The organism is Candidatus Eisenbacteria bacterium, from assembly GCA_013140805.1.
Classification (GTDB): domain Bacteria; phylum Eisenbacteria; class RBG-16-71-46; order RBG-16-71-46; family RBG-16-71-46; genus JABFRW01.
Genome location: JABFRW010000094.1, coordinates 1 through 40746 on the forward strand (window position 1 = coordinate 1; position 40746 = coordinate 40746).

At 66.7% G+C, this 40746-nt stretch carries 30 protein-coding genes and 3 tRNA genes; 24 read left to right on the forward strand and 9 right to left on the reverse strand.

Annotated elements, in window-relative coordinates:
* Both HOP12_08000 and mutS read left to right on the forward strand, forming a co-directional pair.
* Positions 1–637 (forward strand): hypothetical protein (locus HOP12_08000; protein NOT34097.1); only part of this gene is annotated, 637 nt, incomplete at its 5' end.
* Between the two features lie 287 nt (positions 638–924).
* Complete coding sequence (mutS, locus tag HOP12_08005) at positions 925–3525, forward strand: DNA mismatch repair protein MutS (protein ID NOT34098.1); 2601 nt, start codon at positions 925–927, stop codon at positions 3523–3525.
* 40 nt (positions 3526–3565) lie between these two features.
* Here mutS and HOP12_08010 read toward each other — a convergent pair whose 3' ends face one another.
* From HOP12_08010 to HOP12_08020, 3 genes are read right to left on the reverse strand one after another with little or no spacing between them, the layout of a single operon-like run.
* Positions 3566–4123: a hypothetical protein gene (locus tag HOP12_08010; GenBank protein NOT34099.1), complete on the reverse strand. Its 558-nt coding sequence runs from the start codon at positions 4121–4123 to the stop codon at positions 3566–3568.
* A 4-nt stretch (positions 4124–4127) separates the two neighbouring features.
* Complete coding sequence (locus tag HOP12_08015) at positions 4128–4484, reverse strand: phage holin family protein (protein NOT34100.1); 357 nt, start codon at positions 4482–4484, stop codon at positions 4128–4130.
* Complete coding sequence (locus tag HOP12_08020) at positions 4481–6334, reverse strand: bifunctional homocysteine S-methyltransferase/methylenetetrahydrofolate reductase (protein NOT34101.1); 1854 nt, start codon at positions 6332–6334, stop codon at positions 4481–4483. Before HOP12_08020 ends, HOP12_08015 begins: the two co-directional genes overlap by 4 nt.
* A 147-nt stretch (positions 6335–6481) precedes the next feature.
* On the opposite strand from HOP12_08020, the gene HOP12_08025 reads away from it, so the two are divergent.
* The 4 genes from HOP12_08025 to HOP12_08040 are packed head-to-tail and all read left to right on the forward strand — an operon-like array spanning position 6482 to position 13818.
* Entirely contained in the window at positions 6482–8350 is a 1869-nt protein-coding gene (locus HOP12_08025) for a hypothetical protein (protein ID NOT34102.1), read from the forward strand.
* A gap of 23 nt (positions 8351–8373) precedes the next feature.
* On the forward strand, positions 8374–10500 hold the full coding sequence (locus HOP12_08030) for a fibronectin type III domain-containing protein (GenBank protein NOT34103.1): 2127 nt from the start codon (positions 8374–8376) through the stop codon (positions 10498–10500).
* 7 nt (positions 10501–10507) lie between these two features.
* Complete coding sequence (locus HOP12_08035; protein NOT34104.1) at positions 10508–11854, forward strand: hypothetical protein; 1347 nt, start codon at positions 10508–10510, stop codon at positions 11852–11854.
* A 26-nt stretch (positions 11855–11880) separates the two neighbouring features.
* On the forward strand, positions 11881–13818 hold the full coding sequence (locus HOP12_08040; protein NOT34105.1) for a DUF4910 domain-containing protein: 1938 nt from the start codon (positions 11881–11883) through the stop codon (positions 13816–13818).
* A 54-nt stretch (positions 13819–13872) separates the two neighbouring features.
* Here HOP12_08040 and HOP12_08045 read toward each other — a convergent pair whose 3' ends face one another.
* Positions 13873–14595 carry a peptidylprolyl isomerase gene (locus HOP12_08045; protein ID NOT34106.1) on the reverse strand — a complete coding sequence of 241 codons (723 nt, stop codon included), beginning with the start codon at positions 14593–14595 and terminating at the stop codon, positions 13873–13875.
* Between the two features lie 159 nt (positions 14596–14754).
* The gene (gene pgeF, locus HOP12_08050) at positions 14755–15513 is read right to left on the reverse strand and encodes a peptidoglycan editing factor PgeF (GenBank protein NOT34107.1); all 759 of its coding nucleotides are present in this window, start codon (positions 15511–15513) and stop codon (positions 14755–14757) included.
* A gap of 60 nt (positions 15514–15573) precedes the next feature.
* Here pgeF and HOP12_08055 point away from each other — a divergent pair, with 60 nt between their 5' ends.
* The 17 genes from HOP12_08055 to HOP12_08135 all read left to right on the forward strand — a co-directional run bounded on the left by HOP12_08055 (position 15574) and on the right by HOP12_08135 (position 30976).
* Positions 15574–18423: a hypothetical protein gene (locus HOP12_08055; protein ID NOT34108.1), complete on the forward strand. Its 2850-nt coding sequence runs from the start codon at positions 15574–15576 to the stop codon at positions 18421–18423.
* A gap of 217 nt (positions 18424–18640) precedes the next feature.
* Positions 18641–19972, forward strand: coding sequence for a hypothetical protein (locus HOP12_08060; GenBank protein NOT34109.1), 1332 nt, complete (start codon positions 18641–18643; stop codon positions 19970–19972).
* Positions 19973–20023: 51 nt separating this feature from the next.
* Entirely contained in the window at positions 20024–21901 is a 1878-nt protein-coding gene (gene mutL, locus HOP12_08065) for a DNA mismatch repair endonuclease MutL (GenBank protein ID NOT34110.1), read from the forward strand.
* A 30-nt stretch (positions 21902–21931) separates the two neighbouring features.
* Entirely contained in the window at positions 21932–22906 is a 975-nt protein-coding gene (gene miaA, locus HOP12_08070; protein NOT34111.1) for a tRNA (adenosine(37)-N6)-dimethylallyltransferase MiaA, read from the forward strand.
* 33 nt (positions 22907–22939) lie between these two features.
* Positions 22940–23015 (forward strand) — tRNA-Gly (locus tag HOP12_08075).
* Between the two features lie 97 nt (positions 23016–23112).
* On the forward strand, positions 23113–24423 hold the full coding sequence (gene der, locus HOP12_08080) for a ribosome biogenesis GTPase Der (GenBank protein ID NOT34112.1): 1311 nt from the start codon (positions 23113–23115) through the stop codon (positions 24421–24423).
* 35 nt (positions 24424–24458) lie between these two features.
* Positions 24459–25091 (forward strand): glycerol-3-phosphate 1-O-acyltransferase PlsY, encoded by a 633-nt coding sequence (gene plsY, locus HOP12_08085; GenBank protein ID NOT34113.1) that lies wholly within the window; start codon positions 24459–24461, stop codon positions 25089–25091.
* Entirely contained in the window at positions 25088–26080 is a 993-nt protein-coding gene (locus HOP12_08090; protein ID NOT34114.1) for an NAD(P)-dependent glycerol-3-phosphate dehydrogenase, read from the forward strand. Before plsY ends, HOP12_08090 begins: the two co-directional genes overlap by 4 nt.
* Before the next feature lie 13 nt (positions 26081–26093).
* The gene (locus HOP12_08095; protein NOT34115.1) at positions 26094–26495 is read left to right on the forward strand and encodes a MerR family transcriptional regulator; all 402 of its coding nucleotides are present in this window, start codon (positions 26094–26096) and stop codon (positions 26493–26495) included.
* A gap of 54 nt (positions 26496–26549) precedes the next feature.
* Positions 26550–26626 (forward strand) — tRNA-Pro (locus tag HOP12_08100).
* Positions 26627–26690: 64 nt separating this feature from the next.
* On the forward strand, positions 26691–27461 hold the full coding sequence (locus HOP12_08105; protein ID NOT34116.1) for a glycosyltransferase family 2 protein: 771 nt from the start codon (positions 26691–26693) through the stop codon (positions 27459–27461).
* Positions 27458–28204, forward strand: coding sequence for a 5'/3'-nucleotidase SurE (gene surE, locus HOP12_08110; protein ID NOT34117.1), 747 nt, complete (start codon positions 27458–27460; stop codon positions 28202–28204). Before HOP12_08105 ends, surE begins: the two co-directional genes overlap by 4 nt.
* Positions 28201–28893, forward strand: coding sequence for a protein-L-isoaspartate(D-aspartate) O-methyltransferase (locus tag HOP12_08115; protein NOT34118.1), 693 nt, complete (start codon positions 28201–28203; stop codon positions 28891–28893). The genes surE and HOP12_08115 overlap by 4 nt, the downstream gene beginning before the upstream one ends.
* A gap of 6 nt (positions 28894–28899) precedes the next feature.
* A tRNA-Pro gene (locus HOP12_08120) sits at positions 28900–28976 on the forward strand.
* Between the two features lie 99 nt (positions 28977–29075).
* Positions 29076–29348 carry an acylphosphatase gene (locus tag HOP12_08125; GenBank protein NOT34119.1) on the forward strand — a complete coding sequence of 91 codons (273 nt, stop codon included), beginning with the start codon at positions 29076–29078 and terminating at the stop codon, positions 29346–29348.
* 13 nt (positions 29349–29361) lie between these two features.
* Complete coding sequence (locus HOP12_08130) at positions 29362–30426, forward strand: RNA polymerase sigma factor RpoD/SigA (protein NOT34120.1); 1065 nt, start codon at positions 29362–29364, stop codon at positions 30424–30426.
* Positions 30427–30445: 19 nt separating this feature from the next.
* Positions 30446–30976: an adenine phosphoribosyltransferase gene (locus tag HOP12_08135; GenBank protein ID NOT34121.1), complete on the forward strand. Its 531-nt coding sequence runs from the start codon at positions 30446–30448 to the stop codon at positions 30974–30976.
* On the opposite strand, the gene HOP12_08140 is transcribed toward HOP12_08135, so the two are convergent.
* Complete coding sequence (locus HOP12_08140; protein NOT34122.1) at positions 30966–31868, reverse strand: EamA family transporter; 903 nt, start codon at positions 31866–31868, stop codon at positions 30966–30968. The genes HOP12_08135 and HOP12_08140 overlap by 11 nt on opposite strands.
* 129 nt (positions 31869–31997) lie before the next feature.
* Here HOP12_08140 and HOP12_08145 point away from each other — a divergent pair, with 129 nt between their 5' ends.
* Positions 31998–32552 carry a hypothetical protein gene (locus tag HOP12_08145; GenBank protein NOT34123.1) on the forward strand — a complete coding sequence of 185 codons (555 nt, stop codon included), beginning with the start codon at positions 31998–32000 and terminating at the stop codon, positions 32550–32552.
* Between the two features lie 95 nt (positions 32553–32647).
* Here the strand turns inward: HOP12_08145 and HOP12_08150 are convergent, their stop codons facing one another.
* The 3 genes from HOP12_08150 to HOP12_08160 form a co-directional block, all read right to left on the reverse strand.
* Positions 32648–33517 (reverse strand): hypothetical protein, encoded by an 870-nt coding sequence (locus tag HOP12_08150; protein ID NOT34124.1) that lies wholly within the window; start codon positions 33515–33517, stop codon positions 32648–32650.
* A 296-nt stretch (positions 33518–33813) separates the two neighbouring features.
* On the reverse strand, positions 33814–35655 hold the full coding sequence (gene glnS, locus HOP12_08155) for a glutamine--tRNA ligase (protein ID NOT34125.1): 1842 nt from the start codon (positions 35653–35655) through the stop codon (positions 33814–33816).
* 205 nt (positions 35656–35860) lie between these two features.
* Positions 35861–40717 carry an OmpA family protein gene (locus HOP12_08160; GenBank protein ID NOT34126.1) on the reverse strand — a complete coding sequence of 1619 codons (4857 nt, stop codon included), beginning with the start codon at positions 40715–40717 and terminating at the stop codon, positions 35861–35863.
* Between the last annotated feature and the right edge of the window lie 29 nt (positions 40718–40746).

Genomic DNA, 40746 nt, shown 5'->3' on the forward strand with positions numbered 1-40746 from the left:
CGATCCCGCTCGCAAGACCGAGGCGCGCTACTGGGCCGGACTCTCGTGGCTCGCGTCCGGGGACGCCACACGAGCCGCCTCGATTCTCGAAGAGGTCGGTCGCCAGCCCTCGCCCTGGCGCGGCCCCGCGCTCGCTGCGCTGGGTAGCGCCTGGGAGATTTCGAAGCACCCGGAGCGGGCTCGGCAGGCGTTCATGGCCGCGCTCGAAGCTCCACGCGCCTCGACCGCCGCATTCGCGGCCGAGCGCGCGGCCGCGTACGAAAAGGACGCGGGTCGGACGCGTGCCTCCTCGAAGCTGCGGGAGCAGGTGGTGCGCGACTTTCCACGCAGTGTCGAAGCGACCTCCGCCCGCGAAGCACTTGCCGCACCGGCAGCGTCCCATCCCGCGCCCCAGGAGCGAGGACGTTTCGCGATCGAAATCGGGACCTTCAACAATCCGGCCCGAGCCCGCTCGCTGGTCGCGGCGGCGAAGGCGGCGGGATTCCGAGACGCGCGCGTGGTAACGAAAGGCGAGGGAGTCGGGGCCTTGCATCACGTGTGGCTCGGCAGCTTCCTCGACTCGAAGCGCGCCGAGAGTGCCGGTGATGCCGCGGGACAGGCCCTCGGGGTGCGCTGGGTGGTCGTCGACCTCGACTAGCGATCAGCTTGGCAGGCTGCGAAGCGATCCCTATGCTCGTGGGCCTCATGTTCCCTCGAACATCCTCCAGTAACGGCCCCGACCGCGTTTCGGGCGGTTCCGCGAGTCCCGATCCCGCGCCCGGCGACCTTTTCGCGCCTCATTCGCTCCAGTCGGATCACTCGACTGAACCGGAGTCGGCAGCGGATGTGGGTCTCTCGGACGCAGGCGATCCGCCCGCCGCATCACGGCGCGCTCGCGCCGCATCGAGTGGCGTCCGGCGCTCCAGGCCCGAAGAGTCGCCTTTCATGGCGCAGTATCACGCCGCCAAGTCCCAGCATCCGGACGCCTTTCTGTTCTTTCGAATGGGCGACTTCTACGAGCTGTTCTTCGAAGACGCGGTCGAGGCGGCGCGACTGTTGGGCCTGACCCTGACTTCACGCAACAAGCAGGATCCTAATCCGATCCCGATGTGCGGGATGCCGTGGCATCAGCGAGACGGCTACGTCGCCCGGCTGCTCAGGCTTGATCGCAAGGTCGCCATCTGCGATCAGCTCGAGGAGTCGAGTCCGGGTCGCAAGCTGGTGCCGCGTGGAGTGACGGAAGTCCTGACGCCCGGCTCGGTGGTCGGAGAGGCATTCCTCGATCCGATCGCGAACAACTTCATTGCCGCGTTGTGGCCGGGTCCGGAGGGGATCGGGCTGTGCCTCGCCGACGCCTCGACTTCCGAGGTGCGTCTGGCCGAACTCACCTGGGAGGAATCCGCCGGGGCTCTCGCTTCGCTGCGAGTGTCCGAGTGGCTGCTCCCGGACGCGGCCGCCGTCCCGTCGGCGCTCGCCGAACGATTCGCCGCCTCGACCGCGGGACTTGCGGGAGCGCGGAGCACGCTGGCGACCGGCGCCTATCTCGACGATTTCCGCGCGCTCGAACGCTGGAGAGACGCGGCTCGCGAGCTACTCGACTCCCTGTCGCTCGCGCGCGCCGCGGCCGCCGCCCTGCTGGCCTACCTCGACGTCGTGCAGGGCGGAACCGCACTGGTTCACGCGCGCGTCGAGAGCTGGCGGGCCGCCCGCACCCTTCGGTTCGATGCGGCGACGGCGCGTCATCTGGAGTTGTTCCAGCCGCAACCGGGCGGCGAAATCTCGCACACGTTGTGGCATCACCTGAACTTCGCCGTTACTCCGCTCGGCGCGCGGCGATTGCGAGGCTGGCTCGAACGCCCACTCGCCGAGAGAGCCGCCATCGAGGCGCGGCACGATGCGATCGCCGTGTGGATCTCGGAGGGCGTCACGCGAGCGGGGTTTCGTGAAGCTCTCAAGGGATTCCCGGATCTCGATCGGCTGGCGTCGCGCCTTGCGCTGGCGCGTTCGACCCCGCGCGATCTGGGTGCGCTTCGTGACGCGCTGGCGCGGCTGCCGCAGTTGTGCGCGGTGCTCGGAGAACTACGGGCTCCCGCCGTCGCCGCGATCCTGCCGGCACTGGCGGGAATTCCGTCGCTGCTCGACGATCTCAGTCGCGCGCTGGTCGACGATCCGCCGCCGCTTTCGCGGGACGGTGGAGTGATACGAGAGGGATTCGACGCGCATCGGGATCAGGTGAGTGCACTGGCGCGTTCGGGCAAGCACTGGATCGCCGAGCTGGAGGCGTCGGAACGTGCTCGGACCGGCATTGCCACGCTCAGGATCGGCTACAACCGAGTGTTCGGCTACTACCTCGAGGTCACGCGCCCGCATCTCGAGAGGGTGCCGGCGGACTACGAGCGACGCCAGACCCTGACGACCGCGGAGCGCTTCGTCACGCCCGAACTCAAGCACAAGGAGAGCGAAGTGCTCGGCGCCGAGGACAAGCTGCGCGCGCGCGAGCACGAGCTGTTCGTGGCGCTTCGCGATCGCGCAGCGGAGCACGTGGTGCGACTGCAGCGAGCGGCGGATGCACTGGCGGAGCTCGATGCGCTCAGCGGCCTCGCCGAGGCGGCAGCGCGCTTCGGCTGGACACGCCCCGCGATCGACGACTCGGACGTGCTGGAACTGATTGGTGCCCGACACCCGGTGGTCGAGCGCCTGCTGCCGCGTGGCGAATTCGTTCCGAACGACGTGCGGCTCGCGGGGGGTGAGCGTCAGATCCTGCTGCTCACCGGCCCCAACATGGGCGGCAAGAGCACCTATCTGCGCCAGACCGCCATGGCGGTGATCCTCGCGCAGGCCGGCTCCTACGTGCCGGTCGAACGCGCACGCATCGGAATCGTGGACCGCCTGTTCACGCGGGTCGGCGCGGCCGACCGACTCGGATCGGGACACAGCACCTTCATGGTCGAGATGCAGGAGACCGCAGACATCCTCCGCAACAGCACGCCGCGATCGCTGGTGTTGCTGGACGAGATCGGGCGCGGGACCGCGACCTACGACGGTCTGGCCCTCGCGTGGGCGGTGACCGAGCACCTGCACGCGGCGGACGGCCCACGGCCTCGCACGATCTTCGCGACCCACTATCACGAGCTGACTCAGCTCTCGGATTCGCTCACACGACTTCGCAACGTCAACGTGACGGTCAAGGAGTGGGGCGACGACATCGTGTTCCTTCATCGCATCGCCGAGGGCTCGGCCGACCGCAGCTACGGAATCCACGTCGCGCAGCTGGCGGGGCTGCCGGCCCGCGTGATCGCGCGCGCGAAGCAGGTGCTGCACGAGCTCGAGAGCGAGCGCACCGCGGAGCATCTGGGCGGAAGCATCACAACAGGTGGTGCGGAGGGCGGGAGGAGTGTGGATGGTGTCGTCGGGCTTCCGGCACGTGAGTTGGATCCGCGTCTCGAAGAATTGGATCGCCTCGTGCCGGATACGATGACTCCCATCGAGGCGCTTCAGAAGCTCATCGAGTGGAAGCGCCGAGGCGTTCCGCCCGCGCCGCGCTGACCGAAGGGGCCACACGGACGGGTCTCGGCGATGCGATGCGTCACCGCTCGGCGGCGGTCGGTTCCTCGATCGAAAGCAATCCGGTCGAGCGCGCGTCGCGCCGATCCGCATGCGCATCCGCAACCGGGGGTGCTGCGGGCTCATGGTTGCGAAACGCCACCAGTGCCTCCCAGTGCCGCGGACGCTCGCGCTGGATCCAGGCCTCGAACGCGGGGGCGTCACGAAACCAGGCTCGAATGTCGGCGAGCGGCAGGCGACGTTCGCACTCGCGGGGATCGTATTCACGACACAGCACGGGATGGCGGCCATAGATGCCGCAGCGCCCGGCATCATTCAAGTTCTCGCACGGTGCCTCGAAGCACACGAACCAGCGTTCGGGGCGCTCCACGAAGAGGCTCACGTTGCGATGCATGATCGCCCACAGCCACTGGTCGTACTCGCGCGGCGTGCGTGGCTTGTCGATCTCGACCGTGATGTAGCTGCAGCACTTGGTACAGCCGGCGCACAGGTCGGCGTTTTCATCTGCGCTGAGCGCGAGCGCCGGCCGTGCGTCTCCGGCATCGGTCGCGATGGAATCGACCTGGAGGTGCTCAGTCATCGCGTCAGGCCTTCTCCTGCTTGGTTTCGCGCGTCACGGCCTTCCAGATCATGCCGACCAGCGAGAGCAGGATCGATGCGAGCAGGGCGGTGACGATGTTCGAGATGCGAAATCCCGGCACCACCAGCGAAGCGATCCACAGACACGCGGCGTTCAGCACGAACAGGAACAGCCCGAGCGTGATGATCGTGAACGGAAGCGTTAGGACGAACAGGATCGGTTTCACGAGCGTGTTGACGAACGCCAGCACCAGCGCCCCGAGCAGCGCCGGAACCCATCCGGTGACTTCGAAGCCCGGCAGAAGCTGTGAGAGCAACAGCATCGCCGCGGCGATCACCACGAAATAGAGCAGATGCTTCATGACAGTCCCTCCAGCACGGCGAGACAGTTCTCATACCGACCGAATGACGGCATGAGATAGACGCCGTTCGCGAGCGTACGGCACTGCGTGAGCAGATCCCGCGCGAGTTCGAGGCCGACCTTCTGCCCCTCGTTGCCGGCGTCGTGCATGCGGGCGCGCACCCAGTCGGGTACCACGATGCCGGGGACCTCGTTGTGCAGGAACTCGGCGTGCCGGTAGGACTGGAGCGGCAGGATGCCGATCAGCACCGGAACGTCGGTGATGCCGCCGAGCCTCTCGATGAAGCGCTTCCAGCAGTCGAGCTCGTAGACCGGCTGCGTCATCAGGAACTGCGGGCCGGCTTCGAGCTTCTTCTTGACCCACTCGAACTCGGCATCCAGGTCGTCTGCGGTCGGGTTGACGCCACATCCGAACGCGAAACGAGTTGCGGCCCCGATCGACGTGCCTGCCAGATCGGTGCCCTGGTTCATGCGCTGCACCATGCGCATGAGGCCCACCGCATCGGTGTCGAATACGGCGGTCGCGTTCGGATAGTCCCCGAGGCTCGGCGGGTCGCCGGTCAGGCACAGGATGTTGCGCAATCCGAGCGAGTGGGCGCCGAGCAGATCGCTCTGCAGCCCCATGAGATTTCGATCGCGCGCCGTGAAGTGCAGGATGATCTCGAGTTCCGGATGTCGCGAGTGGATCTGAAACGACAGCGCCATCGCGCTCATTCGAATGCGCGCCATCGGCGAGTCGGCGATGTTGATGCAGTCCACCCCGTGTGCGGCCATCAGCCGCGCGCCTTCCAACACCTTTTGCGTATTGATGCCGCGCGGCGGATCGATCTCGACGCTGACCACGAACTTGTCGCGCAGCTTGAGCAGGAAGCTCGGTACCTCGGAGCTCTGGGTCGGCTGCACGGGTGCCGGGGGGGCTTCGAGCACCGTGACCTCGGCGCCGGGCGCGAGGCTCTCGAGCGGCGCATCGTTCGCGAGTCGCGCTCGCATCGCCGCGACGTGGGCGGGCGTGGTGCCGCAGCAGCCTCCCACGATGCGGGCGCCGAGCGCGATCGCTCGCGCCGCGAACTCGGCGAAGTAATCGGGACTCGCTAGGTAGAGGAACCGGCCATCGACGTAGCGCGGCAGACCCGCATTCGGCATTGCGGACACCGGAGTGTCGCCGGCCGCCTTCACAAGCTGTTCGAGGATCTCGAGCGTCGGCTGAGGGCCCACGCCACAATTGACCCCGACCACACTCGCGCCGGCGTTCTTGAGCGCGGCGACCGCCTCGGCGGGCGTGTGTCCGTAGAGCGTCTTGCCATCGGTGCCGAACGTCATCTGAGCGATCACCGGAAGCTCGGTGGTTGCCGCTCGTACGGCCCGGAGTGCGGCCAGGATCTCGTCGAGATCCTGGAAAGTCTCGAGGATGAAAACGTCGCAGCCGCCCTCGAGCAGGCCGTTGGCGGTCACTCGGAAGTGTCGTTGCGCATCCTCGACCGTGATGTGGCCGAAGGGCTCGAGCGGTTTGCCGAGGGGGCCGATCGCGCCGGCCACGAATGCGGGCAGTCCCACGATCTCCCGGGCCGCGCGCGCGATCTTGACCCCCTGACGGGCGATGCGGTGAACGTCGCGATCGCGCTCATGCGGCGCGAGCCGCACGGCGTTCGCGCCAAAGGTATTGGTTTCGATCAGCTCCGCGCCGGCCGATAGGTACTCGCGGTGGACCGACTCGACCACGTCCGCCCGGTCAAGGTTCAGCAAATCAAAACTGTGCTCGAAGCCGACACCGCGGCCGTAGAGCACCGTACCCATCGCGCCGTCGGCCAGGATCGGTCCGCGCGCCAGTCGTTCGAGGAAGGGAGAGGCCATGGAGCGCGAATGTATCCGCCACGTCATTCGGCGAGCAAGCGCATGCGTTGGCCGCGCACCCACCCGCTGCTATAGTTCCGGCCCGTGATCACACCCGGACTCCGCGCATCCCGCACTTCATCGGCTCTCCGTCCTGCAGGCGCCGCCGTGGCGCTGGCGGTGTTGTCCGCGTGGTTTGGATTCGCGAGCGCCGCTCCGGTGCCGATCCTCACCGCCGATCGACTCAAGGCCGGAATGAAGGCCCAGGTCCTCACGGTGTTCGTCGGCGAGCGTATCGACACGTTCAGTGCGGAGATCGTGGGCGTGATGTCCGGGGGGCGCGCGGAGGGCGATCAGATCGTGGCCCGAGCCACGGATCCACGCGCGATTCGAAGCGGAATCGCGCAGGGGATGAGCGGCTCTCCGGTCTACGTCGACGGCAAGCTGATCGGAGCGCTCTCGGGCGGCTGGTCGTTCGTGCGCGAACCCGTGTTCGTGATCACTCCGATCGCTGAGATGCTCGCGGTGCTGGATCAGCCGGAACACTCGAGTGCTTCCGGCACTTCGGGGCCCGCCGGGCTCGACCTGGGACTCGAGACGCACGAGCCGCGCTACCAGTATTTCCGCTGGAGCGAGGAATCAACGCTCTCGATTCCGGCTCCAGCTGCCCCCGAAACCAGCGGCCCGGGCGCGGCATTTCCCGCACTCGGGCTCTCGCGGCCGCTTGCGCTGCCGCTCGCCGCATCCGGCCTGCATCCCGGCTCACGAGCGATCGCGGCTGAGCTGCTCGCCCCGCTCGGGCTCGCACTCACTTCGACAGGGGGCGGTTCCGGGCGTGCCTCGTCCTCCGCGCCTCGCGCCGTCGCCGGAAAGCGTTCGGGGTCTGCGGCCTCGCAGGTCGCGACGATCGAACCGGGTGCCGCGGTCGCGGTCGATATCCTGCGTGGTGACCTGAATCTCTCGGCGATCGGAACGCTCACCTATCGAGATGGCGACCGTGTGCTGATCTTCGGTCACCCGTTGTTCCAGGCCGGCGAGGTCAAACTGCCGCTTTCGCGCGCCGAAATCACCACCATCATTCCGACCGATGTGTCGTCGTTCAAGCTCGGACGTCCGGGCGAGCCGATCGGCACCGCGACTCAGGATCGTCGGGCCGCGATGGCCGGCCGGCTGGGTCCGGTACCGCACCTGCTGCCGATCACGGTGTCGCTCATCGAGGCCAGCCGTCGCCGGAACTTTCATTTCGAGAGCATCGAAGATCGCACTCTGCTGCCGAGCATGGTCGGAATTGCCGCCTTCAACAGTCTGATGGAGTCGGGCGGCGCGGGCGCCGGTCAGACCCTGCGCTGGACTCTGCGTGCGAGCGGCCCGGGCCGTGAGCTGACGATGTCCGACGTGGTTGCGGGTGAGGCTCCCGGTGCCGAAATGTTGAACGCGATCAGCGGACCGCTGCGATTCCTGGCCGGCAACCCTTACGAACGCCTCGCGCTCGACAGCATCCAGGTCGCGATCGAGATCGAGCCGCGACGTGAACAGTGGGTGCTGCGCGGCGTGCGACTCGCAACCGCAGCGGTGCGGCCTGGCGGAATCGCCCACGTGGCGTGTGAGGTCGAGTCGTGGCGCGGGGGTCGTCGCACCGTCATGCTCCAGGTGCCGGTTCCGCACGAAGTGCCGGCAGGTCGCTACTCGTTGTTCGTGGGCGGCGCAGCGGAACTGATGCGGATGGAAGCTGCGCGTCTGCCGGGACGGTATCGCCCGACAACGCTCGACGACGCGATCGACCGCTTCAATCACTGGCGCTCGAGCGACGCGCTGAGAGCGGTGCTGATCGCGCGCGCCCCCGAGGTCACGCGATCAGGCATCGACTATCCGGAGCTGCCGACCTCGGCGCTCGCGCTGCTCGCGCCGGGGACCGAGGCCGGTGACGACATTCGACGTGGCGATCGGCTGCTGTTGTCCGAGACCCGGTTCGCGCTGGAAGGCGTGGTGCGGGGTGAAGTGATGCTCGAGTTCGTCGTCGACGAGGATGCGCCGTGAACCCGCGGTCCCAAGGAGGAGTCGTGAAGCACTGGTGTTCGGCGATCGCGATCATGCTCGTGACCTGCTCGGTCGCAGGAGCGGCCGAGACGCAATTGTGGATTCACGATGGCCCCGCCGACCATGCCGCGGCCGAAACTCGCGGCGTGGTGGTGCGACCTGATGGGGTGATCGCGCTCGGGCCGGCGGCGCGTTCGCACGCCGCCGACAGCACGACCGTGATCTGGGCGCTGCTGCCGCTTCCGGACGGGTCGGTCGCGATCGCCGGGGACCGCGGGCGAATCGATCGCTGGACCTCGGCGGGAGGCGTTCGACCCTGGGTGCGGCTCGCGGCGGGACAGGTGCTCTCACTGGCGACAGACGGGGACGGCTTGATCGCGGGCACCGGGCCGGACGGTCGCATCTACCGGGTGTCGGCTGGTGGCGACACCTCGCTGCTGGTCAAGACCGGCGAACGCTATGTGTGGGCACTGGCGTCGGCGGGCAAGGGTGCCTGGTATGCCGCAACCGGTTCGCGCGGCCGGTTGCTCAAGGTCCAGCAGGGCGCGAGTCGCGTGATGCTCGACTCGGAGGAGAGTCACCTCATCTCATGCATCTCGGACGGTCGCGGTGGCGCCTACGCGGGCGGAGACTCGCGTGGTGGACTGGTTCACGTGAGCGCCGGCGGTGAGGCGCGGACATTGTTCGACGCCTCCGAAGAAGAGATTCGAGCGCTGGCACTCGGCGCGGACGGCTCCGTCTACGCTGCAGCGCTGAGTGCTTCCGCGGTGGCGCTGACGGGTGCCGCGGTGGACGACGACGAGAGCGACGGCCCGGCCGGAAGTGCCGCGCCGGTGCGTGCGGCCGTGAGCGGCGGGCGCGCAACGGTCTATCGCATCATTCCCGACAGCGTCGTGACCACCCTCTGGACTTCCCCTCAGCCGTTGCTCTACGCGCTTGCGTCCTACCGCGGTGCGCTGGCACCCGAGGGCGGGGTACTCGCGGCCAGCGGCAATCGGGCCGGCGTGTGGCTGGTGAATCCCAATGGCGGCGCGAGCCAGTGGATGGCCATGCCGCAGGGACAGGTCACGGCACTCGCGGTCACGCCGCGCGGCGAGATCTTTGCGGCGACTTCGAATCCCGGCGCCCTGTGGCAGCTGGGACCGGAACGAGCCGCGCGTGGCGAGCTGATCTCGGCGCCGCTCGATGCGCGCCGTATTGCGGCGTTCGGCCGGGTTGCGTGGCAAGGGCGTGGTCGCGGCGCGAAGCTCGACACCCGCAGCGGCAACACCGACAAGCCCGATACGACCTGGAGCGCCTGGAAATCGGTCGGAGCGGACGATCGTTCCGCTTCGGCACCCGCGCGCTATCTGCAGTACCGCCTCGAGCTCAGCGGCGATGCCGAGGTGAGTGCGATCGAGGCGTTCTATCGCGAACGGAATCTCGCTCCGCGCGTGGACGAGCTCGCGGTTGCGCCCCAGGGGCTCGGATTTCGTGAAGGCGAGCTGCAGCCGCGCAGCGAGCCTGTGACGCAGAGTCTTCCGGGCGGTCAGCGCGTCGAGTATTCGATCTCGAATCAGCCGACGAGACCGCTGCGGGGCTTGCCCGCTTTCGCGCGTGGACTGCGCACGCTGCAATGGCGCGGCAATGATCCCAATGGCGACGCGCTGCGGTACAGCGTCGAGTTGCGTCGCGAGGGAGAGGATGGCTGGATCAAGCTTGGCGAAGACTACGAAGCCACTTCGTTCACGTGGGACACGCAGTCGATTCCCGACGGACGCTATCGCGTCCGGGTGACCGCGACGGACCGAGCCGGCAATGCAGTCGGCGAGGAGCGGTCCGGGAGCGCCACCAGCGAGCCCTTCACGGTCGACAACACCGCACCTCGACTCACCGCGTTCGAGGCCGGCGCCGACGGGAGCGGCATCACGATCTCGGGAGCGGGGGAGGACGGCGAGAGCGTGCTGTGGCGCGTCGAGGTCTCGCTGGACGATGCCGACTGGCGTCCGGTGACTCCCGAGAGCGGACTTGCCGACAGTCGCCAGGTTCGGTTTCGCGCACGCCTGAGCGATGTCGAGCGCGGGCTCCATTCCGTGGCGGTGAGGGTGGTCGATCTGGCCGGGAACACGGCATCGCGCTCCCTTCCGGTGACGGTGGCCGTGCGGCGCTGACGCAAGCGTGAGCGGATCCGCACCTCAACTGCGAGTCATTCGCGGCGGACGCGCCGCGGTCGCCGACTCGGCGCCCGAAGATCCACGGCCCGCGCTCGAGCTGCTCGGACTCGGAACCGCGCTGGTGTTCGTGTGCGTGCTGCTTGCGCGCCTGCCATCGTGGCGTGCCGAACTCGGTACGTTCCAGGCACTCGCGGCCGTCGCCTTCGTGGCGTGGGGTGCGGCGCTGTGGCGTGCGCAGCCCGCCGCCGCCATTCGACACGCAGGCCTGCTGGTGCTCGGCATCGCAGTGGCCGCCCGTCTGGCGCTGTTGCCGGTCGCGCCCACCCTGTCGGACGATGTCTATCGCTACGTTTGGGAGGGCAAGGTCACCGCGCAGGGGGGCGATCCATATCGGCAGCCTCCGCTCGATCCGGCGCTCGCGTCGTTGCGGGATCGAGACATCCATCCGCGCGTCAATCACCCGGAGCTGGCCGCGATCTATCCGCCGCTCGCCATGGCGGGGTTCGCGCTCGTCGCTCGGGTCTCGGCCACGGTCGCGGCGTTCAAGCTGTGGATCGTGCTTTGGGACATTGCGCTGTGCGCCGCGCTCCTGTGGTGGTGCCGAGTTCGCGGCGTGCCCGCGCTGGCGGCGATTGCGTATGCCTGGAATCCTCTGGTGCTGATCGAGTACGCGGGCACGGCGCACTACGATCCGATCGCGCTCCTGCCACTCGTGCTGGCGTTCGGCTGGACGCCGCGGCGTCCGATGGCGGCCGCGGTGGCGCTCGTGGTGGCCTCGCTCACGCGGCTCATGCCGATCGTCGCCCTGCCATTTCTGTGGCGCGAATGGCCGTGGCGGGCACGGCTGCTGGCGGTGTGTGGGATCGGGGCGGGCGTGGCGCTCTACGTGAATCGCAGTCTTCAGGGTCCTTCGGGACTCGCCGCTTATGCACGGCACTGGCAGCACAACGAGGCATTGTTCACGTGCTTCGCATGGATACCACTCGATCCCGTGGCCGGGCGCGTCCTGGTCACGCTCGGCGTGGCGTCGATCGCCGCGTTTCAGTTCTTTCGCGTGCCGGATGTCGTGCGCACGTTTCGGCGCACGCTCGGCAGCATGCTGTTGTTCGCACCGGTGGTTCAGCCCTGGTACCTCGGATGGGTGCTGGTGTTCGAACCGATTCAGACCTCGCGCTTCTGGCTGTTCCTGTCGTTCACGGTCCTGGCGTCCTATGGTGTGTTTGCTCCGCCCGCCGCGGGGGGCGCATGGCATCCACCGCTCGGGGTACGGCTGGTCGAGTACGGGCTGCCGGTTCTCGCGGCGGCTCTGCTGGCGAAGTGGGATGCTCGAGGGCACGAACCGCGTGCGTGATTCGTCTTCGAAGGTCGGAGGCCGCAATGATCCGTGAGGTGGTCGAACGGACGCGCGCAGTCGTCGACGGCTCACGAGCGCTCGAGGACGTCCGGGCGCTCGCGGGCTTTCATCGCGTTCAGGCGAGTCCGGGTTACAACGCGGCCGCCGACTGGCTGGCCGAGTCACTCGAGAGCGCGGGGCTGGTGCCGGAGATCACGACTGTGTCGGGCGACGGACGCAGCCGACATCTGGGTGCTCTGATGCCGGAGGGGTGGTCGTGCGAGTTCGCCGAGGCCTGGCTGGTCGACGCAACCGGGCACCGCGAGAAGTGGTGCGACTACGAAGCGCAGAAGCTCTCGCTGGTGCTGCGCAGCATCGCCGCGCAGGGGCGCTACCCGATCGTCGACGGCGATCGCGACGATGCGGCGGCCCCCGGCTCGGCACGCGGTGCGGTGGTCCTCACCGAGTCGGCTGTCCAGACTCAGCATGAGCGCTACGTGCAGGGTCAAGGCGCAGCCGGTCTGCTCGCGTTCGGACGTCGTCTCGAGCCGCCGGTGCGAACCAACGACACCGATCTCGACGCAGTCGCCTACACCTCCTTCTGGTGGGACGAGCACTCGCCTCGCGGATGGGGCTTTGCGATCTCCCCGGCGCGTGGCCGCTCACTGCGTTCGCGGCTCGCCGCCGGAGAGCGACTGTGGCTCGAGATCCACATCGTCGCCCGCTTCGAACCGATCGCGATTCCGCTGCTGTCGGCCGTGCTTCCCGGCGCGTCTCCCGAGGGCGGCGAGATTCTGATCGTTTCGCATCTGTGTCATCCGCAACCGTCTGCCAACGACAATGCCTCCGGCGCCGCCTCGAATCTGGAGACCGCCCGCTCGCTGCAGCGGCTGCGACAGTCGGGGGCGTTTCCGATGGGCACGCACGGGGTGCGTTTCCTGTGGGTGCCCGAGTTCACCGGCACCTACGCGTGGCTCGCGACTCGGCCCGAGCGGAGTCGGCGCCTGATCGCCGGTCTCAATCTCGACATGGTCGGCGAGCGACAGAACGAGTGCGGCAGCGTGCTGCTGCTCGAACATCCTCCGTGCTTCGGAGCGTCGTTCGCCGAGGAACTTGTGGAGGCGGCGCGACGCCTCGCGGTCGATTGGATCGATTCGTTCTCGGGACCCGGCCACTATTCGCACGTGCGCATGGCCGAGGTGCCGTTCAGCGGTGGCAGCGATCACGCGGTGTTCAACCACCCCGCGATCGATGTCCCGTGCCCGCTGCTGATTCAGTGGCCGGACCGCTACTACCATTCGACGCTCGACACTCCGGACCGCTGTGATCCGAGCTCACTGGCGCACGCCGCTCGCACCGCGGCAACCTTCGCGGCGGTCGCGTCCGACGGAGGGCCGGAGGCGCTCGATCGGATCGCCGAACTGGTGCGTCGCCCTGAACGTCGCGGTCGGCTGCGCCCGATCGATCGGCCCGATGCGCGCGAGGAAGCGCGTCATGCGCTGCGCGAGGACTCGGTTGCCCGTAGCCTCGAGCGACTCGGCTGCGACGCGACCTCGATTCGAAAAGAGCTTCGGAGTTGCCTGACGGCGACCCGCGATCGAACCAACGCGAGCGATGCGCACGAGGCGTGGCGGGTGGTGGAGCGCGAGACCACTCGTCGGCGACGCGGTGCCGGAATCGTCTTCGAGCGGCGTCTCGAGGCACCGCTTCACGATCAACGATTTCTGTTGCCGGGCTGGACCGAGCTTCCGGCCTTCGAGCGAGAGGCCTGGCTCGCAGATGAGGCGAGGACTCCGAACGCGCACCTGCATGCAGAGCTGGCCTGGATGGCGTGCGACGGTTTTCGCAACGTGGAGGAGATCGCGGATCTGGTGTGGCTCGAGACCGGACAACGCTCGGACGTATTCATCGAACGTTTCTTCGACCGCCTGGAGCGTCTCGAGCTGGCGCGTTCGCTCGACCCCTCGGAGCCGAAACGATGATCGGAGCCCGCGAGGCGCGCGGGCTCCGATCGGTTGTTTGGGCGTTCTCAGGTGCTAGTGGTGAGTCGAATCCGCGAGAGTCGCCGCCGGCTTGACGCTCGAAGCAGGAGGAGCGACGCCTTCGAAGCTGCTCAGCGGCGCGAGCCGGGCCTTCTTGATGAGAGCCTTCTTGCCGGGGTTGCGCCCGCCGCCACCCGCTTGCGGCAGCTTGGCGTCGGATGCAAAGGCGGCGATCTTGTCGACCGCGTCCATGCCCTTGATCACCTGGCCGAACACCGTATAGCCGCCTGCGTCGAGCGACGGGAGCTTGGTGAGGTCGATGAAGAACTGGCTTCCGCTCGACGCCCGGGTCGGGTTGACCTGATCGCCCTGGCGAGCGGTCGCCACGGCTCCACGCACGTGTGGCAGGCCGATCTCGGCCTCGACGGTGTAGCCGGGACCACCCTGTCCGTCATCGGCCGGGTTCGTATTCTTCGAATTGGGGTCGCCACCCTGAATCATGAAGTTCGCGATCACGCGATGAAAGGACACGCCGTCATAGAATCCCTGCTTCACCAGCTTGGCGAAGTTCGCGCTGGTCTTCGGCGCCTTGACCGGGTCCAGCTTGATGACGATGTCGCCGAGCGTCGTCTCGAGCACGACGGCCTGCGCTTCGGACGGAGTGGTCGCGGCGGTCGTCGCCGGGGCGGTCGACGCCGGCGCCACGGTGATAGAAACGAGCAGCGCAGCAGCGATGCAGAGCGTCGTGACACCCGTCAAGGGGTTGCGTCCGAGCATGGTGACCTCCTCAGAGAGTCGAATCAGAGACGCGGGGGCGATGAAGAGCCCCGCGTGGGTACGTCGGTCCGGGAGCGATGACGCAGTCTAGCATTGGGGGAGTGCGAAGCGATTGCTATACTCCGCGGCCGTTCGTCGAACCAGAATGTCACCGAAGCGTCAGGCGCGTGTCGCCATCGCCACGACACCCCACTGGCGTCCGGTGACTCCCCGGTCCCGACGGTGCGAGAAGTACCGGCCATTGCTGCACGAGGTGCACTCTCCGACGTCCTGGATGGCGGCGGGGTCGACCCCGACCGCTTCGAGCTGAAGGCGGGCGGCACCGGGGACGTCGAGGCGCAGGCTTTCACCTCGATGGGTCACGCAAGGCGCCGGAAAGTGAGCCGCCACTTCCGGGCCCACTTCATAACAACACGGGCGATTGGCGGGGCCAAAATGGACATGAACGTCGCCGGCACTCAGGCCCGTTGCGTCGCACAGCGCTTCGAGCGCACGTCGCGGGATGTGGGCGGCGACGCCGCGCCAGCCGGCGTGAGCGACGGCCACGCCGCGGTGGGTCGTGAACAGAATGGGAAGGCAGTCAGCACCAGACACGGCAAGGGCGAGACCCGGGTGAGTGGTGACGAGCGCATCACAGTCCGGATGCAGGCCGGGCGAGTTCACTCGGGTGACGACGGCGCCATGGATCTGGCCGGCGGTTGCGAGTCGATCGATCGACAAGTCGAGAGCGGCAAGGACACGGGTGCGATTGGCTGCGACGAAGGAAGCGTCGTCCGCTGTCGATCGGCCGAGATTGAGTGAATCGTAGGGCGGAGGGCTCACACCGCCGAGGCGGGTCGTGAACGCGATCCGCGCGAGATGAGGATCATCGAGGTGCCGCCACAGCGGCGGTGTTCCGTCCGAATCGAGTTTCCACATGGGTCGCGCACGCTAGGCGCGCGACGTTGCGAGGTCAAGATCCGTGAGGCGACGAGCATCATGATGCAGCGAAGCGTCGAACGAATGATCGGGAGTGCCGTGCTTGCCCTGATGATGGCGGTCGGAACGGTGGTCGGGACTGCGCAGCACTCGGGAGCTCAGACGAGCGGAGGAGTGCCTCGCAATGCGCCCGGTGTCAGCCGTGCGATCGCGCGGGTGGGCACGATGGAGATCACCGAGGGCGAACTCGACCGACGATCCGACGAAGCACTGGCTCAGATGCGGGCGCGCAGTGGCGCCGACATTCTGGCAAGTCAGCGCCTCACGTTCCGCCGGCAGATTCTGGAGTCGCTCATCTGGCAACGACTCGTAACGCTCGAGGCGCGGCGAACCGGCCGCGAGCCTGCCGTACTCGCCGACGAGCTGCGCCGCAATGCCACGCCGAACCGCGATCAGGTGCGCAAGGACATCACACGGCGCGCCACCCTGGCTTCGATCTCCTACCTGCCGCTTCGCGTCAGCGACTTCACGGAGGCAGTGCCTCCGCCCTCGGAGCTCGAAGTACTGGACTGGTATCGGCGGAATCTCGACGCCTTTCCGCGTCCGGCCGAGAGCCGACTCAGCTTGATCGTGATTGCGAATCCTCCATTGTCGCAATCGCGCGCGATGCGGGTGGACCAGCGGCGCGAGTGGGAAGCGCTCATGCAGCGCCGCGCCGACAGTCTGCTCGCGGCGATTCGTGCCGGGACCCGCTTCGAGGACGCCGCGGTCGGGTTTGGCGGGGTGCAGCACGTGGGAATTGCGCGCGGCGGCCGGATGCCCTCCGAGTGGCGCGGCTCGGACTCGGAACGGAACAGCCTGTTCGAAGCGGCTCCCGGCGTCGTCTCGCCGCGATCCTTCGAGTGGTCGCCCGGCCGCGTGATCGTCCGTGTCGATGCGCATCTGCCGATTCATCCGGCGCCGATCGAGGCGGTCGCGACGGACATTCGCCAGCGCATCCTGGCGGAGCGGCCGCGTCGGGGAGGTGAGTCCGATCTTCGCGCGCTCTATGCGCAACTCGGAGATAGCCTCATCAACTCGGGTTCGCCCGTGCGCTACGCGGTTGCCGACACCGGCGCGATTCGGACCAGCGAACCGACCGCAGCAGAGCTCGACCGCTTCTATCGTCTGCACCTTGCCGACTACTCGAGCTTCGATGCACAGAAAGGCACCGTGGTCTCGGTGCCGTTCGCTGAAGTGAGAGAAGATGTGCGAGTGCGAATGCGGCGCGAACGTGCGCTCGCGAGTACGCGTCAGGTGGCGGACCGCATCGCCCAGGCGTGGAAAAGTGGCCGCCGGGATCGTGAAGCCGAAGGGCTGGCGAGCGCCGTTCGCGATCTCGGAGTGGTACCCACCGGCACGGCCGTCGATACCGGACGTGTCGGACGGATGCTCACCGACACGCTCGCGCGTCGCAACGGATTACCCGGCACCCGTGTGATCGAGGACGCTCGCGGGTACGTCGCTGTGTGGATCGGCGAGCCGGTCTCCAGGCATCGGCTGACCTACGAGCAGGCGCGCCCCATGCTCGCGACTCGATTCAACGAACGCGATGCGGCTGCGGAAGAACGCGAAGCGCTGGAACTCTACCGCCGTGAGCCGGGTCGCTTCGCGACCGGCAGGCGGGTCCACTTTGCTCGGCTGATCGTTGCACCGGCGGTCGCCACCGACATCCCTCTCAAACGCAGCGAGGTGGAGGGATTCTACCGTCGCAACATCGCGGACTACTCCGCGCCGCCAACCGCGCGCGCTGCCCACATCCTGGTGGCCATGGCCGAGCCGGGCGCGGAGGCTGAGCGCGCGGCACGACAGAAAGCCGAACGGCTGGTCGCGGCTGCGAAGGGTGGAGCCGATTGGTCCACGCTGGTGCGTGAGAACAGCGACGACGAGACCACGCGTGATGCGAATGGTGAAGTCGGCACCGTCATGCCCGGATCGCTGCAGACCGAATTCGAGGCGGCGCTGTTCCAGATGGAGGCCGGAGAGATCCGTGGCCCGGTGCGATCGAGCGCCGGATTCCACGTCATCCGTTGCATCGAGAACCTTCCGCCCGAGCCGGTGCCGCTCAGGTACTGTTACGTCAACGTGGCCTACGATCTCGCGCAGCAGCGCGCCGAAGCGGCCGCGAAGGCGCGAGCCGACAGCTTGTTCCGGGTCATTCGCACTCCGGCGGATGCGCAGGCGGCCTCGAAACGGTTCAACTACCTCATCTTCAGGAACGATCAGGTGATCGGAGACCGGCGCGTCGTCAAAGGGCTGGAGGAATTCTTCGACCTCATCGATCGCACACCCGCGGGCCGAATCGTGCCGAAGGTTCAGAGGTATCGGGGGCTCGGCTATGCGATCGCCTGGGTCGACAGCCTGAGCGAAACACGGATCGAAGACTGGAGCACCGCCCGAACCAAGGCGCTCGAGATGCTTCGGCGAGATCGAGCCGTTCGCACCATCGCGGCCCGCCGCGCCGCGCTGGATTCGCTCGCGCGGTCCGGCTGGTCGCTCGACAGTCTTGGTGCATTGCGCGGTGGGCTCGAAACGCGATCACTCGAAGGGGAGGGCCGCGCGTTGATTCAGCTCGGTGGAGCAAGTGTGGTCGACTCGTTGATCTTCGGCAGCGCGGTGAGACCGGCTGCGCTCGATCCGGGCGACATTTCCGACTGGGTGACGTTTCCGGAAGGCATCGCGCGCATCCGGCTGGACGCCCGCGTGCTTCCAGATGCGGTCATCGTCGACGATCGGATCGAGCGCGCCTGGAAGGCCCGGGCTGAGCGGCAGCTGTTCGATCAGTTCGAAAGCCTCAAGCAGCGTTACCCGGTGAACATCCTCGATTTCGACCTCTCGCAGGTGGCGGTTCCGATGCCGTCGGAGCGTTGAGGGGACGCAGCCGGCCGGATTCCAGCCAGGTGGAAAAGCTCCGACCGGTCGCGTTTTGCCACGCGTCCGTGCGGGTCGCACGCCGGGGCGTGATTTCACCCGATTTTGGCCACCACCGGCGTCCCTAACTCCATCAGGCGTTAGCCCGGAGCGCAATTCGTGGCTGGTATGGTCCCTGCACTCCGGAACCGGTGGACATCCTTCTGAGAGCGAGATCATGGCCATCGATACCACCATCACCGGCACCATTCCCCAGCGCATCGTCCTGGTCGACTTCGACTGGGAGGATGCGGATCTGGTGCCGCGGCTGGTCCGACACCCGGGTTCTTCGGTGCGACTGGTGGCCGGAACCCGTGCCGACGACCCCGGGATGCGACTGGCCGAGCTGTGCGGACTGCCTCGTACGACCGACCTGGCCGATCTGACGAGAGAGATCTTCGACGTCGCACTGGTGAGCGAGCGCAGCCCTCGACGGCCGCAGATCGAGGGCCTGCTGCTGGCGCTCGGCACTCCGACGCTCGACCCGCGCGCGTTTCTGGAGGGCGGCGGCGTGAGCGGCATGATTCCGCCCGCGCCACATGCGCCGCTCGCGCTCCACGCTGCGGCCTTCGAAGACGCGATCGGTGGCGAGAACTTCGACGCAATCGTCGAACAGGCGCTGCCCGACTTGCTGGACGCGGATCCGCTGCGCCCCCACGCGCGGAACTCTTCTCGTCGCATGCACGTCGAAAGCCTCGAGGACTTCCCGAGCGCCGAAGACCGCGGGCTGCTCGAGTCCGCGCTGCGCGAAGCAATGCTCGCCACCGGGGCGGGGCGGGCCGAACTTCACGTCGGCACTGTCGGGCACATGGAAATGGTCGTCCAGGTCGGACCCGATGACGCCCTGCTCAAGGGACTCGTCGCGCTCGCAATCGAACTGGGCACCCCGCAGGTCGTGACCAGCGTCACCGGAAGTGAGGAAGGCCGAGTGTGGGGTGCATGGCCCTTCCGCACCGCGCAGCGCCGTGGTGTGGTGGCGGCTGCCGCCATGCCACCGCAGACCGACTGGTCGGCCTGGCAACGGACGGTCGAGGACCTGCGCACCTCCTGGGACAAGGAAGACCGCGCGATGGCCGGCCCCGCGTTCCCGATGCTCCCGGATGCTGAGATGTCGTGGCTCGAACGCGATGAGTTCGTCGTGCGGCTCGAACTCGCGGTCGATCGACATCGCCGCGACGGCCTGAGGTTCGCGCTGCATCGCCTGCGCTTTCCGATGTCGACCGTCGCGGTCGATCAGCTCGCCAGCGAGCTGCCCGCTCAATTGCGAGACACCGATTGCATCTGTCGGCCCTCGAGTCAGCGCATCCTGCTCCTGACCGGCGGCTCGAAGGATCAGTTCCCGTTTCTGCGGCGAAGAATCCTCGCGCTGTGGCAACGGGTGTGGCTCGAGCTCGGGCTCGAGCGACCGATTCCGGGCATCTCGGACGAACGCATCGAGATGCTCAGTGCGGATCACGCCGCGGGATTCCTCGCCGGCGCGCTCGCGTGGCTGGACGACACGGGGGCCTGATTCCGCGACGGTTGCCGGGCGCGCGCGGCGCGTGTCATTCTCGCCCGCCCCATGACGACCGTCTCCGCGCCCACGATCCGCCGACTGGCCCCCGACACCGCTGCGCGTATCGCCGCAGGTGAGGTGATCGAGCGTCCGTTGTCGGCGCTCAAGGAGATCCTCGAGAACGCGCTCGACTCGGGCGCCCGCCGTATCGAGGTGGTCGTCGAACGCTCGCTCGATCATCGGTTCTCGGTCGCGGACGACGGGCACGGCATCGGCGCGAACGAGCTGGAACTGTCGCTCGAGCGACACGCGACCAGTAAGCTCACGGCGCTCGAGGACCTCGATCATCTGCGCACGCTCGGATTTCGCGGCGAGGCGTTACCGAGCATCGCGGCAGTGAGTCGGTTGACGCTCACCAGTCGTCCGCCGGATGCCGATGCGGCCGCGCAGTTGATGGCGGACGCGGGATCGATCACGGCGCTCGGCACCGCGGCACGTGCACACGGCACCACCGTCGAAGTCCGAGATCTGTTCTTCAATACCCCTGCGCGTCGCAAGTTCCTCAGCTCACCCGCCGGCGAATTGCGTGCGGCGCTTCGGTTGGTCGAGCACTACGGGCTTGCGTACCCGGAGGTCGCGTTCCGGGTCGTCGTGGACGGACGCCAGCGGCTCGACTGGGCGGCGGCCGCCGGCCAGGGACTGGCCGCGATCCGGGAACGTGCGACCTCGGCATGGGGCGCGCGACACGCCGGCCAGCGACTCGAAGTCGAGGCCGAGAAGAACGGCGTGCGGCTCACAGCTCTGCTCGGCCTGCCTGAGCACGGCCGAGCGAATCGAGAGGGGCAGACGTTCCTCATCAATCGTCGCTGGATCCAGAGCCCTCTGCTGTCGCAGGCATTGCGCCAGGCCTATGGAAATCTGTTGCCCGCGGGGCGCTTCCCGGCCGCGGCGCTATGGCTCGACGTGCCATCGGACCGGCTCGACGTGAACGTGCATCCCACGAAGCGCGAGGTGCGATTCGCGGACGATGACACCGTATTCTCGCTGGTGGCGGGCGCCTGCGCGCAACAACTGGCGCATCTTCACCCGCCGTTCACCGTGGTCTACGGCACGCAGCCCGAACCCCGATGGGCCGAGCGCGCGAACGCCCCCATCGAAGACCCTTCTCAGCTCGGACTCGAACTGGGATCTGCGCGACCGAGTGGCTCCAGTCTCGTGAGCTCCGCGGGCGCGGCGACGGATCCGGACGCTTCGGCACGCTGGGGGGAAGCGGGCGGCGCGGGCATCGTACGTGATGCGTCGCGTGCTTCCGAGGGCGGCGAGTTCGCGATGGCGGGCGCGTCGAGCGCCGGTCCCGCCCCTGCCGGGCTCGGCGAGCCCGAACTCTGGCAACTGCATCGCACGTATATTCTCGCACCGGTGCGCGGCGGGCTCGTGATCATCGACCAGCACGCCGCACATGAGCGCGTCTTGTTCGAGGAGGCAATGACGCGCTTGACGGGCCGCCCCGGAGTCTCCCAGCGCATGCTGTTTCCAACCACCGCAGACCTGACACAGGACCGATTCGACTTGCTGCTCGAACTCGGCCCGTGGCTCGAGATGCTGGGATGGGACCTGAGCCCCCTGAGTCCGCCGACGGTGGCAATCCAGGGGACTCCTCCGAATGTCGGTCCCGAACATGCGGTGGAATTGCTTCAAGACCTCCTCGATGGGGTAGGGGAGTCGACCGGACGCGACGCGCTTGCCGATGTCGCCGAACGCGTCGCTCGCTCGTTCGCCTGCCATGCGGCGGTGCGAGCCGGGGACCCGCTGACGCTCGACGAGATGCGAATGCTGGTCGATCGGTTGTTCGCGACTTCACGGCCGCACGGAGATCCACACGGCCGCCCGACGTTCGTGCGTCTCGATCTCGACGAGCTGCATCGCCGATTCGGTCGATCGTAGGTTGCGGCTGCTCATGGATGCGACGCGCCGATGAAGCCACTCGCGACGAGCCTCACGATTGCGATCGTTGGCGCAACTGCGACCGGCAAGACGGCCGTCGCGGAGCGCGTGGCGGAGCTGACCGGTGGCGAGATCGTGTGTGCGGACTCGCGACAGGTGTTCGCAGAGCTCGACCTGGGTACCGGCAAGCCCTCGATCGCCGAGCGCTCGGCGCGCCCGCATCACCTGTTCGATGCTCTGACGCTCGATGGGCGCGCGAGTGCGGGGTGGTACGCCGAAGCGAGCGCGAAGGCGCGAAACGACGTCCGTTCACGGGGTCGCGTGCCGATCCTGGTTGGAGGTTCGGGTTTCTACCTGCGCGCCGCGCAGGAAGGACTCGCAGACGAGCCACCTCAGGACGCGGTCATCCGTGCGCGACTGAGGCAGGAGCTGGCAACCGACGGCGCGCCCGCATTGCATGCCCGACTGGCGGAAGTGGACCCGGAGAGCGCCGCCCGGATACATCCGAACGACGGGCAGCGTGTCGTGCGCGCACTCGAGGTGTTCGAGACCAGCGGGCAGCCCCTCGGATGGTGGCATCGCCGCACCGCTCCCACGCCGTTGGCGGAACGCTGGCGCGTCTTCGAACTCGTGGTGCCGCCCTCTCCGCTCAATCGAAGGATTCGCCTGCGGACCGCCTCGATGCTCGAGCACGGCCTCATCGACGAGGTGAGAGGGCTGCTCGGAGGTCCACATGGGGATGCACTGCGCGCGCTCCAGGCGATCGGTTACGACGAAGCGATCGACGTGATCGAGGATCGCATTTCCATGACGCAGGCTCGCGACCGAACCAACCTCCGCACCCGACAGCTCGCCAAACGTCAGCGCACCTGGTTCCGACATCAGGCGACCAGCGTGCCGCTCGAGGCGCTGGAAGTGGAAGCCGACGTGCTGGCGGAAACGATCGTCGCGATGAGTGCGATCGACCCGCCGCGCTCGATTGACACCCCTCCGGGGACCGCCTAACTTCCCTGCGGCGCACTTCCGAAGTGCATTCGCGCGGGCATAGCTCAGTTGGTAGAGCGCGAGCTTCCCAAGCTTGAGGTCGCGGGTTCGAACCCCGTTGCCCGCTCCAGTCTTCCTCGTCGCGCCGGCCCGCCGCGCGCGGGCCGCGACGCGTCGGACCTCATCCGCCGCAGGACCGGCTCCACCGCCGGTCGGACCCCACCCTCATGGCCACACCCACGGTTGCGATCATCGGGCGCCCGAACGTCGGGAAATCGACGTTTTTCAACCGCGTCCTGGGCGTCAAACGTGCGGTCGTTCACAACCGTCCCGGCATCACGCGAGACCGGAACACCGCGCGCGCCGAGTGGAGCGGCCGTCACTTTCTACTCGTGGACACGGGCGGCTTCCTGCCGGCAGCCTCCGAGGGGCGCGATGCGGAGGTACGCAAGCAGGCCGAGATGGCGATCGGACTCGCGGACGTCGTGCTGTTCATGGTCGACGGTCTGACCGGGGTCACCGACCTCGACAACGCCATCGGCCAGAGCCTGCGGCGACGCGGTAGCCGTTGCTTGTTGATCGTGAACAAGGTCGACAAACACGGCAATCCGGTCGAGCACGAGTTTCATCGACTGGGGCTCGGCGAGCCGATCGCGATCTCTTCGGAAGGTGGCCTCGGGATCGGCGACCTGCTCGATCGCGTCGTGGAGCTCCTGCCTCCCGACAGCGGACCGGATGACGAGGGTGTGCCGCGGATCGCGATCGTCGGGCGACCCAACGTCGGAAAGTCTTCGCTGGTGAACGCGCTGCTTCGCGAAGAACGCGTGATCGTCGAGGCGAGCGCCGGCACCACGATGGATTCGATCGACACCCGGTGGAGCACGAATGAAGGTGACTTCATTCTGATCGATACGGCCGGGATCCGACGCCAGGCACAGTTCAAGGACGAGGCCGAGTTCTTCGCCGTCTTGCGTGCGATCCAGGCAATGGAGCGCTCCGATGTCGCCTGCCTGATCGTCGACGCGACGCATGGATTCCAGCGTCAGGAAGCGCGCCTTGCTCAGGACGCGCTCGAAGCGGGCCGCGCCGTGCAATTGCTCTACAACAAGTGGGACCTGATGACCGAGCGAGAGCAGACGTGGAAGGCGCTGCAGGCCGACCGGGAGCGTCGCTTCCCGACGCTCGCCGACCTGCCCGCAATTCCGATCTCGGCCACCGAGCGCACGCATATTCAGAAGCTTCCGAAGCTGTTCAAGGGACGCATGGATCAGATGACACGCGCCGTTCCGACGGCCCAGCTCAACAAATGGCTGGAGGACGTGCAGCGGCGACGCCAGATTCCGTCGAATCGACTCGGCCGAGCGCCACGGCTCTACTACATGACTCAAAGCGGAAAGCGTCCGCCGGAATTCACGTTCTTCGTCAACGGTCCGGAACGGCTGAACGAGTCCTATCGTCGGTTTCTGTGGTCGCAGTTCGTCGACCGCTTCGACTTTCAAGGCACTCCGATTCGGTTCAGGTACCGCAAGAGTCAGTAGGAGGTTGGGTGTCGACGCTCGAGCCTTCCGTGGTGCTGCGACTCGCACTGATCCTGCTCGTCGGCTACCTGTGCGGCGCCCTTCCGTGGGGCCTGTGGCTCGGTCGCTGGTTCAAGGGGGTCGACATCCGCCGCGTGGGCTCCGGCAACCCTGGAGCAACCAATGTGTATCGCACGCTCGGACCTGCGGTCGGCGTTGCGACGCTGATTCTCGATGTCCTCAAGGGCTCGATTCCGGTGTGGTTCGCTCCGAGCCTCCTGCTGTCGCAGCCCGATCCCATGATCCTCGAGCTCGGTCGCATTGCGGCCGGTGTCGGTGCGGTGCTCGGACACGTCTTTACGTTCCTCGCGGGATTCAAGGGTGGAAAGGGGGTTGCGACCACTGTCGGGGTGTTGCTCGCCCTGTCGCCTCCGGCGTTCGCAATCTTCGTGACCGTATTCGTGGCCACCGTGGCGATCACCCGCTACGTTTCGCTGGGTTCGACATTCGGTGCTCTGGCTTTCGCAGTCGCGCTGTGGCGGTTCTCGCCGCGTGGCGTGCAGAGCCCCGCCTTCGTACTCGGACTCGTACTCGCGGCGCTGATCGTGTGGCGGCATCGGGATAATTACGCGCGCCTGGCCCGAGGCGAGGAGCGCAAGTTTTCGCTCACGGGAGGGAAGCGAGCATGAGTGTCGAGCGAGTCGCGGTGTTGGGTGCGGGATCGTGGGGAACGACGCTCGGGCTGGTGCTCGCTGGAGGCGGGCACGACGTTCAGTTGTGGGATCACGATCGGGCCCACCTGGATGCGATCGACGGTGCGCGTGAGAACCGGAAGTTTTTGCCTGGCATCATCCTGCCGGGTGGGGTTAAGGTTCAGCCGGAACTCGGACGGGCGCTCGAGGGCGCTGGCTTCGCGGTGTACGCGGTTCCTTCGCACGCATTGCGCTCGGTCGGGACCCAGGTGGCTCGCAGTTCGCGAGGCGTGCTGCCAGTTTGTGCGACCAAGGGGCTGGAACTCGAAACGCTCAAGCGTGCGACGGAAATACTTTCCGCCACGCTCGACGACGATGCACCTGTCCTGCTGGTCGGACCGAGCCACGCGGAGGAAGTCAGCCGCGGAATTCCGACTTCGGTGGTGGCGGCGAGTCGTGACGAGGAGCGTGCTCGCGATGTTCAGCGACTCTTCGCGGGGCCGCGATTCCGTGTCTACACGAATACCGATGTGGTGGGTTGTGAGTATGGCGCAGCACTCAAGAACGTCATCGCGATTGCGGCCGGCGTGTGCGACGGCCTCGGGTATGGCGACAACACGAAGGGCGCGCTGTTGACGCGCGGACTTGCCGAGATCACGCGTCTGGGACTGGCGCTCGGCGGGAGACGCGAAACGTTTTATGGATTGACCGGAATGGGCGATCTCATCGCAACCGCCATGAGCCGGCACAGTCGCAATCGGCACGTGGGCGAGCGGTTGGGGCGCGGAGAATCGCTCGAGGCGGTGCTTGGCAACATGGTGATGGTGGCCGAGGGCGTCAACACTGCGCGTGCGGCGCGAGACGTCGGGCGCGCTCAGGCAGTCGAGCTGCCGATCACCGAACAAGTGTGCGCGATCCTCTTCGATGGCGTCGCGCCGGCGCGGGCACTCGAAGCGCTGATGACGCGCGATCTCAAGAGCGAATAGTCGGGAGGGAACCATGACGCCGATTCGCACCGAGGAACCCGAAGGGAAACTCTATCGTCCGATCAGCGAAGTCGCCGACCTGGTCGGCGTGAAGCCGCACGTGCTGCGCTACTGGGAGACTCAGTTCAGCATGCTTCGGCCGCGCAAGAATCGCGCGGGCAATCGCATGTACCGCCCGGACGAGATCAAACTGCTGATGCGCATCAAGGATCTGCTGTACGCGCGGCGGTACACGATCGCGGGTGCGCGGCGCACCTTGCTCGACGAGCGCAAACTCGACGAGCCGCAGGTCGAGCTCGGCTTCGGGGCGGCCGACCGCAAACTGGTGCTGCACGAAGTGAAGACCGAGTTGGCGCGACTGGCGGAGCGGCTGCGTGCCGCGGCGCGGGACGCGCGCGAGGTCACTCGCGCGTGATGTCGACTTGCGGCTCGCGGCGCTCCTCCCGTAGATTCGTCGCCGAGTACCGGTCGGGGCGTAGCGCAGCCCGGTAGCGCACCTGCATGGGGGGCAGGTGGTCGCTGGTTCAAATCCAGTCGCCCCGACCATTTCACTTTCCGCCCGCCCGCACGGCCCCGCGGAATGCCGCCCCGGCTCCAATCCGAGGCACTCATGGCTCCGCGAAACTTGCGCGTCACCGCGCTGATTCCTGCATTCGACGCGGCGGCCCATCTCGGCGGTGTCCTCATGGGTCTCGCGGCGCTGGAAGTGCCGATCGAGATCCTGGTGGTGGACGATGGTTCGCGCGATGCCACCGCGGAGGTGGCGCGCCAACACCGCGTCCCGGTGCTCCAATTCGCCGCCAATCGAGGCAAGGGTCACGCGCTCATCGCGGGCTTCGAGGCGCTCAAGCACTGCGACGCGGTGATCACGCTGGATGCGGACGGTCAGCATCCTCCCGAGTGTGTGCCGGCGCTGATCGCCGCCGCAGAATCGGGAGCAGACGTGGTGCTGGGGAGTCGGCAGTTCGGTGCCGGGATGCCGCCCCTGCGGCGCTTCGCCAACCACTGGAGCTCGGCCTGGTCGAGCGCGATCGCAGGAGCGCGCATCTCGGACAGCCAGTGCGGCTATCGATTGTATCGACGCGAAGTGCTCGAAGCCGTGCCGGTGACTCCGGGACGCTACGAAATCGAAACCGAGATGGCGATCCGCGCGGCGATGCTGGGATTTCGCGTCGTGGAGGTCACGGTGCCGACGGTGTATGGCGAGGAGAAGAGCGGCATTCGACTCACGCGTGACGTACCGCGCATCATCGGCACCATGGCGCGATTGACGGTCGAGCGCTGGCTGCCGCCGATCTCGATGCGTTCCGCGCGCCGCCGTGTCGCGGCGGTTCCGCGAGGCGAAGCGCCTCGCACGCCGAACGCCGGGGCCGGGTTGTGAGGATCCTGATCACGAACGACGACGGCATTCACGCTCCGGCACTCGAGGCCTTGCATCGCGAGTTCGCGCCGCTCGGAGAGGTCGTGGTGGTGGTGCCGGACCGCGATCAGAGCGCCACCTCTCATTCACTCACGCTGCATCGTCCACTGCGCATTCGTGAGGTACGGCCGGGTTGGTTCAGCGTCGATGGAACCCCGACCGACTGCGTGCTGATCGCGTATCACGGGTTGCTCGAGCATCCGCCCGAGATGGTCGTGTCGGGGATCAACCACGGCCCGAACATGGGCGAGGATGTCTTCTATTCGGGCACCGTGTCGGCGGCGATCGAGGGAGCAATGCAGGGATCGCTTGCGATTGCCGCTTCGCTGGTAACGCGCGAGCCCTCGGATTTCGTCGCGCCCGCGCGATTCGTTCGACGCGTGACGCAGGAGGCGATCGCGCGGGGATTCGGCGGCAAGCGAGTGCTCAACGTGAACATTCCATTTCGACCGTGGGACGAAGTGAAGGGCGTCAAACTGACGCGGCTGGGCACCCGCGTTTACAGCGATACGCTGATTCGAAAGGAGGATCCGCGTGGTCGGCCGTACTACTGGATCGGCGGGCTCGATCCGGTGTGGCAACCGGTCGAGGGCACCGACTTTCACGCGGTCCACGAGGGCTACGTTTCGGTGACGCCTCTGGCCATGGATCTCACCGACGTGGCTGCGCTGGCGGGTATGGACTCATGGCAGCTGACGCCATGATGCGCGACGGCGGGCCCGACTTCGAGGTCGCCCGCCGGCGCATGGTCGACGAACAGCTCGTGGCTCGCGGTATTCGCGACCGTCGGGTGCTCGACGCCATGTCCGAGGTTCCGCGCCATCCGTTCATCGACCCGAGTTTGTGGCCTCGAGCGTACGGTGACCACGCGTTGCCGACGGCTTCGGGTCAGACCATTTCGCAGCCGTTCATCATCGCGCGAATGTTGGAACTGGCGGCGATCGAAGCGGGCAATCGAGTCCTCGAGGTCGGGACGGGCAGCGGGTACCAGACTGCATTGCTGTCTCGACTCGCGGAGCGCGTGCTCAGCATCGAGCGGGTCGCGAACCTGGTGCGCGCAGCGCAGTCCCGGCTGGATCGCCTGGGAGTGCGCAACGTCGCGCTTCGACAGGGGGACGGCTCGCTCGGTTGGCAGGAGTTCGCACCCTATGCTAGGGTCCTTGTCGCCGCGGCGGCACCTCGAGTCCCGGATGCGCTTTTCACGCAGCTGGACGAGCGGGGTGTTCTCGTGATCCCGGTGGGGAGCGCCGAAGTTCAGACGCTGGAGGTCTGGCGCCGCACCGGAGAGGGGCGCTTGGTACGCGCCGTTCACGGCGAGTGTCGGTTCGTGCCACTGATCGGACATGACGCCTGGAAACGGGCGCCGGACACGCGCAACGGCCTCACTACTTGATTTTGTCGGGGCGTGGCTCAGCCTGGTAGAGCACCTGGTTCGGGACCAGGGGGTCGGAGGTTCAAATCCTCTCGCCCCGACCACTTGTTCGGCGCGGCGACCCTCGGGTTCGTCTGCGCCGATTTGATTTCGCGGCGGAGCTTGAACCTGCGCTGTGTCGAGCGCATCCTGCGGGCGTTATCATGCCGTGTCTCCACGTGATCGTCCATGGTCGCGTCCAGGGCGTCGGGTTTCGCTACTTCGCGCGGCATGAGGCGCGACAGCGGCGCCTCACGGGCTGGGTCCGCAACCGCCCGGATGGCACGGTCGAGGCGGCGGCGCGCGGCAGCGCGCCGGACCTCGAGCACTGGATCGCGGCGCTTCGCAGTGGGCCGCCAGCCGCGCGAGTCGACCGGATCGAGCGCGACGAGAGGGAGATCGCCGGAGCCGACGACGAGTTTGCAATCGTCGACTGAGCGCCGCAATCGCATGGAACGCGTTCGATTCCTGACCCGACTCGCGGAGACGCTGACCGCCGCCCGTGCGGGCGGCGGTCTCGCGATCTCGGAATACGAGTCCCTGCTTCTCGACCCGGACTTCGACGAACGCGATTTCGCCGCCTTCCGCGAACAAGCCGCAACGCTCGGGATCGCGCTACCCGAAGCGGAGATCGCGGTGTCGGGTTCGAGCGACCTGCGCGCTGCCCCGGGAGAGGCCGACCGGGATCTGCTCGACCTCTACCTGAACGAGATCGGGCGGATTCCGTTGCTGCCGCACGAAGAGCTGTTGGAAGTGTCGAGAAGGGCTCGCGGTGGCGACGAGCTGGCGCGCAAGCGAGTCATCCTCTCGAATCTCCGCCTGGTGGTGCACCTGGCGCGAGGCTATCGCGGCCGCGGACTGCCGATGCTCGACCTGATCGAAGAGGGCAACCTCGGGCTCATCCATGCCGCCGACCGCTTCGAACCCGAACGCGGGCTACACTTCAGCACCTATGCCGTGATCTGGATCCGGCAATCCATCCTGCGAGCGATTGCGGAACAGTCTCGAGCGGTTCGGATTCCGGTTCAGATGTTTCAGCAGGCCAGCCGTTACGTGCGTGTCGAACGACTATTGAGACACCGACTCGGCCGCGAACCGATCGCGGAAGAATTGGCGCGTGAGCTGGGCATCTCCGTCGGTCGTACCGAGCGTCTGGCAGCGCTGCTGGCAGGCTTTCGTTCGTTCGACGATGGCTCTGCGGCCGCAGCCTTCGATCGCCTGACGCTCGAAGACCTGGGCGATCCCCCGGCGTCGGTCGAACGATTGATCGAACTACAGCTCGAGCACGAGAAGATCGATCGTCTGCTGCGATCGTTGAGTCAGCGGGAGGAGCAGGTTCTGCGCATCCGATTCGGATTCCTCGACGGCGATGCACACACGCTCCAGCAGACCGGCGAGCATTTCGGCATCTCGCGCGAGCGCGTGAGACAGATCGAGGCGCGCGCGCTCGACAAGCTCCGCAAAGCAATCGAGTACGCCGAGTTGCATCACGGCGCGGGCACTCTTCACCACTAGCGCGAGGAGCGAAGTCCAGATGGACACCGAAGTCGAGCTGCGGTCGTACGTCCGCGACGTCCCGAATTTCCCAAGGCCCGGCATCCTCTTCAAGGACATCACTCCGCTGCTCGCCAGCCCGCGCGCTTTCGCGAACTGCATTCGTCGGCTCGCCGGCCGAGTCGAGCGGCCCGCGGCGGTTGTCGCGATCGAGTCCCGCGGGTTTCTCTTCGGCGCGGGGCTGTCGTTGCACTGGGGCGTGCCGCTGGTCCTGGCGCGAAAGTTCGGCAAGCTTCCGGGTCCCACCGTGCGGCAGGTCTATTCGCTCGAGTACGGGGAGGACACGTTGGAACTCCATCAGGACTCGCTGGAATCCGGTCAGGCGGTGGTGATCGTCGATGATCTCCTCGCGACCGGTGGCACTGCGGCGGCGACCGCCGAACTGGCTCGGCAACTCGGAGCCACCGTGTCGGCGTGTCTGTTCGTGATCGAGCTCAGCGGGCTCGGTGGACGCGAGCGACTTGCGGAGTATCCCGTCGAGGCACTTCTCGCCTACGAAGTCAGCGAGTAGTCGCGCCTCTCGGACCCTTCACGAGGCCGAGCCCGAGGAGTACGCCCGCCAGCACGATGGCAGCTCCGAGCAGTGTGAGGGGCCCGAGTCGTTCATGCCTCACGAGCGCACCCAGTGAGAGCGCGATGAGTGGGGTGAGTACTGCCATGAAGCTGACGCGGGAGACCTCCCAGCGATTCACGAGCCACGCCCACAGAACGAACGCTCCGACTGATCCGGCGATCGCCAGATAGAGCACGGAGAGCCACGCCGTGGTCGTGCCCGGCAGCGTCCGGGATTCGCCGCATGAGACGCTGAGTGCAATGCACACCACCGCCCCGACCAGCGCGCCGACGGCATTGGCCGCGATCGGCGATTGGCGAGGTCCGCTCTTGAGCACCAGGCTGCCGAGAACGGCGGCGATCGTCGCCCCGAACACCGCGAGCATCGGGAGGATGCCGGCTCCGCGCAGCTCACTCGAGAACACCACGGCGATTCCCGCGAGCGAGACCAGTCCGCCGATGAGTCGTAGCGGGGAGAGGCGTTCGACTCCAAACGCGGCTGCGAGCAGCGCTCCGCTGACCGGAATGGTCGCGAAGATCACGGCGGTCAGCCCGCTCGGGACCGCCAGTTCCCCCCAGTAGAGCAACGGAAAGTTGACCCCGAACTGAAGCAGTCCAAATCCGACCGCGGCCGTGCGAGCCGCGCCTCCCGGCAGGCGCTCGCGCCGTACCGCGAGAATTGCGAACAGAATGGCCGCGGCAATCGACAGTCGCAGGGCTGCCGCCCACATCGGGGGCAGCGAATCGTGCCCGATGCGAATGAAGAGAAAAGTGCTGCCCCAGATCAGCGTGCAGCCCACGAAGGCGGCGACGCTCGATGCTTCGATCGGACGAGTCGATGAAGTGTCCATGACTGCATCTTGCCACAGCCCCGCGGTGCGATCCGGGTGCAGACTTTCCGCTGAGGAATTGGCCACGAGCGGCCGAAAACCATGGAGCCCAACCAACGCAATCACCAAACGGCTGTAAACGGGAGTCGCATGCGCATCCGACATCGAATCTGGCCGGGACTGACGCTCGTCCTGATGCTCCTGGTCTGCAGCTGCACGAGCAATGGGCAGCGCATCGTCCTTGCGAGTGCCGCGGCGACCGATGCGGACGCCAGTGAGATTCGACGGATGCTCGAGTCGGAACCATTTCGACCGAGCGGAAAGCCGGGCCAGCGTCTACACGAAGCGCTCGAGTGGCGACTCGAGGGCGGTGCGCACGTCACGGGACGCTTCTTCGACGGGAAGCTGCGTTCGCTCACCGCTCAATTTCCAGATCCGTCGCAGCTTCCCACCACCGACGCTCTTGCGGGGACGCGCGTGCACCCCGGGATGACCGTCGATGAACTCGATCGGGTCCTCGGCTCGCCAGGGTTTCTCGAGCGCTACTCCATTGCGCTCAATCGCAGGCGCACGCATCGGCCGGTCGAAGTCGAGGGTCGAGTGTGGTTGCTCGATTCCATCGGAGCCGAGGCTGGGCAGCGATTGACCGTGTTGATCGAATCGGGCCGGGTTCGAAAGTTCGCGATCACGCCGATCGGCGCTTGAGCGGCGGTTCGCGCCGTGAGCGTGGGCCAGTCGCAACGAGCGGGGCGCCCCTGAGTCCGAGCGCCCCGCCGCGTGCATCCGTTACCGCGTGAACCCTACGTCGTGAGAATCACGACGTGTTTGACCTTTCGGAATGCCGACGGATCCTTGATCCGCAGCTCGGTCTGGTTGCCGACCGTCAGCAGCTCGTAGCTGCCGACCGGCTGGGCGCTCAGCACCTGGACCTTTGCCGCTGGAATCTGAATCACCGTCTGCTGATCGGTGTCGATCGGAGTGAAAAGGGTCTCGTTGACCTCGCCCGACGGCTTGAGCGTCTTGCCGAGGCCGAGCACACCGCCGGTCGACGCAACGACGCCGGAAGTCGTGAGGTCCTTCCGATTGCCGATGAGGTAGTAGACCGTCCCGATCTCGCGACGCTTGTCTTCGATCGCCTGGGTCTGCTCGGCAATCACCGTCTGGTCCTGAGCGACCGTGGTCTGGAGTCCGGTGACCTGCGTCTGAAGCTCGGTCACCCGCGATGTCAGCGACGCCACCAGTTCTTCCTTCTCGACCACGGACCGCTTGAGTCCGTCGACCATGCGCTGCATGCCGACGATTCGGACTCCACTCTTCTTCATGCCCGCTTCGAGGTCCGAGATCCGCGTCTTGGCGCGATCGATCCCGGCCTTCAGCACCGCGATGCGCCCGAGGATCTCGTTGCCCTGCGTCTGCGTCAGGTGTGTTTCCCCTTGAAGCTCGGCGGGGTTGAGAGTTCCCCCATGCCCGAACGCAATCGCGCCCAGGCTGTCCTGGATCTCGGCGATCGCATTGATGGACTGGGTGTAGCGGTTCTGCGCCTCGGCTTCGGTGGCCTGGAGCGTGGCGTAGTTTGCGGACGTCTGCTGATACTTCTGATAAAGCACAAACGTGGCGCCGAGCAGGGCAACGAACAGAGCCACGACGGCGATTCGAACCGGCTGGGACATGAGATAGCTCCTTGGCTGAACGCCGCCGCGATGAATCGTCGCGATGGCGAAGTCGTGCATCTACCGACCGTCGTGGGGTTGAGGAGATCGGTCAGCCTTGGATGCGAAGCGAACGGACACCGAACGGGGTGGAGAGAGCCGGCGGCCGACGTGACGACCCGGGACCTTCCGGATCGGCTTCGTGCAACGAGTATCCACACAACACGACGCGAGGGGAAGGTGTCGCGAGGTTCCTTTGCGGTTCCCTGATGGTTCTCGAAGAGGTCAAGTAACCGGTTTCCATCGCGCCTGAAACATCAGTTTCCCGCTCCCGCCTTCTTTTCGATCCGCGCCCACGCGTCCTTCAGCGTGACCGTGCGGTTGAAAATCGGCCGCTCGTGACTCCATTCCGCAAGGTCGGGGACGAAATAGCCGACACGCTCGAACTGAACACACTCCCCTGGCGAGGCGACCGCGAGGGCGGCCTCAAGCTTGCAGTGGGCCAGCACTTCGAGCGAGGCCGGATTGAGATCTGCCACGAAGTCTTCCCCGTCGGCGAGATCCTCGGGATTCTCGCGCGTGAAGAGCGTGTCGTAGAGGCGCACTTCTGCATCGACCGCATGTTCGGCCGAGACCCAATGAATCGTGGCCTTCACCTTGCGCCCGTCCGCCGCGTTGCCGCCTCGAGACTCCGGGTCGAAAGCGACACGGATCTCGATCACCTCGCCGGAACCGGGATCCTTGATGACCGACGTACACCGCACGAAATACGCGCCGCGCAATCGCACTTCAGCCCCCGGGCTCAGCCGAAAGTACTTGGGTGGCGGAATCTCGCGGAAGTCGTCGTGCTCGATCCACAACTCGCGAGAGAATGCCACGTCGCGCATACCCGCCGCGGGGTCTTCCGGGTTGTTGCCGATCGGGAAGTGTTCGACCAGGCCTTCGGGGTAGTTCTCGACCACCACCCTGAGCGGCCTCAAGACCGCCATCCGACGCAGGGCGCGGCGATTCAGCTCCTCGCGAACGCAGTGTTCGAGAAGCGCGAGTTCGACGCGATTCTCTCGCCGGGCAATGCCGATGCGTTCGGCAAAGTCGCGCAGGGCTGAAGCCGGGTATCCACGCCGCCGCATGCCGGCGATGGTCGGCATGCGGGGGTCATCCCATCCGCGGACGTGACCTTCGTTCACGAGGCGCAGTAGCTTGCGCTTGCTCATGAGCGTGTGGGTGAGGTTGAGGCGGGCGAACTCGTACTGGTGCGGGACCGGTCGTGGCAGATCGAGTGATTCCAGCAGCCAGTCGTACAACGGACGATGAGGTACGAATTCCAGCGTGCAGATGCTGTGTGTGATGCCCTCGATGTAGTCCGAGAGTCCGTGCGCGAAGTCGTACAACGGATAGACACACCAGCGGTCGCCGGTGTGGTGGTGCGCGAGGTGACGAATCCGATACAGCACCGGATCGCGCAACCAGACGTTCGGTGACTCCATGTCGATACGCGCTCGGAGCGTCCGGGACCCGTCGGCGAACTCGCCAGAGACCATGCGACGAAAGAGATCGAGACACTCCTCGATCGAACGATTGCGGTAGAGGCTCGGCTGCCCCGGGGCGCCCGGCGCCCCACGCATTTGATCGACCTCTTCGGCGGAGTGATCACAGACGAAGGCGTGCCCGTTCTCGATCAGGCGAACTGCCAGGGCATGCAGCGCGGCGAAGTAGTCGGAGGCGCGAAACGATTCCAGCGGTGCGTCAGTCGCCGCGCCGGCGGGCGCCGCGACGAGTTGATAGTCATCCCGTCCGTCCGTGCGTGAGTGGGTAGGGGTCGACCCCGCTGCTTTGAGACCGAGGCATCCATCGGCCCAGCCTGCGATCAACCACCGCACGTCCGCGAGGATCGCTGCCTCGTACTCGAAGTCTTCCTTGGCGGGATTTGTATCGTCCATTCGCAGGTTGCAGACGCCGCCGAACTGACGGGCGACTCCAAAGTTCAGACAGATCGCCTTGGCATGTCCGACGTGAAGGTAACCATTCGGTTCGGGAGGGAAGCGCGTGACCACGCCGCGAACCCGCCCCGACGCGAGATCGCCCTTCACGATTTCGCGAATGAAGTCCTCGCGCTCGGCAGGAGCGTCCATTGGCGTAGCGAGTGTCTTATCCGACATGGCGTTTGGGATTCCGTCGACGGTTGTGCGCGGAGCCGGGCACCGGGAGGCTCATGGAGTCAACCGTGGGAGATAACGGGATTGGCCGATGCGTGTCCAGTTCGAGAACACCGCCGCGCGCGGAATGAGCCGGGCCCCCGCGCACTTGCGCGAGGGCCCGCTGGTGTTGCCCCCTACGATCGCGCGAGCGAAGGGCGAGGCTTGATCAGTTGGAACAGTCGAGCACTCGAGACTGCGGGAATGTCTGCGCCGCGGGACGCCGAGGCCGCCGAGGCGGGCCAATGGGTTCGATCTGCAAGTCCGCCTCCTGCGGATCCATCGCGATGGGGCGTCCTTCGGAATCGAGGAACCGCGTCTCGACGCGCCGATTGCGAGCGTGTGCGTACCGCGATCGCTCGGGAGTCAGCAACTCCGACTCGCCGCGAGGCGTGCGGACGATGCGCGAGTCATCGATTCCCTCGTTCAGCAGATAGGTTGCGACTGCACAGATGCGACACCGCGAGAGCCCCTCGTTGTAGGCGTCGGTTCCGCGCGCGTCGGTGTGTCCGATCAACTCGATGCGAGCGTCCGGGTAAAGCTTGAGCACCGACGAGATCCTGGCGAGCACCTTCCTCGCTTCGGCATTGAGATCACACTCGTCGAACGCGAAGTGAACATTGCTCGGAACCCGCAATCCCGGCTCCGGAAGTCGAGGAGCGACGGGCGCCGCGGGAGGCGTGACGGCCGGCGTCGGCGGTAGGGCGGCCAGCTTGTCCGCAGCCCGCTTCGCCAGATCCTCGGCCTCCTTGAGGTGAGGCACGGTCTCGCATTCACCCTGATTGACCTGCTCGTTGCCCGCCCACGCCAGTTCGGTCTCGAGGCGCGCCAGCTCGTCGGCGGCCGTGAGGAAGTTGGGATCGCGCTTCATGCGATCGAGCTGCTTCCACAAATCCTCGCGAAGCGCTTTGGACCCGTTGAGCACCTTCGCCTCGGGTACGTTGGCCGAAGTCGCGGGACTTGCGCCGGTCGCGATCTTCGAAACCAGCGAACGGCCGAGCTCGAATGAACTCTCTGCAAAGCCCGTCTCGTCGTTGTCGGTGTATTCGATCTCGGCAATGTCGAGCCAGCTCCGTGCCGCGGCGGCACGCCACGGGTCACGGGCGCGGCCGGAGAGCCCGTCGAGTCGGTTCTGCCACGCGTCGATCTGCGCGAGATCGCGCGCGATCACCTCGTCGGTGGTGCGCTGCCGAAGCGGGGTGAGTGCGTCGGGTCCGGGCTCGGCCGGAGACGACTCCCTCACGCGAGCCGCATCTGTCACGGCGGTGGGCGGGACTGCCCCTGCACTGGTCGGGGGGGAAGTTCGGCGGCCGAACAGCCCCTCGTCGAACTTGAAGCCGAAGCGCACGTACGGACCCCGATCGGTGCGGTCTCCGCCGCCGAGGTCGGCATCGCTGAAGCCCATCACGTTGTAACCGACACCGAGTCGCAGGTTGCGAACCAGGATCGCGCCCAACTCGACGCCGAGGCCGGTCTGACTGGCGTCGAAGTGATCACTGTAGAGTCCGCGGCCGATGAGGCCGAGGTCGAAGCGCGGCGTCAGGTCGACGGTCGCGCGCGCCGAGAAGAGTTGAGCGTCGGTGCGAATCGTCAGGCTCTCGCGCTCATCGGTGAGCCACTTCGCGGCCGCCTTGCCACTGAGTGTCCAGGCTCGCATCGGATGCCAGTTCAGATCGGACGCCAGAATGTGCACGCTGCGTTCGAACGGATCATCGCCCGCATCCTTGTCGAATCGATGCTCGTAGCGGGCCAGCGCATCCCACTGATTGCGATCGGTCTGTCTCCAGGCGATTCCGAACTGCGAACGACCTTCGGCACGATCCTCATCCGGGGCCAGGAACCACGTGCTACGTGCGAGACCGGTCCAGTCTCTCGCGAGCTTGCGCGCGGCACCGAGGCTACCGAGCCACTGTTCGCGATTCGACTCCGTGCGGAACTCGAGCCGCGCCGTGCCCTTCCACGACGGATCGTGCGTGTATTCGAGTCCGCTCGTCACCGAGGTTGCGCTGCCCGATCCACCGCGAATCGTCTCGATGTGCTCGATGGACCCGTCGACCCGCGTGCCGGGCGAGACCAGCCACCGATTGCGAACACCCATGGCGGCCTGAGTCTCACGTCCCGCGAAGGCATCGCGTGCACGGTACTCGGTGAACAGATAGCCGTCCCGCAGTTCGTCGCTGGCGATGCCGACCAGCGTGGTTGCACGGTTCTGTTGATCATTGAGGGCGAAGGGCCCGGCGAATGCGTCGATACTCTCGTGACGAGCGTAGAGGCGCGTCCGAGGTGCGACCTGCGTGTCGGCGCCCAACGCCCAGCGGTCAGCGTTTGCGTCATCGAGGCTGACTTCGTACTCGCCGAACGCCGACGACCGCCTGGCGAGCGGCAGATCAGCCGACAGTCGCCCACGAACCGATGAGAAGTCGTTCGGTGTCGTACCGACGCTTCCGGGCGTGGCGGGGGTGGCGGTCTCCTCGGCCCAGCGGTAGGCAGCCTCCGCGCTCCACGCGCCGAAACGTCTGCCGAGCCCAAGTTCGGCGCCGTCACGATGACCGTCGGCCACCAGGTCCTCGGTGCGCAGGTAGCGCGCGAACATCGAAGCGGCTCCCAGCTGATAGCGCGCGTCAGCACCCAGCTCCTGCCGACCCGGCAGAATGCCAGAGGAAGCGGCATCGAAGCCGCCGTCCACTCGTTGCCCGTAGGTTCGCGCAAGGAAGCCGCCGCGTTCGAAGCGAGCATCGCCGCGCCATGCATCGGACTTGCGGTCCCCGTCGAACAGCGCGCCTCCCGAATCGCTGTGTGCGAACTCGGCGCCAAGCGTCACTCCGCTCCAGGGCAAGAGCGTCGCATTGACGCTCGAGAGGCCGTTGGACGCGCTCGGGTCCTCATCGCGCGAGGCGGCGAGGCCGAGAGTCAGTCGCGGCGACGGGGTGAGCGTCAGCTCGCCACCGTAGACGCCGTAGCCGTCACCGTTGCCTTCGATTTCATAGATGACTCGAATCGACACGGGATTGAGTTCCGAATCCACACTCGGCACCGGCTGACGGAAGAGCAGGCGACCGGAGAACGGTTCGAGCGTGTAGTCCGCGAAGCGCATGCGGGGTTCCCGACGGAGCACTCTCGAGGGTTGATTGCGATCGCGTACCAGAACCTCGACGACCTCGGTGCCGAGCACGCCGTCGGAGCGGGACAGGGCATACGGTCCCGACACGCCACGTGCCGCAATCTCGTCGATCACCTGATGCTCTCGTGCCTGAGTGCCGTAGGCGGTCAGTTGGGCGAGACGTCCCCCGATGTGCCCGACGCCACCATTCAGGGTGCGTGTGAATGCGCCGAGCTGACGCGCGTCCGCGGCAGGCGTGACGAAGTCGCCGAACATCACGTACGAGGACCCGCGATCCAGTCGCGCGTAGAGCCGGCTCGAAGACTGGGCGGCGAAGTCGTGCACCGAGGCATCACCGAAGACGTCATAGCCCTCGAAGGGTCGAATGTCACGGAAGCGACGCTTGTCGGGATCGCGTTCCGAGTCGTAGCGAAGTGTCAGCAGGAAATCCCGGCCGATGTCGCCCTTGGCGAACAGCGCACCGCGAGCGCCTCCGAAGGTGCGACCGTCGTCGTCGTCGAAGGAAGCATCGCGAAGCGCATCCTCGAAGTCGTCGCGGTGTCCGCTGCAGAGCTCGGCGGTCTTCAGGCGGCGCCAGTCGATGCGACCCTCGAGGAGTCCTGCCATGAGGAGCGATCGCAGGTTCGGGACGAAGCGGACGGGGAGGGACGATTCCGCGCCATCGATCGTCGCCCGAAGCCTTCCGTCTGCCGGCGACTGTGATGCCCTCAGCATCACCGTCATCGAGCTGCCGCTCATCGCAACCTGCGTTCCGGGCAACGCCGGATCTTCATCCGGCACCATCCAGGTCCCGACTGAGCTCTCGAGCGTGACGAGAACCGAGCCGGAGGCCGGCCGGCGCGCGATCCTGACGGGAAGCTCGGAGGTGCCGTCGGCTGGAACCGCGGAGGCTGAGACCGTCAACCAAAGCGCCTTGCCGATGCCTTCCGGCGCGTCGGTCGAAGCTGACGGGGCGAGGCCCTCGACGAACGGACCCGAGACTTCGCCGGCGCGGCGACGAGCCTTGACCTCGGCCAGCAAGTTGGGGCCGCAGCCCTGCGGACTGAAGTCCGCGCGATGGAGTTCTCCCTTTCGCAGATCGACGAATCGGCTCTCTCCATCGAGTGCATTGCGATTGGCCAGGGGTTTGAGCGTCGCATGGGCCGGAAGTGTCGTCGGATCGGCGCGCAGGACATGGAGCCGCGGACGCACATGTTCGAAGGAGTATTTGCCCTCTGCGTCCGTCACTGAAGAGGTGCCGTCCTCGAGATAGAGCCGCACTCCCGGAATGCCGAGTTCCTCGGGACCCTGCACACCGTTCGAGTCGCAGTCGCAGTCGAGGAAGACCTTTCCGACGATGATGCCTTCGTCGCTGAAGGGTCCACCCGTGATCTTGACGTCGGCGTCTGCAACGTTCGAGACGATGCCTGGGACGACTGGAACCGTCGTCGAGTCTCCGGGCGTGCTGGCCTGGGCAATGTTTCTGGCGGTGCCGAAGGCGATGCCGGATCGAATCTCGAGACGGTAAAGAAGCGTACGCACCTGTTCCGGGACCACCGTACCGATCGGGAACGTGAGTTGAAGCGTGTTGGCGCCCTCGGGATCGCGTTGCCGCACCCCGTCCAGTCGCGTCGAACCGCGCACATAGCGCATCCCCGGCGGAATCTGATCGGTGACGCGCACGTTCTCAAGCGTGGTCTGGCCGACATTGCGAATCTTCACCGTATACGTCACGACGTCGCCGACCTCGGCAATGCTCGGCGAGGCCTCTTTCTCGATTACGAGTTGACCGGGGGTCGGAACGCCGGTCGGATCCACGTCGCGGTCGTTGGTCGGGTTGTCATCGCCGGGCGTGCTGACGGTCGCGGCGTTGATCACCTGAGGTACTGCCGCCGGTCCAACACCGACCGTGAGGGTGAACCTCAAGCTGTCGCCGATCGCGAGTGGTCCCTGAT

Coding starts and splice junctions, on each gene's coding strand:
- HOP12_08045 (NOT34106.1), bottom strand. CDS start 14,595: ATGCTCGGACGCAACCCCTTGACGGGTGTCACGACGCTCTGCATCGCT.
- HOP12_08115 (NOT34118.1), top strand. CDS start 28,201: ATGATGCGCGACGGCGGGCCCGACTTCGAGGTCGCCCGCCGGCGCATG.
- HOP12_08130 (NOT34120.1), top strand. CDS start 29,362: ATGGAACGCGTTCGATTCCTGACCCGACTCGCGGAGACGCTGACCGCC.
- HOP12_08095 (NOT34115.1), top strand. CDS start 26,094: ATGACGCCGATTCGCACCGAGGAACCCGAAGGGAAACTCTATCGTCCG.
- HOP12_08020 (NOT34101.1), bottom strand. CDS start 6,334: ATGGCCTCTCCCTTCCTCGAACGACTGGCGCGCGGACCGATCCTGGCC.
- HOP12_08010 (NOT34099.1), bottom strand. CDS start 4,123: ATGACTGAGCACCTCCAGGTCGATTCCATCGCGACCGATGCCGGAGAC.
- HOP12_08125 (NOT34119.1), top strand. CDS start 29,076: ATGCCGTGTCTCCACGTGATCGTCCATGGTCGCGTCCAGGGCGTCGGG.
- HOP12_08090 (NOT34114.1), top strand. CDS start 25,088: ATGAGTGTCGAGCGAGTCGCGGTGTTGGGTGCGGGATCGTGGGGAACG.
- HOP12_08055 (NOT34108.1), top strand. CDS start 15,574: ATGATGCAGCGAAGCGTCGAACGAATGATCGGGAGTGCCGTGCTTGCC.
- HOP12_08140 (NOT34122.1), bottom strand. CDS start 31,868: ATGGACACTTCATCGACTCGTCCGATCGAAGCATCGAGCGTCGCCGCC.
- HOP12_08040 (NOT34105.1), top strand. CDS start 11,881: ATGATCCGTGAGGTGGTCGAACGGACGCGCGCAGTCGTCGACGGCTCA.
- HOP12_08135 (NOT34121.1), top strand. CDS start 30,446: ATGGACACCGAAGTCGAGCTGCGGTCGTACGTCCGCGACGTCCCGAAT.
- HOP12_08150 (NOT34124.1), bottom strand. CDS start 33,517: ATGTCCCAGCCGGTTCGAATCGCCGTCGTGGCTCTGTTCGTTGCCCTG.
- der (NOT34112.1), top strand. CDS start 23,113: ATGGCCACACCCACGGTTGCGATCATCGGGCGCCCGAACGTCGGGAAA.
- HOP12_08060 (NOT34109.1), top strand. CDS start 18,641: ATGGCCATCGATACCACCATCACCGGCACCATTCCCCAGCGCATCGTC.
- HOP12_08145 (NOT34123.1), top strand. CDS start 31,998: ATGCGCATCCGACATCGAATCTGGCCGGGACTGACGCTCGTCCTGATG.
- pgeF (NOT34107.1), bottom strand. CDS start 15,513: ATGTGGAAACTCGATTCGGACGGAACACCGCCGCTGTGGCGGCACCTC.
- miaA (NOT34111.1), top strand. CDS start 21,932: ATGAAGCCACTCGCGACGAGCCTCACGATTGCGATCGTTGGCGCAACT.
- HOP12_08105 (NOT34116.1), top strand. CDS start 26,691: ATGGCTCCGCGAAACTTGCGCGTCACCGCGCTGATTCCTGCATTCGAC.
- HOP12_08015 (NOT34100.1), bottom strand. CDS start 4,484: ATGAAGCATCTGCTCTATTTCGTGGTGATCGCCGCGGCGATGCTGTTG.
- mutS (NOT34098.1), top strand. CDS start 925: ATGGCGCAGTATCACGCCGCCAAGTCCCAGCATCCGGACGCCTTTCTG.
- glnS (NOT34125.1), bottom strand. CDS start 35,655: ATGTCGGATAAGACACTCGCTACGCCAATGGACGCTCCTGCCGAGCGC.
- mutL (NOT34110.1), top strand. CDS start 20,024: ATGACGACCGTCTCCGCGCCCACGATCCGCCGACTGGCCCCCGACACC.